At 52.6% G+C, this 48,749-nt stretch carries 38 protein-coding genes; 27 read left to right on the top strand and 11 right to left on the bottom strand.

The annotated features are described in order from the left end of the window. The 5 genes from miaB to ACJROR_RS04840 form a co-directional block, all read left to right on the top strand. Positions 1–856: tRNA (N6-isopentenyl adenosine(37)-C2)-methylthiotransferase MiaB (miaB, locus tag ACJROR_RS04860; protein ID WP_406546113.1), on the top strand; the 856-nt coding region annotated here is incomplete at its 5' end. 6 nt (positions 857–862) lie between these two features. Next, positions 863–1,348, top strand: a complete 486-nt coding sequence (gene ybeY, locus ACJROR_RS04855; RefSeq protein ID WP_406546112.1) for an rRNA maturation RNase YbeY — start codon at positions 863–865, stop codon at positions 1,346–1,348. A 187-nt stretch (positions 1,349–1,535) separates the two neighbouring features. Further along, complete coding sequence (locus tag ACJROR_RS04850; protein ID WP_406546111.1) at positions 1,536–2,414, top strand: HlyC/CorC family transporter; 879 nt, start codon at positions 1,536–1,538, stop codon at positions 2,412–2,414. Positions 2,415–2,483: 69 nt separating this feature from the next. After that, on the top strand, positions 2,484–4,148 hold the full coding sequence (gene lnt, locus ACJROR_RS04845; protein WP_406546110.1) for an apolipoprotein N-acyltransferase: 1,665 nt from the start codon (positions 2,484–2,486) through the stop codon (positions 4,146–4,148). A gap of 1,364 nt (positions 4,149–5,512) precedes the next feature. Then, on the top strand, positions 5,513–6,976 hold the full coding sequence (locus ACJROR_RS04840) for an AGE family epimerase/isomerase (RefSeq protein ID WP_406546109.1): 1,464 nt from the start codon (positions 5,513–5,515) through the stop codon (positions 6,974–6,976). Positions 6,977–7,144: 168 nt separating this feature from the next. Here ACJROR_RS04840 and ACJROR_RS04835 read toward each other — a convergent pair whose 3' ends face one another. Further along, positions 7,145–8,056, bottom strand: a complete 912-nt coding sequence (locus tag ACJROR_RS04835; RefSeq protein ID WP_406546108.1) for a L,D-transpeptidase family protein — start codon at positions 8,054–8,056, stop codon at positions 7,145–7,147. Between the two features lie 233 nt (positions 8,057–8,289). Here ACJROR_RS04835 and ACJROR_RS04830 point away from each other — a divergent pair, with 233 nt between their 5' ends. From ACJROR_RS04830 to ACJROR_RS04820, 3 genes are all read left to right on the top strand, one after another. Next, positions 8,290–9,906, top strand: a complete 1,617-nt coding sequence (locus ACJROR_RS04830; protein ID WP_406546107.1) for a transposase — start codon at positions 8,290–8,292, stop codon at positions 9,904–9,906. 118 nt (positions 9,907–10,024) lie between these two features. Beyond that, positions 10,025–12,064 carry a P-loop NTPase fold protein gene (locus tag ACJROR_RS04825; protein ID WP_406546106.1) on the top strand — a complete coding sequence of 680 codons (2,040 nt, stop codon included), beginning with the start codon at positions 10,025–10,027 and terminating at the stop codon, positions 12,062–12,064. A 232-nt stretch (positions 12,065–12,296) separates the two neighbouring features. Beyond that, the gene (locus ACJROR_RS04820; protein ID WP_406546105.1) at positions 12,297–14,102 is read left to right on the top strand and encodes a hypothetical protein; all 1,806 of its coding nucleotides are present in this window, start codon (positions 12,297–12,299) and stop codon (positions 14,100–14,102) included. A gap of 130 nt (positions 14,103–14,232) precedes the next feature. Here ACJROR_RS04820 and ACJROR_RS04815 read toward each other — a convergent pair whose 3' ends face one another. Continuing rightward, positions 14,233–14,736: a DUF4143 domain-containing protein gene (locus ACJROR_RS04815; protein ID WP_406546115.1), complete on the bottom strand. Its 504-nt coding sequence runs from the start codon at positions 14,734–14,736 to the stop codon at positions 14,233–14,235. 372 nt (positions 14,737–15,108) lie between these two features. On the opposite strand from ACJROR_RS04815, the gene leuS reads away from it, so the two are divergent. The 15 genes from leuS to modF all read left to right on the top strand — a co-directional run bounded on the left by leuS (position 15,109) and on the right by modF (position 30,782). Continuing rightward, the gene (leuS, locus tag ACJROR_RS04810; protein WP_406546104.1) at positions 15,109–17,694 is read left to right on the top strand and encodes a leucine--tRNA ligase; all 2,586 of its coding nucleotides are present in this window, start codon (positions 15,109–15,111) and stop codon (positions 17,692–17,694) included. A 75-nt stretch (positions 17,695–17,769) separates the two neighbouring features. Continuing rightward, positions 17,770–18,480, top strand: coding sequence for a hypothetical protein (locus ACJROR_RS04805; RefSeq protein WP_406546103.1), 711 nt, complete (start codon positions 17,770–17,772; stop codon positions 18,478–18,480). Between the two features lie 13 nt (positions 18,481–18,493). Next, positions 18,494–19,549, top strand: a complete 1,056-nt coding sequence (gene holA, locus ACJROR_RS04800; RefSeq protein ID WP_406038349.1) for a DNA polymerase III subunit delta — start codon at positions 18,494–18,496, stop codon at positions 19,547–19,549. Next, positions 19,542–20,207 (top strand): nicotinate-nicotinamide nucleotide adenylyltransferase, encoded by a 666-nt coding sequence (locus ACJROR_RS04795; protein WP_406038347.1) that lies wholly within the window; start codon positions 19,542–19,544, stop codon positions 20,205–20,207. Before holA ends, ACJROR_RS04795 begins: the two co-directional genes overlap by 8 nt. A 233-nt stretch (positions 20,208–20,440) precedes the next feature. Further along, positions 20,441–20,671, top strand: coding sequence for a TM2 domain-containing protein (locus ACJROR_RS04790; RefSeq protein WP_406038345.1), 231 nt, complete (start codon positions 20,441–20,443; stop codon positions 20,669–20,671). A gap of 50 nt (positions 20,672–20,721) precedes the next feature. Beyond that, positions 20,722–21,042: a ribosome silencing factor gene (gene rsfS, locus ACJROR_RS04785; protein WP_406038343.1), complete on the top strand. Its 321-nt coding sequence runs from the start codon at positions 20,722–20,724 to the stop codon at positions 21,040–21,042. After that, positions 21,039–21,509, top strand: a complete 471-nt coding sequence (rlmH, locus tag ACJROR_RS04780) for a 23S rRNA (pseudouridine(1915)-N(3))-methyltransferase RlmH (RefSeq protein WP_406546102.1) — start codon at positions 21,039–21,041, stop codon at positions 21,507–21,509. The genes rsfS and rlmH overlap by 4 nt, the downstream gene beginning before the upstream one ends. Before the next feature lie 90 nt (positions 21,510–21,599). Then, a complete protein-coding gene (gene mrdA, locus ACJROR_RS04775) occupies positions 21,600–23,501 on the top strand; it encodes a penicillin-binding protein 2 (RefSeq protein ID WP_406546101.1) in 1,902 nt (633 codons plus the stop codon). Next, positions 23,502–24,641 carry a rod shape-determining protein RodA gene (rodA, locus tag ACJROR_RS04770; protein WP_406546100.1) on the top strand — a complete coding sequence of 380 codons (1,140 nt, stop codon included), beginning with the start codon at positions 23,502–23,504 and terminating at the stop codon, positions 24,639–24,641. A 95-nt stretch (positions 24,642–24,736) separates the two neighbouring features. Further along, positions 24,737–25,828 (top strand): lytic murein transglycosylase B, encoded by a 1,092-nt coding sequence (mltB, locus tag ACJROR_RS04765; RefSeq protein WP_406546099.1) that lies wholly within the window; start codon positions 24,737–24,739, stop codon positions 25,826–25,828. Positions 25,829–25,927: 99 nt separating this feature from the next. Beyond that, positions 25,928–26,764 (top strand): septal ring lytic transglycosylase RlpA family protein, encoded by an 837-nt coding sequence (locus tag ACJROR_RS04760; protein ID WP_406546098.1) that lies wholly within the window; start codon positions 25,928–25,930, stop codon positions 26,762–26,764. Between the two features lie 55 nt (positions 26,765–26,819). Continuing rightward, positions 26,820–28,037 carry a serine hydrolase gene (locus ACJROR_RS04755; protein ID WP_406546097.1) on the top strand — a complete coding sequence of 406 codons (1,218 nt, stop codon included), beginning with the start codon at positions 26,820–26,822 and terminating at the stop codon, positions 28,035–28,037. Between the two features lie 16 nt (positions 28,038–28,053). Further along, the gene (locus ACJROR_RS04750; RefSeq protein ID WP_406546096.1) at positions 28,054–28,323 is read left to right on the top strand and encodes a DUF493 domain-containing protein; all 270 of its coding nucleotides are present in this window, start codon (positions 28,054–28,056) and stop codon (positions 28,321–28,323) included. A gap of 14 nt (positions 28,324–28,337) precedes the next feature. Further along, positions 28,338–29,282, top strand: coding sequence for a vancomycin high temperature exclusion protein (locus ACJROR_RS04745; protein WP_406546095.1), 945 nt, complete (start codon positions 28,338–28,340; stop codon positions 29,280–29,282). Between the two features lie 39 nt (positions 29,283–29,321). Beyond that, positions 29,322–30,782 carry a molybdate ABC transporter ATP-binding protein ModF gene (gene modF / locus ACJROR_RS04740; protein ID WP_406546094.1) on the top strand — a complete coding sequence of 487 codons (1,461 nt, stop codon included), beginning with the start codon at positions 29,322–29,324 and terminating at the stop codon, positions 30,780–30,782. 146 nt (positions 30,783–30,928) lie between these two features. Here modF and ACJROR_RS04735 read toward each other — a convergent pair whose 3' ends face one another. From ACJROR_RS04735 to ACJROR_RS04710, 6 genes are all read right to left on the bottom strand, one after another. Further along, the gene (locus ACJROR_RS04735; RefSeq protein WP_406546093.1) at positions 30,929–33,430 is read right to left on the bottom strand and encodes an Hsp70 family protein; all 2,502 of its coding nucleotides are present in this window, start codon (positions 33,428–33,430) and stop codon (positions 30,929–30,931) included. Between the two features lie 164 nt (positions 33,431–33,594). Continuing rightward, the gene (locus tag ACJROR_RS04730) at positions 33,595–34,293 is read right to left on the bottom strand and encodes a hypothetical protein (protein ID WP_406546092.1); all 699 of its coding nucleotides are present in this window, start codon (positions 34,291–34,293) and stop codon (positions 33,595–33,597) included. A gap of 17 nt (positions 34,294–34,310) precedes the next feature. Then, positions 34,311–35,915: a hypothetical protein gene (locus tag ACJROR_RS04725; protein WP_406546091.1), complete on the bottom strand. Its 1,605-nt coding sequence runs from the start codon at positions 35,913–35,915 to the stop codon at positions 34,311–34,313. 317 nt (positions 35,916–36,232) lie between these two features. Next, on the bottom strand, positions 36,233–37,492 hold the full coding sequence (locus ACJROR_RS04720) for a glutamate-5-semialdehyde dehydrogenase (protein WP_406546114.1): 1,260 nt from the start codon (positions 37,490–37,492) through the stop codon (positions 36,233–36,235). A gap of 14 nt (positions 37,493–37,506) precedes the next feature. Then, positions 37,507–38,616, bottom strand: a complete 1,110-nt coding sequence (gene proB, locus ACJROR_RS04715) for a glutamate 5-kinase (protein ID WP_406546090.1) — start codon at positions 38,614–38,616, stop codon at positions 37,507–37,509. A 23-nt stretch (positions 38,617–38,639) separates the two neighbouring features. After that, a complete protein-coding gene (locus tag ACJROR_RS04710) occupies positions 38,640–39,884 on the bottom strand; it encodes an alpha/beta hydrolase (protein WP_406546089.1) in 1,245 nt (414 codons plus the stop codon). A 374-nt stretch (positions 39,885–40,258) separates the two neighbouring features. On the opposite strand from ACJROR_RS04710, the gene ACJROR_RS04705 reads away from it, so the two are divergent. Together ACJROR_RS04705 and pepD are read left to right on the top strand one after the other, a co-directional pair. After that, entirely contained in the window at positions 40,259–40,474 is a 216-nt protein-coding gene (locus ACJROR_RS04705) for a hypothetical protein (RefSeq protein WP_406546088.1), read from the top strand. Positions 40,475–40,753: 279 nt separating this feature from the next. Next, a complete protein-coding gene (gene pepD / locus ACJROR_RS04700; protein WP_406546087.1) occupies positions 40,754–42,208 on the top strand; it encodes a beta-Ala-His dipeptidase in 1,455 nt (484 codons plus the stop codon). A 167-nt stretch (positions 42,209–42,375) separates the two neighbouring features. Here pepD and galU read toward each other — a convergent pair whose 3' ends face one another. From galU to ACJROR_RS04685, 3 genes are all read right to left on the bottom strand, one after another. After that, complete coding sequence (gene galU, locus ACJROR_RS04695) at positions 42,376–43,332, bottom strand: UTP--glucose-1-phosphate uridylyltransferase GalU (RefSeq protein ID WP_406041460.1); 957 nt, start codon at positions 43,330–43,332, stop codon at positions 42,376–42,378. Between the two features lie 322 nt (positions 43,333–43,654). After that, a complete protein-coding gene (locus ACJROR_RS04690) occupies positions 43,655–44,821 on the bottom strand; it encodes a hypothetical protein (protein ID WP_406546086.1) in 1,167 nt (388 codons plus the stop codon). Positions 44,822–44,842: 21 nt separating this feature from the next. Next, complete coding sequence (locus ACJROR_RS04685; RefSeq protein WP_406546085.1) at positions 44,843–46,168, bottom strand: hypothetical protein; 1,326 nt, start codon at positions 46,166–46,168, stop codon at positions 44,843–44,845. A gap of 325 nt (positions 46,169–46,493) precedes the next feature. On the opposite strand from ACJROR_RS04685, the gene ACJROR_RS04680 reads away from it, so the two are divergent. Both ACJROR_RS04680 and ACJROR_RS04675 read left to right on the top strand, forming a co-directional pair. Further along, a complete protein-coding gene (locus ACJROR_RS04680) occupies positions 46,494–47,588 on the top strand; it encodes a zinc-ribbon domain-containing protein (RefSeq protein ID WP_406546084.1) in 1,095 nt (364 codons plus the stop codon). Between the two features lie 20 nt (positions 47,589–47,608). Further along, a complete protein-coding gene (locus ACJROR_RS04675) occupies positions 47,609–48,679 on the top strand; it encodes a zinc-ribbon domain-containing protein (protein WP_406546083.1) in 1,071 nt (356 codons plus the stop codon). Positions 48,680–48,749: the final 70 nt, after the last annotated feature.

The raw sequence follows: 48,749 nt of genomic DNA, 5'->3' as shown, positions 1-48,749 counted from the left end.
CAACTTCTGCACCTACTGCATCGTGCCCTATACCCGGGGACAGGAAATGAGCCGGTCTCCCGAAGCAGTCATTGAGGAGATAAAAATTCTGGTATCCCAGGGCATCCGGGAAATCAACCTGCTGGGACAGAATGTGAACTCCTACTGCGGCGTCTATGCCGGAGGACAGATCTGCAATTTTGCCGAGCTCCTGTATCTCACCGCTGAAATTCCGGGAGTGGAACGGATCCGTTTCACCACCTCCAATCCCCACGATCTCTCAGACGAAATCATCACTGCCTTCCGGGATCTCCCCAGTATCGCAAATTCCCTGCATCTTCCGGTGCAGTCAGGCTCGGACAGAATCCTGAAGCTTATGGGGCGGAAGTACGATCGGGAAAGATACTTCGAGGTGGTAAACAAGCTGCGAGCAGCGCGTCCGAATATCTCCCTGAGCTCCGACTTCATTGTGGGCTTCCCGGGGGAAACGGAGCAGGATTTCCGGGACACCATGGATCTCATAGACCGGGTGCGCTTCGATCAGAGCTTCAGCTTTATCTACTCTCCCCGCCCCGGCACTCCGGCTGCCGCCATGGAGGATAATGTCCCCCTGGCGGAAAAAAAGGAACGTCTCTATGAGCTCCAGGCACGCATTAACTTCTTTGCCCAGACCTACAGCCGGGAAATGCTGGATACCGTCCAGAAGGTGCTTATTGACGGACTTTCCGTAAGAAGCTCCCAGGAGCTCCGGGGCCGCACCGACAACAACCGCACGGTGAACTTCCCGGGGGATCCGGAGCTTATCGGCTCCTTCAGAAATGTGAAAATTACCTATGTTATGGCTCACACCCTCCGGGGCGAGCTTGTCAGGGATTAGCTAAAGATGATTACCATAGACTATCAGATTGCCGTTAAGGAAACTGCCGGACTTCCGGAGGAAGCAGATCTTGTAAAATACGCCGAAACCGCCGCCCGGGATCTTGTCGCAAATGCCGCCATGACCGTCCGGATTGCCGAGGAGGATGAAAGCCACGCTCTTAATATGGAGTACCGGCACGTGGACAGACCCACTAATGTGCTCTCCTTCCCCTATGAGCTTCCCGAGGATCTCCCGCCCGAAGCCCGGGAGGAGCTGCCTGAAAACTACCTCGGCGACCTGGTGATCTGCAAAAGCGTCGTGGAACGGGAAGCCCGGGAACAAAACAAAACTCCGGAGGAGCACTGGGCTCACATGGTGGTGCACGGCACCCTGCATCTTCTGGGCTTTGATCACATTACGGATGAAGAAGCCCGGGAAATGGAAACCCGGGAAACCGCCGCGCTCCGGGAACTGGGCTTTCCGGATCCCTACCGGGATGATGAAGAATAGCAAAGCGGCAGCTCACGAAAGCAGCAATTTCCGTGTTGCCTGCTTTCCTTCCCGGCTTTGCCTTTTTACGGCGCATTTCCCCATTTTCCCGGCATTCCCCCGAAAACCGGCCCGGAAAAGGTTTATAATACCCCGGCATTTTTTGTAATTTTGTAAACGCACAAGGAGCGGTATTACCGTTAACATTATGAGCGACGAGCGTAGCGTAGAGCACTCCGCCACAGCAAATCAGCATCCGCAGAAACGCAGCAACTGGCTTGGACGTCTGGGTCATATGCTCAAGGGCGAACCCAACGACAAGGACGAGCTGGCAGACATTATCACCGAAGCCGGGGAACGGGACATTATCGACGAAGACACCCAGGATATGCTGGAGGGAGTTTTTGAAATCTCGGAGCTCCGGGTACGCGATATCATGATTCCCAGATCTCAGATGAACACCCTGCCCTCCGCCGCCTGCATTAATGATGTAATACCCAAGATCATTGAATCCGGCAATTCCCGCTATCCGGTAATCCATGAAGACAAGGATCATATTGAGGGCATTCTTCTGGTAAAGGATCTCCTGAAATACATCGTCACTCATGAAAACGCTCCGGTAACGGACATCATCCGGCCGGCGGTGGTTGTCCCGGAAAGCAAGCGGGTGGACAAGCTCCTCAAGGAATTTCAGCAGTGCCGCTATCACATGGCCATTGTGGTGGACGAATACGGCGGCGTGTCCGGACTGGTAACCATCGAGGACATCCTGGAGCTTATCGTGGGAGAAATCGAGGACGAATATGACGAAGAGGATGATGCTCCGGAAAACATCACCGAAATAAACAGCTCCCTGTACCATATCCTGAGCCTGACGCCCATCGAGGACTTTAATAAAAAGTTCGGCACTGACTTCACCAATGACGAGTATGACACCATAGGCGGCATGGTTTTGCATGCCTTCGGGCATCTCCCGGCCAAGGGCGATTCCATCTCAATTGAAAATTTTGATTTCAAGGTGCTGTCCGCAGACAAGAGAAGCATCCATCTGCTCCAGATGACCGTAAATCCCCGGGAAGAGGAGTAATCCTTCGCCTTGAATTCCGGGATCGCGCGGCATCCCGGCTCTATTCCGCTTTAGAACAGATATCCCCCTATGAATATTAAGAAGCTAATCCGGAAATGCTGCTGTGACGGCTCTTCCGGAAAATATTCCCCTGAAAAGCTGGCAGCGCTGATTGGCTGCCCTCCGGCAGCAGTCATTGCCAGCCTGGGCTTTATGCAGCAAATTCCGGGTCAGTGGCTCCTGACCGTTATCGGACTCGTTCTGTTCGGAATCATTCTTATCAAACAAAGCACCCCGAAAAGAGCATTCTTTGCCGTGCTGATATTCGGAACGGTTTTTCATACAGTATCCCTGAGCTGGATCCTCAATGTCATGACCTCCTTCGGAGAAATGCCCTTTGTTCTGGCCCTAGGGATCATTGTATTTTTCTGCATGTACTTTTCTCTCCTGCCGGCTCTGGGAGCCTGGATCTCCGTGAGACTGATCCGGACAACCCTCTGGCTCCGCTATCTGGTGCTTTTTCCGGTATTCTGGAGCATGTCGGATGTCTTTAATGCCTGGTTTATCAGCGGTTTTCCCTGGGACTGGCTCTGTTACACCCAGACAAACAGCATTCTGAGCAATTTTGCTCCTCTTGTAGGCGGTGAAGGCATTACCCTGCTTCTGGTGCTGCTCAGCATGAGCGTGAGTCTCTCCGCGGCCCGGAAAAATCCAGTCTGCATCACCGCCGGAATATTCATTTTAACCGCCGCTGCTGCTGCGACTGATCTGTCATTCACAGCCCCGCTGAATCCGGTCAGGGTCACCCTGATTCAGGGCAATATCAAAACCGAAACCAAATGGCGGCCGGAAAATGTCATTCCCATTATCAGAACCTACTACCAGCTTTCAAACAACGCTCCGGACACGGATATTATGATCTGGCCGGAATCTGCAGTGCCGGCCTTTGAAAACGATCTGGAAAACGACAAAAACGGCATTCACGTGATTTCCGAGCTCGACAACTACATGAAAGATAAAAACATCGGCTTTATTACCGGGATCCAGTATTACGAGGAATCGCCTCTGGGGTTTGACGATCCTGATGCCAATCACGGTCTCAAATTCTATAACGCCGTAATTGCTCTGGGCATGATGGATGCTCAGGGGATCAAAAACTATCAGCTGCTCCATAAAAACCGTTATCAGAAAAAGCATCTGGTTCCCGTGGGAGAATACATTCCCCGGCAGATACGGCAGTTTCTCCGCCGCCTGGGGCCGATGTTTAATATGCCCATGAGCTCCTTCAATCCCGGCGCTCCGGAACAGGACAATATTGAGGTGCTGGGACTGAATGCCGCCTCCGCCATCTGCTATGAGATAATCTTCGGCAATGAACTCCGGGAGCAGATAAAGGCAGCAACCAATTTTATTGTCACTCTGTCCAATGACGGCTGGTTTACCGGCACTCAGGGCCCTGTGCAGCATCTTAACATCGCCAGAATGCGGGCTATGGAATTTCAGAAGCCGGTGCTCCGGGCCACCAACAACGGCATCACGGCCATCATTGACAGCCGGGGCGTCATTACCGGTTCTCTGGGGGAAAACATTGCCGGACATCTTTCCGGGATCATGACCCCCAATCAGGGCCGCACCCCGTATGCCAGCCATGGGCGGCTGTTTGTTTACGCTCTTTATATCCTGATTGCCCTCATCTGCGTCTTTCAGGCGGCGTTTCTGCTGAAGGAAGCTCGGGAAGGAAAAGATGCCGCATAAGCCAGTCATGCCGGAACAGAAACCCCTGTCCGGCTAAGTCTCGATCTCTGCGGCTTTCCCGAAACCGCCCGGCAAAAAAACTGCTCCCTTCATAATTGCTTTCCCGGGGTCTCTCCCCCTGTACTCCCTCTGCCTCTCTCCAGGGGTAACAACAGAGCTTGCCACGGTTATCTAATCAGCGTGATCTTCTTCTCAAATTAGCGCAGCTTTATGAAATTTTGTTTCTATGAATTTCCGTCTTATTTTGGTCAAAACTTTCATAAAAAGCACCAGCAGATCTGCAATCTGGCAGCAACGAAAAAGGGCAAAACCTTATAATCAAAAGGTTTGATCTGAACAAAGTCCTAAAATACTCGCAAATTTTGAAACTGTTTTCAGAAACTTGAAAACAGTTTCATTAAAAATTTTTGTAAAATTGTTTCATTTAGCTATTGCATTCTGTGCTCTATATCACTATTATGAAAATGTGCTCAGCGAGATGAGCAAAGAAAAAGTTTCGGAGGAACACGAAATGAAGAGATTATTTAACAGATACGTTGCAGACAATCGTCTGGCTCCCGTAACTCGCCAGTACTTCTTCTGCTATGTGAAGTAACTCCGGATCCCCAGGGATCTCAAAAAGGTTTAAGTAACAGCAAGTAACGTTAAGACTAGGAAAGAACAAAGGAAAAGACCATGAAAAGATTATTTAACAGACATGTTTCAGACATGAACCGGCTGGCCCCCGTAACCCGCGCCTATTTCTTCGCCTATGTGAAGTAACCCGGAATCAACCGGATGCCTTAATTAACTAACAAGAGGTAAACAAAATGAGAAGATTATTTAACAAGCACGTTGCAGTTAACCGTCTGGCTCCCGTAACCCGCGCTTACTACTTCAGCTACGTAAAGTAATGCCGGATTCCGCGCCGCAGGCTTTTGGTACCCCATAACATATTTAACGAGGTAAGCAAAATGAGAAGATTATTTAACAAATACGTTGCAGTTAACCGTTTGGCTCCCGTAACCCGCGCCTACTGCTTCAGCTACGTTACCGGCGAGCGCTGCTAACAGTTCCGGTCAGAGAGAACCCTGATAAGATTCTCCTGACTTCCGATTAACCGATTTCCAAAATTTCCTCTCTTCCCGGCGTCACTCAAAATGGCGCCGGTTTTTTATTTCCCGCTGCGGCTTCCGGCAGCTTTCATGAAAATGCGGCAAAACCTCCGCGATCCGGAAACAAAACGCCGGAATCTCCCAAAAAATGCCTCGGGAAATTCCAGTACCGGAAGCTTTTGTGATAAAACCTGATTAAGTCCTCCGGAAAATCTTTGAAAGCAGGCATTGCAAATAATCTCCTCTCCCCGCAAGCATACAGGTGTCATCATGAAGCTTTTACGCCCCTATTTAGTTCTTACCCTCCTTTCCATGAGCGTTCTGACCGGCGCAGCCAAAGCCGCGGAAACCCGGGGCTACATTCCGTCCCCGGAGGAATGGCAGGATCATGCGGCCGTATTGGAAAAGTACTGGCTTAACCCTACAGCATTCGGAAACCCTCTGGGCAAATTTCCCACCTGGCGCTGCAACGACGGCAGCCAGATCACTCCGGAAAGCTTTGTCTGCCCGGATGACGCTCCTTCCCGGGACGGTAAAATGCCCGAGATCATGAAACAGGACTTTGTCAGAATGATCTCCCGGCAAACCTTTGCGTACGGCGCTCTTTTTAACCTGACCGGAAACCCCGAATGCCTGAGACTCCATAAGGCCGGCGTCCGCTACCTCCTGGAATATGCCCGGGATCCGGAGGGGGTGTTTTATACCGTCATTGACAGCTCCGGAAAGGGAGCTCCGGAAAAAAATCAGCGCACCAGTCAGGATCTCGCCTATGCTCTGGTGGGCCTGGCCATGAATGCCTACCTCACCCACGATCCCAAGGTTATCGCCGCCATCCTCAATACGGAAAAGTATCTCTTCAGTAACTACTACGACCGGGAAACTCAGCTTATGAAATGGGTGCTCGCGGACAGCCCCTCTGAAAAGACCGATCAAAAGGAGCTCGTGGCCGCGCTGGATCAGCTGAATGCCTATATGCTGCTTATCTGGCGGCTCCTTCCGGAAACGGAAATGGCTGACTTTCAGGAAAACATCGCCGCCGTCATTAACAGCATGAAGAAGCATTATCTCAAGGAGGACGGGCTTTCATTCCGGGGCTGTCTGGAGAGACCGGAATGCTCCGGCCCCAATGCCAAACACTCAGACTACGGTCATACCGTGAAGGGCTTTGCCATGGAGCTTCTGGCCGCCTCATATCTGGGAGATAAAAAAACTGCCGCTGAGGCCTGGAAGGGCATGCTCCATACCGTGCAGGAAGCCGCCACTCCCGACGGCCGGGAATGGTATGAAAACTCCCGGAAGAGCGGCGCCAGCTGGTGGGTTTATGCCGAACTGGATCAGGCCGCCCTCACCTTGGCTCTGGCCGGCAAATACGATCTCGGAGATTCTCTTAAGCTCTGGCTCACCAAATACACCGACAGAAAATACGGCGAGGTGCGGTTCGGGAGGAAGCAGCATCTCTGGAGAAATGGCATGCACTCCGCGGAGCACGCTCTCTGGGGCTATATCATAAGTCAGGGGATCCGGGCTCAGGCCTGCAGCCGGGACAAGGTCTGCCGGAAAACGGACTTTAATACTCCCGCCATGAGAACCGAGCTCTATTTCAGCAATACCGCTGACACCGCCAGAGTGTTCCCCTATCAGTTTGCGGGAGACATAAGCGCCAGAGAAGAACTCCCCGGCGGCATCGTCAGGGTTTCGTTTAAGAACATCCGGCTTCCCGATGCGCTGAAATAACCGCAAACCAAGGCCAGGCGCGCTGTACGCTGCGGGGCCCCAAAAAAAAAGCCTCCGGCCTGAAATAAGGCCCGGGGTTTTAGTTATTAACAGGTTATCAGCAGACTTTTATAACTTAATCACAGAGTTATGCACAGCCTGCCGGTCAGACCAAACAGAAAGCAGCGCTCAGAAATCCACCGGATTCAGCATTACCGGAATGCCGCTTCTCTCATTAAACTCCTGATCCAAAATGGCGGTATCCACCTCGTTTTCCTGAAAAAATGCCCTGATTTTCTGGGAAAGGTGAATCGGAGAGTAATTGTCGGAATTGATCTGCTCGAAGGTAGTGGAAAGCGGCTGATGGATTTCGGCATAAACCCCGCCGTCCGGTTCCCGGGTTACCTTCACAGGTTCGTTGATAAACTCCACTCTGGTGCCTACCGGAACGTTTTCAAAAAGATATTTTATATCCGGATCCCTGAGACGCACGCAGCCGTGACTGACCCGGAGACCGATGCCGAAATTGGCATTGGTGCCGTGAATGGCAAAAAGTCTCCCCACATAAAGAGCATAAAGCCCCATGGGATTGTCAGGGCCGGCCGGAACCACCGCGGGAAGAGGCTCGCCCTTGTCGGCATATTCCTTGCGGGTGGCGGCGGTAGGCGTCCAGGTGGGGCCGTCCTTCTTGCGCTCCACCTTGGTTACCCATCCCGCGGGAGTATCCTTTCCCAGCTGGCCGATGCCGATGGGGAGCACATCCACGTAGCCGTCATGATAATAGTAAAGACGCATTTCCGGGGAATTGATGATAATCCCCTCATGCACGGTATCGGGCAGAATAAGCTTCTGGGGAATAACCACATTAGTTCCCGGAAGCGGAGAATAGGGATCAACCCGGGGATTGGCCTCCAGCATATTGCTGAAGCCCATCTGATAATCCGCCGCAATAGACTCCAGAGAAACATTTCCCTTGGGAACCTTTACTATCTTAAGCTCGCCTACCAGCCTGCCGCCGTCATCAGGAACCCGGTAGGTTACGGCATGGGCATTCAGGGCCAGAGCCATAACGCCGAGACAAATAACAGAAATAAACTTCATTAAGCCATCCTCGCTAAAACTCCCCTCATTATAATACATTCGCCCCTAAATATCCGTCCCCGGGAGATTTTAGGAAAGGGATGCCTGATCCCGGAGAGGAACCGGAAACGCCTCCGGCACTTTCAGGAAAGAACCGATAAAGGTTCGCTGACTCTGCCGAAAATATGCTGCCGGCCGTATTCAGGGTAACGGGGAGCCTGCGGGAATTGATACGGGAACAGCCTTGAAGTATTATGGGAAGAGCAAAGGAAAAGAGTAAGTCCACGATATATTCAGACAAAATGGCTGACAGCAGCGGAATTAAAGGAACAGTAATGGCGGTACCCCCAGAAATAAGAGCCGTAGACAGACCAAAAAACACCATTGTCGAGGACAGAGGCAAGGACGGTCCGAAACGTTATGCGGTGAGAGAGCGCGGCGCTGTTAAATACATCCCCGGCAAGAATCCCCAGCCTCATAACGGGAAAGTTATAGGACATATCATTAATGGAAAATACGTGCCGTTAGTGAAATCCAAAAACCCTGAAGATGGTGATAAACCGGATATGCTCTCATACGGATCATCTTCATTAATTAAATCAGTATCTGATGATCTACTGGAGGATTTACTGAAGGTTTACGCCCCTGCTCAAGCTTACAAGATTCTGGCTATAGCATCCCTGAAGGTAATGCGTCCGGGTATAACAGCAAAAAGAATGTCCACGGCCTATAAAATGACGTTTATCTCAGTTTATTATCCGGGGATATCATTTTCTCAAAAATCTTTAGGGGCCTTGTATGATGAAATCGGCGCGGATATTGGTAAATTAAATGCATTTTTCAAACACAGAATAAAATCAGCAGCCCCCGGACATCATCTGGCAATAGACAGCGCATTAAAAAATAATACCACCACTGTTAATGATTTATCCTCCTACTCATGCAAAGCAAAGAAGAGCCATTTTGGGATTAGAGAATATTCAGTAATATACGCCTATGATATAGAAAACAGGGAACCGATTTGCGCTGAAATGTTTTCCGGTAATTGCAGAGACATTTCTTCTTATACCAGCTTCATAAAAGACAATGACATTAATCCCGGTACCATCAATTCTGGTATCATTCTGGCAAATAAAGGATTTACTTATCATCAGATCAGGGATGCACTCAAAATTTGCCCTGAAATTCACTTTCTTGCTCCAATTAAAAGCAATAAACGAATAGCTAATAACAGCATGCTGGAGTTTCAGGGAGTTCTGGATGGGATTTCTGAAAATGTTCGGTATTGCAAAAAGAAAATCAAAAACGGTAATTATTTATATGCATTCCGTGATGCGGATTTAGCTGCCCAAGAAGAAACTGCTAAATTAATAGAAGCAAGAAATAACAAAGATTATAATGATGAAAGCTTTTCTGAAAAAGAAAAGACTTTTGGGTTAACTGTATGGGAATCTGATTCGGATCTGGATCCTCTGATTGCATATAAGACATATGCAGAAAGATGGCTGCCGGAACTTATCTTTAAAAGATATAACAGCGATGAATGCCTGGAATTAACTGATAATCAGGGAACTTTTAGTATTACCGGCTCAGAATTTGTAAACTTCATTTCTGCAGTTATCACGGCCAGAATATTAAAGAAATTTGAAAATGCCGATCTTCTGAAAGAACAAAGCTTTGCCGATGTTATGGATGATTTAGCGTCAGCATGGCGCAAAACCAATGCCTCATTAAAACTTCCTGATAGCAAAGACGCATATTGGGTTCATACCAGTAATGACGTATTTGCGGAACTGGAAAAATTAGGTCTGAGTAAACCACAGTCAAAGCAAGTATCAAATAAACCGGTACCCCAAAAGAAATCAGGTTAGCTTTTTAGGATCTTGCGCATAAACTAATCCCAAATCAATAAAAATTCCGCAATGGCAATGATTTTATTATAAATATTATTGGCCATTGAATTATTAATATTACAAGGTGCTTATTAAAATGAACGATTATACCAATATTATCGACTCTCCTCTGAAAAATTCAAAGGATGACAAACTTGACACCGGAAAATATGTCATGGGACTGGCTCGCTTTTTAAGCCAGTCTGCCATGCCCACCACCGTGGCCATTCAGGGACAATGGGGCTCCGGAAAGACATCGTTTATGAATCAGCTCCGGAGCATTCTTTGCGATGCCGATGACGACAATAATAATCCTTTGTACTTCGGCGTTTGGATGAATATGTGGGAATATTCCCTGATGCAAAATCCGGAACAGATTCTGACCGGAATTATCAAGGGGCTTACAGCTGAATGCGCTGCCGTTCTGAGCAAGCTCAATGCCCCGGCTACCTTTGCCAGCGACTTAAGGGATAAGACCTGGTCTTTCCTTAAAAAAACCGGAACTGTAATTGCTTCAACCGCAGTGAAAGCCGGGGTAAACTCCGTAGGTCTGAACGGTGATGCCGCTGCCGAAACCTTGCAGAACACCATTAGCGGAAATTTAAAGGAAACCACACCCCATGAAATCAGAGAATCCTTTGCCATGGCGGTTAAAAAATGTTTGGAAAGTCAGCCCGAAAACGAACCGCAGCGGCGCGGCTTCATGTTTTTTATCGACGATCTTGATCGCATTAATCCGGAAAGCGCCGTGCAAATTCTGGAGCTCCTGAAAAACATGTTCGAGGTTGATAACTGCATATTCGTTCTGGCTATTGATTATGACGTGGTTGTAAAGGGTCTCAAGGCAAAATTCAGTAATAGCGATGAGCATGATGATCGGGCTTACCGCTCATTCTTCGACAAGATAATTCAAATGCCTTTCTCAATGCCGCTTGGGTCTTATAATATAACTTCATTTTTGGAAGATTCACTGAAAAATATCGGCTATTTCAACACTGAGGACTTACGCAAGGAAATACAATTACATCAGTCAGAAGACTCAAATTCTTCCGCTGTCATTTCAATTATCGATGAAATGACACGACTGTCAACAGGCCCCAATCCCAGATCAATAAAACGACTGATAAACACTCTTTCATTAATTAAAATAATCAGCGATGTCCAAGTCTCAGAAGCCGGGAATCAAAGAGAAGAGATGAACGAACAGGATCGCCTGATGAACTATGGACTGGTCTGTCTGCAGATTGCCTACCCCCAGGTATATGAGCGCATCGTTCAGGAACCGTGTTTTACGGAATGGAATGATAATACCGCCCGGAAATTCCGCCTCCCGGAACTCACTGAAGAAAAGAAAGCCCTTCTTAACGGCATTGACGAATTCAACGCCCTCTGGAAACAGGTGGTCTACCGTCTCTGCCAGACCAGCGCCTATCTCATGGCTTCCGTGATGAGCATTTCCAAACTTCTCAACATGATAAAATCCCTGTATGACGATACTGATTTTGAAAATAAGATCACGCAAATACTGGGCATGACCTCCGTTACCTCGGTAACGCCGTCAGATAATTCCGATATAAATAAGCAATCTAATAAGAGAGCGTGCGTCTCTCTGGAGGAATATTTCAAAAATACCTTAGACGGAAATGCGCCGGAGGTGTTAATAAAAGCTGGTTATAATCTCATCGAAGATCTGCAAAATATCTTTGCAGAAAGATTGGAAATGAAGGTATACCGGGACGGAATAGCTTTTACGATAAAAAATTTTAAGACCAAAAACCAAAGAGTCCAAAACGCGCCAAAATTTTTATGGATCCGCGTGTATCAATATAACCAATCACAAGGCCCCAAACTGGAAATAGCCTGTTATTCAAAAGCTGGCTGGGCCGGGAACATATACTATATGGCCAAAAATAAGTATGGGTGCTGGATAGCAGATTGGGATTCTATGACACAGTACTTTCAGGAGGAATTGCATTTCATCAGAAACTCTTCTCCCCAATGTAATAATGTCAGCACCATGATAAAACTGGTTTTTGAAAATACATCAAATGATTCATATCCGGTCAATCTGAATATTGCCGAACTGCTTAAAAAGGCTGTGGATCAAGCTCTGCAAAATAATGCTCAAGTATCATGAAATCTGGTTAAGCAACTTTCAAGTGTCACAAATTCAAACCCCGTTATGATTTGTGACACTGTTTTTACCATATTTCATAACCTGTTTATTTTGAGATGCGTATATTGAGCCATGATAATAACACAAAATCCAAAAGGCGATTTTCTATATAACCATGGTAAATGGTTAAATTTTTCGTATTCTTTACCTGTATACGCGCCCATATACCCATGTTTTTGATTAAGGTATACCCATGAAAGGTCAGACCCCGGAAGAAAAAGCCCGTCTGTTAGCTCTGGCAGGCAATCCCAAAAACGGACTTGTGGAAAAACTGAAGTCCATACCCAACGGCTACAAGATTCTCACCAGAGCCTATGCCTACGATCCCGTCAAGAAGAGAAGCCGGAACACCAAGCGCTGTATCGGCGTGGTGATTGACGATAAGTTCTGCACCTCCGAGGAATACCACAGGATGTATACCAAAAGAGGTCTGAGCCGTGCGGCAATCACGGATGTCACTGCTGCTGCCCCTGCTGACAATAAAACCGAAACGAACTCTCCGGCAAAGCCTTCCGAAAACAAAGCTGCCGGTTCTCCTGCTGACTTCGTTGTTTACCAGCGGCTTCTGGAAGCCATTCCCATATTGTACGGCACCGCGGTGAACTCAGGCATTCTGGAGGATCTGAAGGCGGCCTATGGTGACACCGTGATTGCCAATAAGATTCTGAGCATCGCCATGCACTGGATCATGGCTCGGGACAGCTCGGCAAACAGATTTCCCATCTTTTCCAAAATCTACGCTCTGCCGTTTCAGAGGGATTTAAGCGAAAAACAGCTGGCCAGACTGTATTCGTATCTGGGAACAAATCATGCCGCGAAAGAGCAGCTGTTTTCCCGGCGGAGCCAAAGGTTCGCTTCCCGCTCCGCAATCAGTTATGATTCCGTAAACATTCCGGAAAATGCGGAGGATACCAGCTTAAATTCACCGCTGTCCGAAGAAGCCGCCTCTCCGGCAATGCGCCTCTCCGTGCTGACGGATCGGGACACCGGGATGCCCCTCCGGTACAAACTTTTTAACGGTGATTATCCGGACGGCTCCGCAGCTTGCGATCTGATTCCCATAATTCAGGGCTTATCCCCGGATAAAGATTTCCTTTTTGTCTTCGATCGCCGATACGAAACCTTGGATAATCTGCTGTCCTGCTCCCTTAAAAGCATACCCTGTCTGATGGCTGTCAATGACTTGGATGAGTCATTTATCTCCAGGATCCGGGACAAATACGACGCTTTCCGGGAGACTTCCGCAATTATTCCGGGAACATCTGTTCACGCACATTCCTTCAGGGAAACACTAAGCCACCGCGGCTGCGATTTTCCGGTTTGGGCGCATGCATTCAGAGACGACGAAAAGAGCTCTCAGGAAAACGACGACTTCTCCGAGAACCTCGCTTTATTTGAGATGATATGGCAAAGAGCTACGAGATCGGAACGGCAAGAGCTCCTGCGCAATCCTTTCAGCGAGTTCTTTGTTTTTAACGGTACGGACAATAACGCAAGGCCCGAACGCAATGAAGAGGCCATCAGAGACTATACCCGGAATTTCGGCTTCTTTGTACTGGTTTCATTGCAGGAAATGACTGCGGAAGAGGCTTACTCGTACTGCAGAAGGCGCGAAAACATCGAGAAGTGCTTCGCAGCCAGCCAAATGACTCTCATCGGCGCTGGCGAAGCCTCCCGCCGGAATAGCATGGAAGGCCGGTTTGTCATAGCTTTTACGGCTCTCAGCATCATAGCCTGGCTGGAAAATGAGCTGAAGAAGGAGAGACACTTGTCTGACCGGAGAAAGAAGAAAATAGCTGCCGGGGAATACAGCATTGCCGATGTAACGGATTTAACCCAGGGGATCACGATTAATTATGAGGTGAATTCCGGAAAGTGCTGGATTGGCGGCAAAATTGAGGATCCCTCCAGACTGGCGGCAGCCTGCGGACTTCCGGAAAATCTCTATGACCGCAAACCCGACTATATCAAGTCGCTTACGGCGCTGAATCAATCATGATGAATGCTGCCGCATAAGCCGTGACAGTAACATGCGGGGGCAGCGTCCGGAATCATCTGTCACAATTTACGAATTTTTTCTGATTTGTGACACATCATGGTATCCTGACATTTCAGGACAGTTCCGGCTGCTATGCCAGAACGAGATCCTTCTTTCCCAGCAGAAAATCCATGATGTTCATGTGCATAATGCCGTCCCGGGAGAAATCGAACCTGTCCAGGGAGAGCACATACTTCGGAGCGGCATCTCTTACGGGCTTAAAAGCGCCGAACTCCCTTTCAATAGTTTCAGGACCGGCAAGAACATAAGCCACCTGAATGAAGCACTTCCGCCCTCCGGAAATAACCACAAAATCAATTTCCGCCCGGTAGGTTTTTCCGGTAAAGACTTCATAATCCCGGGATAGCAGCTCATTGTAAACAATGTTTTCCAGAAAGAATGACACGTCCATGTTCATCAGATTCGCGCGATTCACCAGATTCGTGTTTATCATTCTGAAGCCAGTATCCACGGCGTATTGCTTCTCGACATAGGACATGGCTTTTTTTCCGGCAATATCGAACCTCCTTACCCTTGAAATCAGACAGGCCTTTTCCATCTTGTCTAGGTACCTGTAGATACTTCTCCTGTCAATGCGTTCATCGTTAACGCCGGCAAAATAGCTTCTCTCTTTACATACATGTTCTTCCCGCCTACTTGCAAGGATCTCAGGCTGATTTCTGCCATTATAGTGTCACAAATCGGAAAAAATTCTTGATTTGTGACACTTATCTTCACATTTCCGGAGTTTCCCTTAGCCCGTTCCGGAGTCTCCGGAATCATTTTGTGATTAATCTTGCAGTTTCACCCATAACTATATAAGTGTATAATGCCTGAGCGCTTTTAATGACGGGAGATCTCCCCGGATCACGGTCCCGCTCCGCTGCGGAGCCGGACAAAAGCAGCAAAGCCAACATTTTTTACAAAGTCTCTCCTGAGAGAGCCGGAAATTCCTACAGGCCAGCATATGACAGTCATTCTCAAACAATATAATCCTCACGATCTGGAACCTCAGGTTCAGGAATACTGGGAGCAGCATAAAACCTTCAAAGCTTCCATGGATACCGGCAGGGAAAAATTCTACTGTCTCTCCATGTTCCCCTATCCCTCCGGAAGACTGCACATGGGACATGTCAGGAACTACACCATCGGAGATGTGATTTCCCGCTTTCAGAGACTCAACGGCAAGGAGGTCATGCAGCCCATCGGCTGGGACGCCTTCGGTCTTCCCGCTGAAAACGCCGCCGTTAAAAACAAGACCGCTCCGGCCAAATGGACCTATTCCAACATTGCCTACATGAAGAAGCAGCTCAAGATCCTGGGCTTCTCCTTCGACTGGGATCGGGAAATCGCCACCTGCAAGCCGGAATACTACAAGTGGGAGCAGCGGTTTTTCACCGAGCTCTACAAAAAGGGGCTGGTTTACAAGAAGACCTCTACCGTAAACTGGTGTCCCAATGACCAGACGGTGCTGGCCAACGAACAGGTGCAGGAAGGCCGCTGCTGGCGCTGCGACTGTCCGGTGGAGATCAAGGAAGTGCCCCAGTGGTTCCTGAAGATCACCGCCTATGCCGAAGAGCTCCTGGAGGATCTGGATAATCTGCCGGGCTGGCCGGAAACCGTTAAGACCATGCAGCGGAACTGGATCGGGAAATCAGAGGGTCTCAACATCAAGCTTAAGGTAGACGGCCGGGATGAGGTGCTGGAGGTTTACACCACGAGACCCGACACCTTCATGGGCGTTACCTACGTGGCCATTGCCGCCATGCATCCTCTGGCCCGGGAGGCTGCCAGAGTTAATCCCAAGATTGCCGAATTCATTCAGGAATGCCGCAACCTTAAGATCGCCGAAGCCGATATTGCCAAGATGGAAAAGAAGGGCATGGCCACCGGCTTCTATGCCATCCACCCCCTGAACGGCAGAAAGGTTCCGGTGATGGTGGCCAATTTCGTTATCATGGATTACGGCACCGGCGCCGTAATGTCCGTGCCGGCTCATGACCAGCGCGACTATGAATTCGCCAAAAAGTACGGTCTCGACATCATTCCGGTAATCCGCCCCGCAGATCAGGATCAGCCGGACGTTTCCGAAGCCGCCTACACCGAAAAGGGCATCACCTTCAACAGCGGAGAATTTGACGGCCTTGATTTCAAGGGCGCCTTTAACGCCATTGCCGACAAGCTGGAAAGCATCGGCATGGGCCAGCGCACGGTAAACTACCGTCTCAGAGACTGGGGAGTTTCCAGACAGCGCTACTGGGGCGCTCCCATCCCCATGATAAACCTGCCCGATGGCAGCGTGGTTCCCGCTCAGGAGTTCCCGGTGCTGCTCCCCGAGGATGTGGTCATGGACGGCATTGTGAGCCCCATCAAGGCAGATCCGGAATGGGCAAAAGTAACCGTTAACGGTCAGGAAGCCCTCCGGGAAACCGACACCTTCGACACCTTCATGGAATCCTCCTGGTACTATGCCCGCTATTGCTGCAATAACTACTCCGATGGCATGCTGGACAGCAAGGCCACCGGCTTCTGGCTTCCGGTGGATCAGTACATCGGCGGCATCGAACACGCCTGCATGCACCTTCTCTACGCCCGCTTCTTCCACAAGCTGCTCCGGGACGCCGGCATGGTGAACTGCGATGAACCCTTCACCCGGCTGCTCTGTCAGGGCATGGTGCTGGCCGATGCCTTCTACTACAAAACCGACAACGGCTCCAAGATCTGGGTAAGCCCGCTGGATGCTCTCTGCGAAAAGGACGCCAAGGGCAATATCACCAAGGCTCATGACAAGGAAGGCCACGATCTCACCCATGCCGGCATGACCAAGATGAGCAAGTCCAAGAACAACGGCATCGATCCTCAGGAAATGGTGGATCGCTACGGCGCGGACACGGTGCGGCTGTTCATGATGTTCGCTTCCCCGGCCGAGCTTACTCTGGAGTGGAAGGAATCCGGCGTTGAAGGAGCTCTCCGGTTTATCAGAAAGCTCTGGAACAACGTGCAGGCTCTTCTGGAGACCCCGCGGCCGGAGCCCTACAATCCGCAGGATCTCAATGAAACCGAAAAGGAAATCAGAAGAGAGCTTCACAAGACCATCGAAAAGGTCACCGATGACATCGGCAGAAGACAGACCTTTAACACCGCCATTGCCGCCATTATGGAATTCCTGAACAAGCTGCAGAAGCTGGATCTCTCCCGGAAGACCGCCCTGTCTCTGGCCTATGAATCCTACGACAAGGTGGTGGTGCTTCTGGATCCCATCATTCCCCACACCTCCTTTGCCCTCTGGCAGGATCTGGGACATCAGGAAGCGGTGGACGAGACCTCCTGGCCCAAGGCCGATCCCGCTGCCATGGAGCAGGACAGCCGTCTCATTGTGGTGCAGGTAAACGGCAAGGTCAGAAACCGGATCACCGTGGCTGCCTCAGTTCCGGAGGAGGAGGTCAAAAATCAGGCTCTCAATGATGAAACAGTTAAGAAGTTCACTGACGGCAAGACCGTTAAAAAGGTAATATACGTAAAGGATAAGCTGGTGAACATCGTGGCGGTCTGACTGCCCGGGACAGCTTGCGCTTAAAGACAGCGGCCGGGGATCTTCTCCGGCCTTTTCCGGTTAACACAGGTCTCTATGAACATATTTCCCCCGCTATTCCGTCCCCTCCTTGCCGTTGCTGCTACAGGCATTATTCTGTCCGGCTGCGGCTTTCATCTTCCGCAGGATGAAAAGCTTTCTGACAGCTGTCCGGAACTGATTCTTGCCGGAGACGACAATGATATTTTTTACAAAATTCTGGAGGAGAAGCTGATATTAAGCGGGGTTAAGGTAACCCCCGTTATCGGCAGCTACGCCAGCTATCTCAAGGGAGACATTCCGGTGCTTTCCTGCGGCCCCATGCAGGGGAACAGCAAGGTGCTTTCCGTAGCCGGAAACGCGCAGAATCTGGAATACACCTACAAAACCTCCGTGGCCTGCAACCTCTTTACCCCGGGACATCGCCCCTATGCCATCGCAAATACCCTGAACCGTTCCTACCTGAACCGTTCCGGCGTCACTATTTCCACGGATGCGGAAAAAAGCGTCATCATTGAAGAGTCGGCAGAAAACCATGCTGATATGGTGCTGATCCGGCTTGGCAATGTCTGGGGCGTGCTGCCCCGTCTGGCATCTCAGGATACCGCTGCCGGCACGGCCGCTGATGGCGTCCGGGTGGTGTTTGATCCCACCTCCGAAAACTCCCGGGAAATGAGTCTTGAAGAAGCCAGAAAAGCTCCGGAAATGCAGGATTTTGAGATAAACACCCCAGAGTCCCCGAAATCCGGAGGAGCAGCGCCGCAGTAAACGGAGAACAGCCATGCAGATCTACGGAAACAAGCTGGAGCAGCATCTCAGCGAACACGGACTTTCTCCGATCTACATTATTGCCAGCGATGAACCCTTCTGGCATGAGGATGCCGGAAGAACCATCGTGAACTTTGCCAAAAGCAGGGGCTTTACCAGCTATAACTACAACAGCTTCAGCACGGACAGCATCGATCTGGAGCTTCTGGAGGACTCCTGCGGCAGCCCCGGTCTTTTTGCGGAAAACTCTCTGGTGGTGCTCAGCGTCCCCGCCATTAATAAAAGCAAGGGACTTCGGGAGGCCCTGGCCATTCTGGAACGCTGTCTGAATCCCTCCCTGCTGGCCATCGTCAACACCCCCAGACTCTCCAAGGCGGATCTGGGCTCCGGGAAGCCCTTCGGCAAGCTGGCCGCCAAAGGCCTGGCGGTAAGCTTCTATCCCCTCAAGGATTATGAATACACCAAATTTATCAATGATCGCGCCCGCGCCTTCAGCCTTTCTCTGGATCCTCAGGGCACGGCTCTGATTCTTTCCTCCTATCAGGGCAACCTTTTTGCCATGGTGCAGACGCTGGAAAAAATCTCCCTTTCCGGCAAAAGCGGTTATGTTACGGCAGACGAAATCCGCTGGCATATCAGCCCGGAGAATCACTTTTCGGTATACGACCTCCAGGATGCTCTCATAAACCCGTCCCTGACCATTGAAAGACGGCTGGTGATGATCGATTCCCTCAGGCAGGAGGGCACCCCCGTGATGGAAATCATCGGCCAGTTCGGCCAGGCCCTGCAGGATCTTTATCGCCTGAGAACGCTGATGGATCGGAACCAGCCCCTGAACAGCTTTTTTGAGGGACACCGGATCCTGAAATTCCTGCCCCAGAAAAGAACCGTCTATCAGAAGGCGGCTCAGGGACTCACTGCCCCGGCGCTCCGGCATCTCATAGATCTTATCTGTCGGGCGGATCTCGCAGTCAGAAACTTTGATGAAAAAACCGCCCTCATGCTGATCCGCGAAACCGCGGCAGCCCGGAGCTGCCCCTCCAAAATCAGGTTAAGCGCCAATGATTAAAAAAGGCATTCTCGGCGGCACCTTTGATCCCTTCCATCTGGGGCATCTCATGCTCCTCAGGGAAAGCATGAAGGCCCTCGGTCTGGATGCCGCCATCGCGGAACCCAACCGGGTGCCCTACTACCGGAAGCAGCCGGCGCTATCCAACGAAGAAAGACTGGAAATCTGCCGGCTTTCAGTATCTGGCATTCCGGGAGTACAGGTTTCCGACCGGGAAATCCGCCGGGACTCCTACACCTCCACCTGCGAGCTTCTGCGGGAACTAAGAAGCGCGGAACCGGAAACATGGCCGGTTTTTATTATCGGCATGGACTCCTTTCTTTATCTCCATAAGTGGGTTCACGGAGAAGAGATCCCGGAATACGGCAACCTCGCCGTTATCAGGCGGCCGGGCTCGCAGCTCCGGCCGGAAGAGCTTCCTCCGGAGCTCCGCCGCATCTATGAAAAATACCGCTCTCCGGACAATGCGGTAAGAGGCCCGGCGGGACAGATCTTTTTTCTGGATACGCCGGAAATGGATATCAGCGCCACCGCCATAAGAGAGCTGCTCCGGAAGCGCGATTTCGCCGCCGCCCGGGAATTCCTGGCTCCCGCCGCCCTGGCCCGGATTCGGGAAATCATGGAGGAAAGGCCCCGGATTTGGGACGAGCCCTCCTGATTGCCATTCCGGCCCGGAATTAGCAGCGATCCCGGTTCCCCGTATCATCATCGCCCCTGCCCCGCCGGCTCCTCCCTCCCGTCCTCCCGCTCAATCCTCCTGCTGTCCCGAAAACGTTTTTTTCCGAGGGCGGGCGTAACTTTTTGAGAAGCCGGGGGCAGTTTGAGATACAATATACGGCCGGGTAATCACCCGGCATTATCGCAAATACAATCAATCGGAGTCTTGCTAATATGAGTAATGAAGTCGCAATCGAATCCCATACCGTAAACAAGGTTATCTACCTGGTTTTAATATTTTTCCTGGGCGGGTTAGGTATTCATAAGTTTTATGCCAGAAGACCCATCGCCGGCATTCTGTACCTTCTTTTCTGCTGGACCGGAATTCCCGTTATTCTGGCGCTCATTTCCTTTGTGATCACGCTGTTCACCCCGGCTGACCCTGCCGGCAATATCGAAGCCTGATTACTTTGCCATCAGACCCGTATAACCGCACTATCAGGGAAGCAATTACTTTGAACACGCAGGAAATCGTAAAGGAAATTGAAAACGCCGTTCTGGACATCAAGGGACGCGATCTGGTATCCATTGACATGAACGGCCGTTCCGACATAACCGATGTCATGATGATCTGCTCCGGCACCTCCGTGAAGCATACCGCGGCCATTGCCGACAGAGTGGCCCGGGCTCTCAAATCCCGCAAGATTCCCATCTTCGGCATCGAAGGGGAACAGAAGGGAGACTGGGTGCTGATGGACGCCGGCTCTGTGGTGCTGCATATCATGATTCCGGCTGCCCGGGAAAACTATCAGCTGGAACAGCTCTACGGGTTATGAGAATACTCCTCATTGCCGCGGGCACTAAAATGCCCGCCTTTGTGACCATGGGCTTCCAGGAATACCAGAAGCGCTTTCCCCGGGAAATGACTCTGGAGCTCGTGGAAATCCCCCTGGGCCACCGGGGCAAAAACGCCGATGTGGAAAAGCTCACCCGGGAGGAGGGGCGGCTCATGCTGGCTCAGGTGCCTAAGGGAGCAATGGTGATCACTCTGGATATTCCCGGCAAAATGTACTCCACTCCGGAGCTGGCCGAGGAGGTGCGTTCCTGGAAGATGAGCGGCCGGGACGTGGCCATCCTCATCGGAGGCCCAGAGGGCCTCTCCCCGGAATGCAAGAAGGCCGCGGAAAAAAGCTGGTCTCTCTCCCGGCTCACCCTGCCCCATCCTCTGGTGCGCATCGTCATGGCGGAAAGTCTTTACCGGGCCTGGAGCATTACCGCAAACCTTCCCTACCATCGAGAATAATTTTTTATAATGTTTTTCCTGAGTTCCCGGCGCCTGAGACCGCCGCGCAACAACGATTTTGAACGCAGGCTTTTCAAAAAAAGGCTCATTGTGGCCTTTTTGTTCATGGTGATGCTGTCCCTGGTACTGCTGGGAAATCTCACCTATCTTCAGGTCATCTGCTACAGCAAGTACCAGACCCGGGCCAACGACAACCGCATCAAGCTGGTGCCGCAGGCCCCCTCCCGGGGACTTATCTACGACCGCAATCACATTATTCTGGCTGACAACCGGCCGCTGTTCAGTCTAGAAATCGTGCCGGAAAACTCCCGGGGCCTCCGGGATGACATTGCCGCCCTGAAGGATCTTCTGAAGCTGGAGCTGGACGATGACGACATTGCCAAAATTCTGGATCGCTCCCGCTACCAGCGCAAGTTTCTGCCGGTAACCATTGCCGAAAATCTTAACGAAATACAGGTGGCGGTATTTGCCGTAAATCAGTACCGCTTTCCGGGAGCCCGCATCGAGGCCAAGCTCAAGCGCTACTACCCGTACTCTGAGACCTTTACCCACGCCATCGGCTACGTAGCCCGCATCAATCACGATGACCTCACCCAGCTGGAGGCCCGGGGGAAGCTGAACAATTACGCCGCCACCAACGACATCGGCAAGCAGGGCATCGAAAAGTACTACGAGGATCTCCTCCACGGGATTTCCGGTTACCGGGAGGTGGAGGTGGACAGCCGGGGCCGGGAGATCCGCACCCTGAACCTGGTTTCCCCCACCCCAGGAAACGACATCACCCTCACCATCGACGCCCGCCTGCAGCTCAAGGCCCAGCATCTCCTCCACGGCAAAAGAGGGGCCATTGTCATGATGAACCCCCGAAACGGCGAAATTCTGGCCATGTTTTCCTCCCCCGCCTATGATCCCAACCCCTTCGTAAGAGGCATTAAATCCCGGGAATACGGAGCTCTTCTCAGCAATCCCGACCGTCCTCTTATCAACCGGGTAACTCAGGGCGGCTACTCCCCGGCCTCCACGGTCAAGCCCCTGATGATTATCATGGGACTCAATGAGGATCTGGTGAACACCTCCACCCGTTTCTTCGGCGGGCCGTTTTTTCAGCTGCCGGGATCCTCTCATAAATTCCGGGACTGGAGAAAATGGGGCCACGGCTGGATGGACATTTTCCGGGCTGTGGAGATTTCGGCGGATACCTTCTTCTACGATCTGGCCTTCAGAGCCGGCATAGACCGCATCAGCCGCTACATGAACCAGTTCGGCATGGGCAAAAGCACCGGCATCGACATCTATGAGGAATCCCTGGGGAACATGCCCACCAAAAGCTGGAAAAAGAAACGCTTCAAAAGAGACTGGGTGCCCGGAGACACCGTCTCCATCGGCATCGGCCAGGGCTACTGGACCTCCACCCTGCTGCAGCTGGCCCGGGCCCATGCCATTCTGACCCAGAACGGCAGAAACGTAAGACCCCATCTCCTGCAGTTTGCCCGGGATCCCACCGGAGTAAGCCCGAACATCTATATCCCGCCGGACAGCGCCATCGCCCTGCCGGTTAAGGACAGCCGCTACTGGGATTATGCCAGAACCGGCATGTGCCTTGTTATCAACGGTCCGGAGGGCACCGGGAGAAGAGCCTTCGCTCACACAAGCTACAGCGTCTGCGGCAAATCCGGCACCGCCCAGATCGTGGGGATCAAGCAGGATGCCCGCTACAATGCCGGCGCTCTCCGGGAGACCCACCGGGACAACGGCCTTTTTGTGGCCTTTGCCAACAAGGAGGATCCCGAAGTTCTGGTGGCCGTAATTGTGGAAAACATGGGCGGGGCCGGCAAGGTGGCCGCCCCCACCGCCCGGGCCATGCTGGACGAATACTTCCGCATCCGGGATACCCCCTGCGGAGCGGACGAGCTTAGAGCCCTCAAGGAGCAGTATCAGGCGGCGGAGGAGCAGGAGGATCTGGAAAAAATGAAGGAAAAGAGGAAAAACTAAATGGCAGGAAATCAGGAATCCTACAGCCCCTTTGATGTCGCAAAGGTTCCTCTGAGACACCGGGCGCATATCGATATGCCTCTTATGGGCGGTCTTCTGGCAGCTCTGGGGCTCAGCCTCATTGTGCTTTACAGCGCTTCGGGACAGCATTACGAAATGCTGCTCCGGCAGCTTCTGCGCACCGGACTCAGCTTTATCCTTATGATCTTCATTGCCCAGATAAATCCCCGGATCTTTGAAAGGTTCTGCTGGCCTCTCTTCGGGATCTGTCTTGCCATGCTTCTTGCGGTAATGTTCTTCGGGGATGTCAGCAAGGGAGCGCAGCGCTGGCTCAATATCGGGTTCATGCGCATTCAGCCCTCGGAATTTCTGAAAATCGTCATGCCCATCACTGTGGCCGCCCTGCTCAGCAAGGACAGTCTGCCTCCCAGATTCATGAAGGTGGTGGCCGCTCTGGCGGTCATCGCCATTCCCACGGTGCTTATCGCCAAACAGCCGGATCTGGGCACGGCCATTCTGGTATCCTCCGCCGGGATGTTCGTGGTTTTTCTGGCCGGCATCAGCATCTGGTGGATCGCCGCCGGCATCATTCTGGCCGGATCCCTGTTCCCCATTATGTGGAACTTCGTCATGCACGACTACCAGAAGCAGCGCATCCTGACCTTTCTGAATCCCGAGTCCGATCCCCGGAATACCGGCTATCACATCATTCAGTCCAAAATCGCCATCGGATCCGGAGGCGTTTACGGCAAGGGCTGGCTCCACGGCACCCAGTCACAGCTGGACTTTCTGCCGGAGCCCCACACGGACTTCATCTTCGCCGTGTTCAGCGAAGAGTTCGGGCTTATCGGCTTTGGCATTCTGATGAGCATATACCTTTACATTATCACTAGATGTCTATATATTTCCCTCAGAGCTGACAATACCTTTTCGCGGCTTCTGGGGGGAGCCATTTCCCTGACGTTTTTCTTTTACATATTTGTAAATATCGGAATGGTTTCGGGGATCCTGCCGGTGGTAGGGGTTCCGCTGCCTCTCATCAGCTACGGCGGCACCTCCATGGTTACTCTGTCAGCAGGTTTCGGTATAATTATGGCCATTCATACCCACAAGGAACGCAAAAGCTACCCGGATCTCTGAACTGTATTCGGAAGCGCGGCCAAAACCGCAGCTTTAAAGCGCGAATAAAACGCTCACATTAACCCGCACATTAACCGCAAGGTTGGGAGTATATCTTGAAAATATTATCTGGACTGGCCTGCCTGCTGCTTTTGGCCGGAACCGCCGCTCTGGCAGAAGACCTGACCCCAGAGGACGAGGCTCTTCTGGCCGATCTCGCCGCAAAGCACGAGGTCTCTCTCGCCGATCTTACCGCTGCCGTCACCGAGGCCAAGCTGCAGAAAAAGATCCTGAGCACCATGGACAGACCTTATGAGGCTAAGCCGTGGTATATCTACCGCAAAAACTTCATTGTGCCCGCCCGCATTAACGAGGGCATTGATTTCTGGCTGAAAAACGAAACCATTATCGACAAGGCCGCGGAAAAGTTTCAGGTAAACCCGGAAATCATTGTGGCCATTATCGGCGTGGAAACCTTTTACGGCAAGAACATGGGTTCCTTCCGGGTGCTGGATGCCCTGTACACTCTGGGCTTCAGATATCCCAAGAGAGCGGAGTACTTCAGCGGCGAATTCGCGAGATTCGTGGAGCTGGCCAATAAGCAGGGGTGGCAGTACGGCGATATCAAGGGATCCTATGCCGGAGCCATGGGCATGGGACAGTTCATGCCCACCAGCTACCTCAAATGGGGCGTGGACTTCAACAATGACGGTCATATCGACCTCTTTAAGAACAAATGGGACATTATCGGCAGCGTGGCCTATTACTTTCAGGATCACGGCTGGAAGAAAAACTGGGAGGTTACCGTCCCCACCACGGTAAAGGATGCGGACAAGGCCGCCCTCATGCTGACGGAAACGATGAAGGATACCCGCACGGCCGCGGAATTGCGGGAGCACGGCGTCTTCGTGCCGGAACGCTTCAAGGACACCATGCCCATAAAGCTCCTGCGCTTTGACGAGGAGCACGGCTACAGCTGGCACCTCGCCTTCCACAATTTCCGGGTGATCACCACCTACAACCGGAGTCCTCTGTACGCCATGAGCGTCTATCAGCTGAGCCAGATGATCCGGGACGGCTACCTGAATCGCAAGAATGCTCTGGCGGAGGGCGCCGGAAAACCGGCCAAGCCGGCGAAAGCCCCGGCTCCCGGCAAGAAAAAGGACGCCAAAAAGCCCTCCGGCGGATCGCAGCCGAAAAAGAAATAATCCCCCGCTTTAGCCGGAAAAGCCCGGCCCGGGTCTTCCGGCAGTGCCGGACTCCCGGGCCGGGATTTTTACTTGTTTTTTGCATCTCGAAGCTTGAACATGAAAACAATTATCCATTCTGCCAGCATGCTGCTTTTTACCGCTTTATTTCTCGGCTGCAGCTCGTCATCCCATGTTCCGGTCACCGAAACCGGAGAAAAAGCCCCCTCCGGCTGCATCTACGGCACCGGAGCCGGCAACCGCTGTCCCCAGCCCCAGAGCAAAGAGCCGGATATTGCCGGAGTCAAGGGGGCCAAAATCACCCGAGAGCCCTTCAGCAAAAGAGGCAACAAGGACTACGTGGTGTTCGGGCAGAATTTTCAGGTCTGGCGCAATCTTGACAGCTACACCGAGGAGGGCCTGGCCTCCTGGTACGGGCCGGGTTTTCACGGACAGAAAACCTCCAACGGGGAACACTACAACATGAACGGCTTTACCGCCGCCCACAAGAATCTGCCCCTGCCCTGCTACCTTAAGGTTACCAATCTGGCCAATAATAAATCCGTCATTGTCCGGGTTAACGACCGGGGCCCCTTTCACGGAAAACGCATTCTGGATCTCTCCAAGGGAGCGGCCGCCCATATCGGCATCATAGGTCCGGGCACCGGCAAGGTTCGGGTGGAGTACATTAACCCCGGCAAGATCAGCAATCAGACCAGCGAAGCGGAAATGAACGGCTTTAAGCCCTACATTCAGGTGTTTGCCACCTCCTCCGCCGACAAGGCCCGGGAGATCTCCCACCAGGTCACCAGCGTTACCGGCAAAACCTCCCGGGTGGAGCAGACCGGGGACACCTATCGCGTCAAGGTGGGGCCTCTTACTGAAAAGGAGGCCGCCGCCGTTCTTGCTAAAATAAAGGATTTGGGTTATAAGAATGCATATTTTACGGCCGGCTGAAATCACAGGATCTGTTCCCGGGACTCCGAAACAGACAAGGAACACAGGAGGTAACATGACTAAGATTATTCTGAACGCGCTTCTGCTCACGGGAGCAGTCTCCGGATCTGTTCTGGCAGACACGGGCACGCAGGCTCCGGAGGAAAGCGCCCTCCCGCCTCCCTCTCCGGCTCAGAAGATCCCCGATCCTCCCCGTCCTGACGTCCGGGCCTATCTCCTGATGGACTACACCTCCGGCAGAGTGCTTCTGGGAGAGCATTTCGAGGAGCGCATCGATCCGGCCTCACTCACGAAAATGATGACCTCCTACGTTATCGGCCAGGAGCTGAAGCTGGGCCGCATTCATGCAGACGACATGGTGCCCATCAGCGAAAATGCCTGGGGCAAAAAGCTGGGGGATTCCTCCAAGATGTTCCTGGAGGTGGGCAAGACCGTGCCGGTGGAAATGCTGAACAAGGGCATTATCATTCAGTCCGGCAATGATGCCTGCATCGCCATGGCCGAATACATCGCCGGCAGCGAAAGCTCCTTCGCCTCCCTGATGAACGAATGGGGCAAGCGCATCGGACTCAAGGGATCCAATTTTGTGAATTCCCACGGCCTCTATAACGAAAACCATTATTCCACCGCCTATGACATGGCAGTGCTGGGCCGGGCTCTTATCAAGGATCTTCCGGAGGAATACCAGATATATTCCCAGAAGGAATTTACCTTTAACAATATCAAGCAGGTGAACAGAAACCGGCTGCTCTGGGATAACTCCATTCATGTGGACGGCATCAAGACCGGCCATATCAGTCAGGTGGGCTACAATCTGGTAGCCTCCGCCGTAAACGACAAAAACGGCATGCGGCTTATTTCCGTGGTCATCGGCGATGTTTCCGAAAAGTCCCGGGCCGCCAACTCCCTGGCCCTGCTCCGCTACGGACTCCGCTTCTACGAGCCCTACAGCCCTCTGGCCGGCGGCCAGACACTCCTGAAAAAGGAGGTGCGTCTCGGCGACGTCAGCGAGGTGCCTCTGGGCACGCTGCATGACGTGTCCTTCGCCGTGCCCCTGGAAAGCGAAAAGCGCATCAAGGCCACCTATGTCATGAAGGAATCCCCCCTCCGGGCTCCCATTGCCAAGGGACAGGTCATGGGCACCCTGACGTTTTCTCTGGACGGCAAGGCGATCTACGAGATCCCCCTGGTAGCTCTCAGCGATGTAGCCGAGGGCGGCTTCATGTCCCGGATGTGGGATCAGATGTACCTGACCGTGTCCGGCTGGTTTTAAGAGGCAGAAAAGCAATATGGCCACTACCGCATTCGGGGAAGTGCTGAAATTCCCCTGCTCCGTTAAATTCCGGTTTATCGGCGTGAATTCCGGCGATCTTCATGATAATGTCCGCGCCTTCTTTGCGGAACAGATGAAGCTTGCTCCGGAAATCATCCCCGGCAACACCAGCAAAAGCGGCAAATATCTCACCCTGAATGTCACCGTCAGGGTGCCGGACGAAGATAAGATGAATGCCGTTTACCGCGAAGGCTCCAAGGTGCCTTTGGTGCTCCACGTGCTTTGATAACTGGTGGCACGATGTCAGTTTTTAAGAATGAATTTTCCGGATTTCTGCACATCGTGCTCTACTGCTTCGCCGTTATCGCGCTTTTTCTCTGCGTTCTTCTGCTGACCATGGTGGTGCAGATCTCCTGCATGTCCGCCTACACCTACGATCTCCACGAAATAGACGCCATCCCCTACAACCGCACCGGCCTCGTGCTGGGTACCTCCAAGTATCTGGTGCACGGCGGCATCAACGGCTTCTGGACGGCCCGCATCAATGCCGCCAGCGACCTCTATCATGCCGGCAAAATCAGCTACATCGTGGTATCCGGAGACAATTCCCACCGGAACTACAATGAGCCCCGGCAGATGCGGAAGGCGCTGATTGCCAAGGGGGTGCCCCGGGATCGCATCTATCTGGACTATGCCGGCTTCAGAACTCTGGACAGCGTGGTCAGAATTCAGCGGATCTTCCGGCAGAAAAACATTACCGTCATCAGTCAGGATTTTCAGAATGAAAGGGCCATCTACATTGCCCGCCAGCACGGCATCAATGCCGTGGGCTTCAATGCTGAGAGCAGCACTGACAATATCTTCACCACGGACATCAGGGAGTTCTTTGCCCGCATAAGGTGCGTGCTGGATCTCCATGTCTGGAACAGCAAGCCCCGGTTCCTGGGGGATGCCATTCACATCGGCGACAAGAACATCGATCCCAAGGAGGCTCAGATGCTGGAGGACAGCCAGCCCCCGCTGCCGGCGGATGACATTGCGGATCCGGAGGCCGGGGAAGAAAAAAACGAGCCGGGAACCGCGGAAGAGAAAACCGCGGGAGAACAGAACGGCAGGACAGAAGACGGCAGAGACGAATCCGAGGACAGCAAGGACAGCAATAACGGCAGCATATCAAAAAGCGCCCGCAGCGTTCCCGCGGGTGATGACGGCTTCGCCTTTATGGATCTCTTCTCCGCCCGATGAACTATAATATCCCTGATCAGTCAAAACGGGGATTTACCGATGTATCAGTGGAAAGAATGTACCTATAACACCTCTGACCGGCAGGTGTTTTTTACCATTAAAAAGCTCACCCTGCCCGATCATTTCTATGTAACCTTCGTGGGGGCCAACGGCAGCGGCAAAACGCTGCTGGCCCGAGCTCTGGAGGGAGAGCTTAAACTGCTCTTCGGCAATGCTCCCTCCGGCCTCAAAATAAGCTCCATCTCCTTCGAAAAGCAGATAAAGCTGATGGAGGAGGACTTTGAAAGAAGAAACAGCGATGATCCCCGGGCTGAAACCGGCTTTACGCCCCGGGAAATGTTTGCCGCCATCTCTGATGACACCCAGGAAATCAGCCGGCTCTGCGACATTCTGAACTTCTCCTACGCTCTGGATCGCTCCTACCATAAGCTCTCCTCCGGAGAGGGCCGAAAGACCCTGATTATTGAAGCTCTCCTGAAAAAACCGGACATCATCCTCCTGGATTCCCCCTTTGACGGTCTGGATCCCGCGGCCCGGAAGGAGCTTCAGGATCTTCTGACCCGCATCTATGACGCCGGAGCCTCCGTTATCGTGAATACCAACCGCTTTGAGGAAATATCCCCAAGGAGCGAGTATCTGGGACTTGTCATGAGCCGGGATCTCGCCCGCTTCGGGTACCGGGACGAAATCCTGGAGGACAGCTCGGTAAAACAGCTCACCCATTATGAAAAGCTCCCTAAGATCTGCGCTCTTCCCCGGGTGCCTCTGGACTGCCAGATCCCTCTGGATCGCTCCCAGCCTCTCATTGTCATGAAGGACGTTACCGTGGCCTACGGAGATCATGTAATATTGAACAAGCTCAGCTGGACGGTTAATCCCTATGAGCACTGGGAGATCTCCGGCCCCAACGGCTGCGGAAAATCCACCCTGCTCTCCCTGGTAACCGGAGACAATCCCCAGAGCTACTGCAACGATATCACTTTATTTGGAATCAAGAGAGGATCCGGCGAAAGCATCTGGGACATCAAGAAGCATATCGGCTACGTCAGTCCCGCCTTTCATCTGGACTACCGGATAAGCTCCCCGGTGATTAATGTGATTCTTTCCGGCTACTTTGATTCCGTCGGACTTTATGAACAGCCCGGGGATGAAAAGATTTCCCTGGCCCGGCAATGGCTCAGCCTCCTGGGACTCTCCGCTTATGAAAACGCCAGCTTCCGTTCCCTCTCCTTCGGGCAGCAACGGCTCCTCCTCATTGTGAGAGCGCTGGTGAAGCAGCCTCCTCTCCTGATTCTGGACGAACCCCTGCAGGGGCTGGACGGACTCGGCCGGGAGCTCGTGCGGCGTTTCGCGGAATTTCTGATGCAGAACGGGGAAACCCAGATCCTGTTCGTGTCCCATCATGAAGGAGATGCGCCCCGGGGCATCGGAAAACGGCTGATCTTCACGGATAACGGCACCCGCACCTTTGATGTGAAGATCGAGATCGTGCCGAAGTAAAGCGCCGAAGTAAAGCGCCGCAGCAGAGAAAAAGGCGGGGCGGGAGCCGGTTTCCCCGCTCCTGAAAACTAAGCCCCGTTCCGGAGAACGGGGCCATTGTCGGGTTCGCTTTGCCCGCTGGTTAGCGAAGCGGCTATGAAAGACTCTTACTTCAGGAAGCCCTGATGATTAAACATGCTTTCTCTGGGGATCAGCATTTCAATAGCTGTTACCACTTTCAAGTACATGGGATCATCAAAATTGTCAAAACCGATGTCTTTCAGCTGTTTCAGCAGAGGAGCCATCTGCTTTCCGGTGCTGAAACTGCGATAGAAGCCGCTCTCATACCAGAACTGCAGCACTTGGGCATTACGAACTCTGGCGGCTTTTTTGTTATACGCCGAAACCAGGTCTCCTCTCAGCGCCCGGAGCTCCTGAATATCCTTGGTATCCATCTCATCGTCTCCCGGAATGCGGGTAAGATATTCTTCCTGCCACACCTCTTCTTCATCAGGATCAACCCTTTTGGTCTTAATATCCGCAAAGAAAAACTTCAAAAGCTCCCTTTCATGCTTGAGATAGTAGTTATCCGCCAGAATCAGCACCTGCCGGACATTCTGCAAAATGGCCCGGAACTCCAGTGATTTGTCCCCCTGCTGGAATCTTACTACGTCCCTGTTGCACTCTGCGAGTTTGCGCTCAATGGCTTTGGTATTTATCCCCGCATCATTCATCTCTCCAAGAAGTTCGCTGATCCGGACAGTCACCTTGGCTATTTCTCTGGTAGCGTCTTCATCGGTAAGGCGGGAGTTTATCTCAACCTTCTTTTTGACAGTGATATCCTGTACCGGAAAATAGGCCTCCAGTTCCATCATTTCCGAGGTGTCCACCTTCAGCGTAAGGTGCACGGGATCCCCCATATTGATGTCCTTTTCGATTTCCCTGCCGCTGACCACAATATCCGTCACATGCTCGTAGCACAGAGCCTGAGATTCGTTTCTGATGGTAAAGTCAGCCTGATAAATAGGAATGGTCAGGTTATCATCGGTATTTGCGATAATGTACCGGGGCGCCTTGCGATCATCATTTCTGCCCGCCGCCGGCAGCGGGTTGTTTTTCTCCAGCCCGGAAAACGGCGCGATAAGATTATTTATGCCGCTCCCGCCGGCAAACTCGTACGGATTCAGATAGCTGTAGCAGATATTGAAGGGCAGCACGGCACTGGCCACCTTGGTGCCGTTAATTACAGTAATGGAGTCCGGATACACCCGCACCCGGCCGCCGTTCCTGTCAAAGCCGGTAACGGTATAGGTATTGGCGCGATCCTTCACCATGAAGATCTCCGCCACATTGCCCTCGGCATCCACGGAAATTTTGCCGGATGACCAGGCGCCGTCCCCCCGGGTGAGTTCAATCTCAAAGCCCTCGGGCACCGCGGAAACCGGCTTTACGGCTACCCATTCGGATTCGTCAACGCTCATGCTCTCATAGGTGATTTCCAGCTTAATGGCATCTTTGAGATCCTGCTCCGAAATCTCTGCGGTCGCCTCGATATTCTGGGCATAAAGAGCGGCGCCGGCAGCCACTGCGGTCATGGGATCCACTGAGCAGTCCAGATTGGGGCTGATCTGTTCCCGGAGCTTGTCCCGCACCAGAGGGCAGAAGGTAGGGCCGCCCACCAGAATGATTTTGGTGAGGAGCTCCTTTTTGATCTTGTTTCTTTCCAAAAGGTTTTTGCACATGTCCACTGCTTTCTGATAGAGATCATCCATGGCCGCAAAAACCTGCTCACGGGTAAAGACGCCGTCAATAACCATATCCTCGCCGGAATCATCGCAGCCGATATCGCCGAGATCCGTGAGAAGCTCGCAGCTGTCCTTTGCGGAAAGCTCCTTTCTGATCTTTTCGGCATAGATCTTGAGAGAGTCCTTAAGAATGCTCTTTTTGGCCCCGTCCCGGAGAATATCACCGAGGTCGTAATTTTCTTGAAGGTGCGGGATTATCACCTTTTCCACCACGGCATAGTCCAGATCCTTGCCCCCCAGGTAGCTGTCGCCCTCGGTGTCAAAAATCTGCAGAATGCCCTCGCTGGCATGCACCAGAGCCGTATCGAAGGTGCCGCCGCCGAAGTCAAACACCATCCAGACGCCGTCCTTAACGTCAGCAGACAGGCCGTAGGCAAAGGAGGCGGCCAAAGGCTCCTGCAAAAGCTCGCAGTGCTTAAAGCCGGCCAGTTCCGCTGCCTTGACAGTAGCTGCTTTCTGATTTACGGTAAACTTGGCCGGCACGGTGATGACGATATCGGAAATGTTTTCGGGAACAAAGGTTTTAAGCTTTTTGAGCACCTCCGCGGAAAGCTCCTCGGCAGAAAAGGAACGCTTCATATAGGAGCTCTCATAGGCGGTGTCGCTGCCCATGCCCCGCTTGAATTCCACAAAGGCATTGCTCTTCCCGGACTTCCAGGACATGACAGCGGTTTTCTTCTCAGACTGGTAGTCATTAAGAGCCTGCACCCCGACTCTTACGGTTTTGTTTCTGGAGAAGGACACGCAGGACGGCATGACGCTTTCCTTGGTGTCTGTTATAAAAATCTTCGGATTGTTGTCTGAAATGGTGGCGATAGAGGAATTGGTAGTTCCCAGATCGATACCGTACTTGATTTTTGGCATATGAATTCCCGTTAAAAAAAGCGCTGCCCCTTCCGGAAAACAGCGTTAAATCCCCGGCCGCTCAAACTGCCGGCCATTTTGTAAAAAAACATAGCTGAAAACAGCATTTGGGCTGAAAGCAGCATTAAAGTCTGCGTAAAGAAAACTGCGTTAAACAGGGGCTCCTATGATTCCTCCGGATCCGCGGCATTCTGCGCCACCACCACCGTGGCCATCTGCAGGAGCTGGCCGTTGTAATTGACCTGGGGAGAAACCACCTTGCGGATCACCTGAGTCCCCGGCGGGAGATTATCGTCCTGCATAAAGGTAGCGGAAACCTTCATCCCTTCCGCATAAGGCTTATCCAGAAGATCCACAAACTCGTAGCCATCGGCCAGCATGGCATCCCGGAGCCTCTCGTTGCATTTAAGAAGCTGCTTATGGCCCCGCACCTCGGGCCCCATGTGATTAAGATTGTTCTGGATCTTGACGATTTCCTCCGCCACCCGGAGATAAAACGCATGTCTTGAGGAGCTGTCCCCTCGCTGCACCATGGCGGAGACCTCCGAAAGCAGTCCCGAATATTCCGCCGCGCTCTCAAGATCCCGATCCTCCAGAGCGGCCAGACGTTCCTCAAGGCCGTCACCGTACTTCATAAGCCCCCGGAGCTCGTCCTGGCAGCTCTGATTCAGGGCCGCCATGCTGTCCTGCAGGGACTGGCTGTTTTTGCCCAGCTCCTCCTTGAGGAGGCAGTGATCCTTCCGGGACAGCGCATTTCCCCGGAACACCACCAGGGTAATGATCAGCAGCCATATGAAAAACAGCAGAAAAAGAGCTCCCTGCCAGTACTGCAATAAAATGTCAGCAATAGTCGCATCCGTCATTTTTATTGTCTTCTTGATTATCTTTTCTTTTTCTTCTTTTTCTTCTGATTATTTCTACCGTTCATGGCCTTTTTCTTCCGGGGTTTCTTCTTCTCCGGAGCATAGCCGTAATCATCGTCATCATCTTCATCGTCTTCGTTGTCATCATCAAAGTCGAAGTCAAAGGAATCATCATCGTCAAAAGGAGAGCCGGAAGCCTTTCCCATAGGTTTATGCTTGCTCATGGTCAGTTTCAGAGCCAAAGCCACTATGTGCATTTGCAGAGCTTCGCTGGCATCAGCCAGCAAAGACGTGAAATTGCTCATTGTGCCTTCGGTGATTTCGCCAATCATGGAAAAACAGTCCCCGGGATCCTTATTACCCCCGGATCTGAAGTTCTCTGCTTCCTTTATAAAAGATGCCGCCCTGGCAAAAACATCCAGGATCTCCCTTAACTGCCCGGAGAGCTCTTTCCCGAGATTAGCCGCCTTGGCGTTTTTTGATATAAAGCCTGCAGCATCATGCCAAAAGGAAATCAGGCTTTTATTTCTGAAAATATAGTCATTACTGTCCAGCAATTTTCTGAGCTTTGCCGGATCCGGCTCTGCTATTTCATCTCCAGGATAATCCTCGTAACACTCTCTCATAGACATTAAAGAGTCCAGAAACATGTCGATAAAAACATCGCACACCGCCATTCTCATTTCTTCGGCGCACAGAAAAAGAGGCATGCAGGATTTGGCGGTTATCTGTTCGGAAAGCTCAGTTTTCCGGCCGCGCATCTCCTTCTTAAAGTTTTCCAGAAGGAGAGCGGCTTTCCGGGCGTCATCCTCTGAAACGGAGCTGATCCTCAGCGTCATCTTCTGACGCAGGAAATCCTTCAGATTCTTGCGCTTAAAGGCCTCATCAGAGGTTCTGACAAAATAAAGATCCGCTGTCAGTTTCTCAAAGGCGGTGGCAGCCTCAGACAGCTCCGGGGTCTTGGCCTGAGACGGCACGGAAACAGCGGCCGCGGTCTTCTGCTCCAGTTCGGCCTCGTATTTAAGCCAGGGCTGCCATTTCAGGAGATCGGGCTTCCGGATATGGTCTTTAAGACTAATACCCTGCTCATGAAGGGCGTCGATGAACTCGGTAACGTAATACTGCTTCTTAACGGTCAGAATTTCAGTCATGAGCTTCTGAAATTCCGTGCAGCGGGGGCCGTACAGCGTCTGAGCGGTTTCAATGGCGTCCTCATACTCTCCCCGGATTGCGCTGAGAATCATGAGATTCTGCATGTCGATGACGCTCTTGTCCCTTTTGATGGCCGCCTTAAGCACCAGAGCAGCCTCCACGGCATTGCCCTCGGCCAGAAGTCCGGCCACGGTGCCGGTAAAAAGCTCGTTCTGAAAAAACCAGAACATGCCGGCGGCAAGCTTCTTTTCGGGTGTGGAGATGCTGAGAGAGGCCTTTTCCATTTCCTGAACAGTCCGGGAAACCGGGCCTAACAGCCTTTCAAAATCAGCGGGGAAGGAAACCGTCTTTTTAACAGAAGAAAAGGCTTTGAATTTACCGGCATTGGAGCTTAATTCTCTGGCGCCGGAGTTGCTGCAGCCTCCCAGCATTCTGAAGGGATTGCCGGTAATACGATCAATGATTTTCATAGGTAAACAGGGTTCAGCGTGGTTAAACAGAATAGCTGCCGTCTGGAAACGGTCATCCGGCTGAAAAATGCAGTTCTGGGGAAATGGGCATTTTCACTTCCGGATCAGTTAAAAAGCGGGGTTATTCTACTCTGAAAACCTTTTTTTGACAAATACGGCGGATGGGATGATTAAGATGATTTGACTGGTAATACCGCAACTTCCGATGCCCGCATGAGCTTTCATCAGATTCTGAAAAAAAAGGATGCGGCCTACCTTCCCGCCGCATCTTATTCTTCAGGTTACTCAAATTCCGGTTATCTCAAAACACAGGAGCATCACTCCCGGATCGCGTAGTCCCCTTCGCAGATCCACTTATAGGTGGTAAGCTCCAGAAGTCCCATGGGTCCCCGGGCATGCAACTTCTGGGTGGAAATGGCCACCTCGGCTCCCAGGCCGAACTGTCCCCCGTCTGAAAACCTGGTAGAAGCATTCACATAGACGCAGGCGGAATCCACGGCATTCATGAAGGCCAGAGCATTCCGGTAGTCATTGGTAAGAATGGCATCAGAATGCACGGCGCCGTGAGCCCGGAGATGAGCCACTGCAGCGTCAAGGCTGTCGGTAATGGCAATATTAACCGTGAGAGAAAGCCATTCCGTGTCGAAATCCCCGTCCTCGCCCTCTCGGGTCTTCTCCGGAGCAACGGCACTGAGAAGGTCATAAGCCGCGCCATGAGCCACCATTTTGACGTCCCGGTCAGCGAGATAACGCCCCAGCTTCGAAATAAACTCTCCGGCAATGTCCCGGTGCACCAGCACGGTGTCCACGGCGTTGCAGGCGCTGGGCTTCTGCAGCTTGGCATTTCCGATAAGGGGCAGCGACCTTTCCTGATCGGCGGAGGCATCCACAAAAATATGCCCAACGCCGAAACCGCCGATGATCACCGGGACTGTGCTTTCCCGGCGGCAAAGATCCTGCAGCTTCTGACCGCCCCGGGGAATGATCATGTCCACGTATTTGTCCAGCTTCAGAAGCTGATGCACATATTCGCGATCGGGCTCGGAAATAAGCTGCACCGCATCCTCCGGAAAACCCGCATCCCGGAGTCCCTGTCTGATGGTCTCGGAGATCAGGAGATTGCTTCTCAGAGTCTCCTTGCCGCCCCGGAGAATGCAGGCGTTTCCGGTCTTGATGGCCAGAGAGGCAATGTCCGAGGTGACATTGGGACGGGCTTCGTAAATAACCCCCAGAACCCCCAGAGGCACTCTCCTTTTCCGGAGTCTGAGACCGTTGGGCAGAACCCGGGAGTCAAACTCCTCCCCGGTGGGATCCGGGAGAGCGGCCACATGGCCGATATCTTCGATAATGCCGTCAATGCGCTTCACATTAAGGGTCAGCCGATCCAGCAAAGCTTCGCCGATGCCGTTTTTCCGGGCATCCTCCAGATCCTGTTCATTGGCGGTAAGAATTTCCGGAGCCTTATGCCACAAGGCATCTTTAACAGCCAGAAGAGCCCGGCTGCGATCCCGGGGGAGAAAGCCGCTCATCACCTGCGAGGCTGCCTTGGCGCGGCGGCCCATTTCCTCAATAGAAATCATATTTAATCCTCTTACATGAGCACCATGTCGTCGCGATGCACTGCGACAGACCCGTTTTCATAACCCAAAATACCTTCAATTTCATCAGAGCCATGCCTCTTGATCCGGTCAAGAGCTCTGGAGTCATAGCGGGAAAGCCCCCGGGCAATCTCCCGGCCGTCCCCGGCGGCGATAATCACGTCCGCCCCGCGCATAAACTCTCCGCTTACGGCGGTAATGCCGCTGGGCAAAAGACTGGCGCCCCGGTTCCGGAGCGCGTTCTCGGCTCCCGCATCCACCGTAATAATGCCATCCGGCTTCTGTCCTGCCAGAATCCAGGCCTTGCGGGCCTCCAGGGGGGTGGTTTCCGGACAGAATCTGGTGCAGTCGCCCTTTCCGGCAACGAGATCCGGGATCAGAGCCGGGTTGTCTCCGGAAGCGATAATCACCTCGATGCCGCTCCTTGTTGCGATTTCCGCCGCCTGGATCTTGGTGCTCATGCCGCCGGTGCCGAGACCGCTTTTGCTGTCTCCCGCCAGAGCGTGGATCTCCGGAGTGATCTCCCGCACCTCCCGGATGAGCTTAGCATCAGGGCAGGAACGGGGATCCGCGGTGAACAGGCCCTGCTGATCCGTCAGCAGAATGAGCATATCGGCATCCGCCAGCACCGCCACCCGGGCGGAAAGATTGTCATTATCCCCGAATTTAATCTCCCGGGTGGCCACCGCATCGTTCTCATTGACAATGGGCACAATATGCTGCCCCACGATAGCCTCCAGGGCATCCCGGGCATTCAGGAAGCGCTCCCGCTCCTCCAGATCCGCCTGGGTCAAAAGCACCTGTCCCACGCTGATGCGATAGATGGCGAAAAGCTGCTGCCAGCGCATCATGAGACTGGTCTGCCCCACGCTGGCCAGCATCTGCTTGTGCGCCACCGTGCGGGGGACATCCGGGAACCCCAGAGCCTCCCGGCCGGCGGCAATGGCGCCGGAGCTCACCACCAGCACCTGGTGTCCGGCATCCCGGAGCGCCTTAACCGCCCGCACGAGCTCAATCATGCGGGATGAATCCAGATATCTGGTACCCGATGTAAGCATGGAGGTACCCAGCTTAATCACCACTGTTTTTGATTTGTTTGCCATTTTCACCGCATCCCGTTCAGCGCTCACAGAAGGTTCTTTTTGAAGAATGCCACCGAATTATGCATGATCTTTTCAAAAATATCAGTGCCGCTGTCTCCGGTAACCTCAACGATCTCGCTCTTGCGGCTCACGCCGGCGGTAAGCTTCATATCGGCCTTGGAGCAGAAGAAGTCGGCCTTGGCCCCCATTACCTGCATTTGGATATCCGTGCTGAAGCCGGACAGAATGCCCTGCTTTTTCACCGAATAGGCCTGCAGAAGGGGAATCAAATTATCCCACAGGGAGGAATCGCCGTTCATGCGGTTCGCTATCACATCCCGCATCATCGGAGGCGCCTTGGCGAGAGCCTTGCTCATGAGAAATTCGTCCACCAGAGGAGAAACCATGCAGGCCGCCCGGACATGGGAACCCATGGAGATCATCAGCTGAAGGGCGGCAATGCACCCCATGCGCTGGGCCAGAATGCCCATATTGTGATGATCCAGATAAAGCACATGATTCAGAATATAATCCAGAGCCGCCTCGTGCACCTTGCCCAGATGGGGACTGAACTTCACCTTGCCGGAAAGCCCCACCCCCGGAAGATCCAGAGCCACCATGGCAATGCCCAGCGGCCGGAGATAATCGTTGTAATATCTGAGATATTCCGTGCACAGATTCTGGTAGTTGCTGAATATCATCACGTACGGACATACGGCATTTTTGTCCGGGGTATGAATAAATGCAATGGCCTCGGCTTCCTTGACCTTGAACCGGATCTCCTCGAAATCCCCGTTGGCAAACTGGGCCGCCCGGCGATAATAGCGATAATGCTGACAAAGAGACTGCTGCGCCAGATCGTCATTCACCATGTAGGGATAGGAGGCCGCCAGAAAATAGAGCTCCGCGAGCCGAAAGTTTTTGAAGGCCTCTTCGCGGTTTTCCGCCTGAGCCGCCTTTTCGCCCATCTCGCTGTAGCGCACTCCCAGCATGGAAAACTCATAGACCCAGTTGCCGGGGCCATATTCGTAAACCGTGTCCAGCGCATGGGGACGGGTTCTCCGGTTCGGAGAGGCCGCAATGCGGGAAAGAGCGGATTTCACCTCGATAAGATTGAGGCCCAGCCAGCCGGCGTACGGGAGATGGCAGTGCCTGTACCAGTAGTTTTCAGTTACGGACGGATCCTCGGGGGCGGAGTTTGCCACAAAAGAGGTTTCCTTGGTTTTTCTCGTCGGCTTAAAAAGAACCTCGCTCAGATTCTGATCCTTTTCCAAAACTTCAGAAGTCATTGATTTCCCCTTGATCTGCCCATGGGAGCGCTTCGGGCTTCCGTCCTCCTTTAGATGGATGCCGCAAGGTGCCGGAAGCTGAAAAAATGCCTGTAAAATAAAAGGAAAGCCGAAAACCGGTTCCTGAACCTCCATTATACCGCAAGGCGTAAGGAATACCATGATTTTGCCCCGGGAGCGATAACGCTCCGCCTTCCGGAAACAGAACAATTACGCCGGAGGGAATCAGGTGTGGCGGGAACCCGCTCAGGGTGTATAATGCGGGAGTCTCCCCCGGAGAACGGATATAAGATTTTTGTTAAAGATTCCGGCATTATTTCCGCTAAGTACTTACAGGAACCGGAAAACGCAATTTGCCCGAGGAGGAACGCAAAATGAGCGCTGAAAACAAAGAAAGCCAGAGCGAAAGAAAGATTGTTCTCCCAGTTGCGGAAAAGGATGTCAGCCGCAAGGCTCCCGTGATTTACAGATCTCCGTGCTGCTGCACCAGAAACCGGGTTCATAATCTTTTTCTGGTAGACCCCAATGACGAAAGGGTGCTCAGACTGTTCTACGCTCACTCCGCTCTGCTGCATCTGGGGGCCAGTTAAGGACTTGACGGCTTCAGGCCGGCATAATAAGCAAGACATTTCGGATCACATCAGAAAGGGAACGCTCCGGCGTTCCCTTTTGCTTTCCTGAAAGTCTGAAGCTATGGCAAAGTCCTGCCCCGCCGGATTTATGAAGCAGATCCGGTTTTCCGCATTTCCTCCCCGGCTGCTTTCTGAAAAAATAGAACCTTATTTGTCAGGGATGCTCTAAGTGACTATACTTGCTTTTGATTTTTTCTCGGCTTTCCTGCTCAGGAAACAGTTTCGGAACGCATGGTCATGGAAAACGCTATCTCAAAACTCGAGCCCCGCTCCGTCTGGCATTTCTTCAGCCGCATCGCAAAGGTGCCCCGGGTGTCCGGAAATGAAGCCGGCATCGGAGATCTTCTGCTGGAAATAGCCCGGGAACATGGTCTCGGAAGCTCCCGCACCCCGGACGGAAATATTATTCTGACCGCTGACGCCACTCCGGGGCTTCAGGATCGTCCCCGGGTGTTCTTTCAGGCTCACATGGACATGGTGGGAGTGAAGGAGGAGGGGCTTAGCTTCGATTTTTCCCGGGATCCCATATCCGCAGTCATTACCGAGGACGGCTTCGTTACCGCAGAGGGCACCACTCTGGGAGCGGACGACGGCATCGGCATGGCGCTGGCTCTGGCAGTTCTGACCGCCCCCGAGCTTCGGCATCCGCCTCTGGCTGCGGTATTCACCGTCTCCGAGGAAACCAGCATGCAGGGAGCCCTGGCCCTGACTCCTGATGATATCCCCGGCAGTCTGGGCATCAACATTGACTCCGAGGATATCGGAGAGATCTGCATCGGCTGCGCCGGCGGACTGGCTCTGAACATTGCATACACCCCGGAGATCTCCGAGGTGCCCCGGGATTTCGGCACCATTGCCATTACCGTGGCTGACGGCCGGGGCGGCCACAGCGGCATGGAGGCGGATCGGGGCAGCCTGAATGCCGCCACTGCCCTGCTCACCCTGATCTGCTCGCTGGCCAACGAGGATATCAAGGTGAATCTGAGCTCCCTGAACTCCGGCACGGTCAGAAATGCCATTCCCGGCAGCGGCCGGGCGGAAATCGCCCTGCCGGAGGCTCTGATAAACAAAGCTCTGGATTCTCTGGAGGATATTTCCGCCAGAATTACCGAAAAGTACCGGAATACCGATCCCGATATCTCCATTACGATTGATCGGGCGCCCAACAGAAACATTATGGTTTCCGCTCAGGATACAGCCAACATCATCAATCTCCGGGGACTTAATACCGGAATTCTGGAAAGAACTCCCGACGGACAGCCTCTGACCTCCTGCAATCTGGGCCGCATTTCCTTAGACGGCGGCAAGGCGGAGGCCTTCATTCTGGGCCGCTTCGCCACGGAGGCCGGAAAGGAAATGCTGGCGTCCCGGCTTAAAAAGACCGCAGCCGATGCCGGCGCCGTTATCACCTTTGAGGAACGCTACTCCCAGTGGGAGCCGGTTTATGAGAGTCCCCTGTGCCGGATCATGACTGCGTCCTACCGCGAAATCACCGGAGAGGAGCCCCGGATCACGGTGATCCATGCCGGACTGGAATGCGGCCTTCTCAGGAATCTCCGGCCGGATCTGGACATCGTGTCCGTGGGGCCGAACGTATTCGGGGCCCATACCACGGAGGAAAGGGTGGAAATAAGCTCAGTTAAGACCTGCTATGACTGGATCGTCAGGGCGCTGGAAAAGCTCTCCTCGTAAACAGTAAACAAAAAAGGGGGCTCCAACTAAAGGGAGCGCCGGAGCTTTTCGGAGCTTCAGAGTTAAAAAAAACGAAAAGCAACAATAAAGCCCGGATTATCCGGGCTCTCTTTTTCAGGGCATTGCCTTCCGGCAGCGCCGCAGGGGATGGAAATCCTTCATGCCCCTTATTTCAGGCCGGATTCCCTGATAAACTCGGCGATATCAGCTCCGAATCTCCGGCTGTTCAAAGCATACTCCACAAAGGCCTTCATATAGCCCAGCTTGGATCCGCAGTCGAAGCTGTCTCCCTTGATCAGCACGGCATCCATGGGGTAATCCCGGCACATAAGACGCAGGGTATCCGTAAACTGGATCTCGTCCCCCACACCCAGAGGCGTGTTTTCCAGATAATCCCAGATCTTGTCCGAAACCACATATCTGCCCACGATGGCCAAATTGCTGGGAGCGTCATCCGCATCGGGCTTTTCCACCAGATTTACAATGGGAATGCTCTTTTCCTGAGATTCCAGATAGGCCTTCTCGTTAAAAATACAGCCTTCAAAGCACTTGTCCCGGAAAGCCTTGCCGGTATCGATAACTCCGTAGGCGCTGATATTGCTGAGCTGCACCGGCTGCACCATGATCTGGCTCCGTCCGGTCTCATTAAAACGATCAATCATCTCCTTAAGATTGTCCGTTCTCATATCGCACTTGAACTGATTGATCATCACATCGGGGAGAATAATGGCAAAGGGCTCTCCTCTTACCAGAGGCTTGGCTTTGGAAATGGCATGAGCCAGGCCCTTGGTCTCCCCCTGTCTCACATGCATAATGGAAATGTCAGGAGGACAGATGGACTTGATTTCCTTAAGCTGCTGTCTTTTAACGCGTTTTTCCAGCTCCGATTCCAGTTCAAAGCTGCGGTCAAAATGGTTTTCAATGGCATTCTTGGAGGAATGGGTAACCAGGATAATTTCCTTTATCCCCGCCAGCGCGGCTTCATTGACAATGTACTGGATAAGCGGCTTATCAACAATCGGCAGCATCTCCTTGGGGATGGATTTCGTTGCCGGCAGCATTCTCGTCCCTAACCCTGCCACTGGTATGATAGCCTTGGTAATCATTAATCTGCTCCTTAACACTTAATATTAATAATAATCAACGGTATACACAGAGAACACGCAAAAAAACACGAAAAAATTCCCTGCATTCTGCTGATTTTAACCGGGTTCCGGAAATCATTCTCTGATCCGGCCCAAAAAATCGGCGTATTCCGCTCATTATTTTAAATAATGATTTGCAGTCTCCAAAAACGCCCGCATGATCCAAAAATCCGGCTTTTTTGAAGAGCCGGAACTAAAGTCAATCCGGATCTCCGGCATTCCCCCGATCTGTTTAAAAAGCGCTGTCCCCGCTGAGAGAGGACAGCGCCGTTTTCAGGAACTTCCGGAAAGAGCAGCACCGCTACTTCTTTTTATTTTTGGGGCCGGTCTTATTTTGAGCGCCGTTCTTGTTTTGGGGGTTAACCCGGGGATAGAGGATATAACGCTGGGATCCGGAAAAGCCGTTATCAAGAGTGGATTCGTTAAAGATCACAAACACCAGCTTCCCGGCAGCATGAGCCGTGAGCTGCGTGCTCTGGTCATACACCCGATCCGGATTCCCGGCCGGGTACATATAGAACCACTTCTCATGATCGGGCCCCTTTCCCTTCAGGTACCAGACGCTCTTGTTCCAAGGGCCGCCTCCCGGGATCATCTTGTACTTAACGCCATCAATGGTCAGGGTGCTCAAATCATGAGTGATGGAGGCGGAAACCTTGCCGTCCCGGCTGGCCCAGTCCTTATGGAGGATATTGAACACAAAATTCCCGTGGGGCGCGAAAAAGTTTATTTCATTCCGGCCGATGTCATTGGCCACGGTATATTCCGCATCCGCCCGGGAGGAATGATACACATAAGCCCAGCAGGAGCCCTCCTCTCTGGTAATCATCATGATCTTCCGGTAGGGATTGAAATCCCCCATGCGGGCCATGCAGAAATTATCCTCCTTGCAGCCCCCGGGACTCTGATAATCCGGAGTTCCCGTATCCAGAAGATTGTAGCTGTCCCCCATGGCAAAGGTCATCACCAGCCTGCCCGTGGGAGCCGCCTCCCGATCCGGGGTGATGTTAAATATCGGAGCCGCGGCCCAGGAACCGCCCACCAGATAGTAGAACTTCATGGGCTCCCCGGCCCAGATAATGGAATTGTAAAGCCAGGTTACCAGCGGAAAGGACCGCACGCTCATATCCGGATTATTGCTGACATAGTCGGCATGCCGCACCTGAGACTTCAGAGCCTCCTGGATGTTATCCATGTAGATGCGCTTCCGGTTATTATGGATGACGTAGTAGTCAATGGCGGCCTGAACCTCGGGATCCCGCGGACAGAAGGAAGCATAAAGGAGCGGGGCCTGCCCCTCGGGAATCCGGGCCCTGTAATCTGCCGTAATGGTCTTAAAAAGCTCCGGAACGGCATCCTGGTCAGCTCCGTCAGCGGCAGAGGCAGCGGCGTTCAGGGAAAGAAGCCCCAGAAGAAACCCGGCGGCCGGAAGAAATGTTTTCAGAGTAGTAAAATTACAAAATTTCATGCGCTAAATCCTTCTGCATTATCACTTCCGATCCAGAGAAAGCCGGTGACAGTTGCCATTGCCCTTTCTCACAAAAAGCAGCATCTTTTCCAAAGGGCGGACGCACACATCCTCTCCGGCGCAGCCCAGATTATAGGTATCGGGATTGGCCTTCTCGTAATCGCCGGCGGGAACGGCCAGAATCTCAGTGTCCCCGGACTGGAATACCAGATTGTGATGCAGGGAGTACCGGGTTTCCAGCTTCTCCCCATTCAGAGAGAGCATGGCAAAGGTAACAGTCTCGTCATAACCCTCCTGAGATCCCTCCGGAACGGTCTTCACCGTCCGTTCCTCAAAGGAAAGAGAGATATCTCCGGCCTGATTCCCGTAGGAGTTTTTAAAGAGATCCGGCTGATCAAAGCCGAAGCCCTCGGTAAACAGGCGAATCTCGGCATTAAACGTCTTGTCGAAGGGGCAAAAGTTCAGAGTATGCTTTTCCGCCAGCACGATTTCACCGGGATCGCACCTCTCGGCGCCCTTCTTTTTGGAAAACACATGAATATACGGCACCGGCCGGCATTGTCCCGGATACTTGCAGTACTCAGCGCCGAATTCTTTCGGGGCCAGAATCAGATATTCCCTGCTGCCGTCATGAAATACCGGAGCGCTGTTGAAGGAGGAGGGATCCCGGACAAGATTGAGCTTCTGGCCTTCAAATATGAAATCGTACCTGCCGCCGGCGCGAATCTCTCCCGGCGTCATTTCCAGCCGGGAATAGCCGTGATCCCGGAAGTTTTCATAAACGCCCCGGTTAAACATCCAGAAGCTCCGGAGAGCCAGCATATTGATGAGAGCATCCTGTTCGGCATCGCCGCAGAAATTCAGCTTTGGCACCCTGACTCCGCCGCAGCCCCCGCCGTTCATCTCATGGATCCCCCGGTTATCGGTAAAGTTTATGGTGACCATCTCCTTATCGGAAACATAGGCCCCCGCGCCCTTAACCTGATAATTGTCGTAGGCCACCTCAAAGGCTTCACCGGATCTCATGCCGTCCAGATTGGTCTTAAGGTTAGCCAGAAGCTCCTGGCTTCCGATAATTTCAGCCAGAGTAAAGCCCTTAAGAGCTTCCGCATTCTGATAAACCTTGAGCTCGTTATTAATGCACAGGGACAGGGGATAGCTCAGGGCAGTGAGAAAAAGATCCCGGTCATTATTATTGACGGCAGTCTTGATAATGCCGAACACGTCCCGTTCCTCGGGCTCCTGAGAGGCGGCAGCCTCTTCTGCGGCGCACACGGCGGGAAGCAGCGCAGCGGAGAACAGAAGCGCCAGAGAGGCCGCATGAGGCGCTGATTTCATGTAATTCATTTTTATCTTCCATGAAAAAAAAATCGGTTTTGCGATGCTCTCCTTGTTCCGGAGAGGCTGCCCTATTCTACCCGATATTGCCGCCGGCATTTGTTACCGGACGGGAATTTTTGGCCTGAGCCTGTCATTCTCCGGATCCGGCATTTCCCAAAGGCCCCGGGGTTTGCCCCTCTGAAAATCCGCGCTGTCTCATAGTGTCGCTTTTCAGCCGGTTTTCCGCGCTGATCTTCGCAAAATCACCCTAAGCCGGGTTTTACCCCCGGATCTCCGATGATAATATAACCAGGGGAAGGAGATAAGACAGCATTAGGATTAAGGGGGAGGTATGATGAAGTGCACCTTTTGCGGCAAGGATGTTTCTGATGAAGCAAGAATATGTCCCCATTGCGGCATTTATATCTCCCGGACATTTCGGGAACCAAGCAGGGACATAAGCTCCGGTGACGACCGCATAAGCCCTGAAGGCAGCGTAAGCCCCGGCGGCAGCCAGGATTACCTGAATCCCCGGGAACAGCGTTCGGAGATTTCTCCCGCTGACGCTGCCCAGAAAGCTCCGGAGGAAGCCTCAGGCATCTCCGGCCCCGACGCTGAACCGATGCCGGACTCCGGGTTCAAACCTTCCCCTGCCCCCTGGCAGCCCCCGCATGACCTTCCGAAGAAGCCCGAGGCTTCATCCCGGAAAAATCAGCCGCGCCGGGACATCTGCTCCTCATGCGGCAGCAGCCTGATGCCCGGCGATCGCTTCTGCAACATCTGCGGAACCAAGGTACCTGACGAAAATCCGGGATATCCCCGCAATGACATAAATCCTCCCGTTAACGAACCTCAGGAACTCAGAGCCCTGAACCGGAGAATGGATTTAATGTCCTCTCTGGTGCTTGCCGAATTGTGTCTCGGCCTGGGCGGGATAGCCATTTTTCTGGTGATAATTGCCGTGGCGATAATTGCCGGAATGGAGTATGCCGAATTATTGCGCCCCCTGAGCGGGTTAGGCTTTTGTTTGGTGATAATTGCCGGAATGGTACACGCCGCAGTCCTCTTAGAATCCGTGCCGCTGATTCCGGATGTCGTCAGCTTTTTGGACAGTCAGGGGACGGAATACTGGGACTTGTCAGCTAAAGGACGAAAAGCCCGCGTCATAATAAGAACCCTGCTGATTTTCATCGGCGTTTTTGTGGCAATGTTCTTTTTAACAATGGGCATTGCGGTGGGAAACAGGGGAGGCGCTCCCCTTACGGAATCCGGGAAAGTCGCCCTCTGCATCGTCGGAGTGATTGATGTTCTCCTTTTAATCACAGACATCGTCCTGCAGATCCATGCCGCGAGAATTTTCCGCGACATTAAAAGGAAGCTTAAAAACATGGCCGATCCCGTCCCTTACTTTGATGGCAAGACTGTTAAAAAGCCGAAAAGAAGATAATAATCAAGGAGGTACAGCTGATGAAGTGCTCCTTTTGCGGCAATGAGGTTCCTGATAATGCGAGAACATGTCCCCGCTGCGGCATTTACCTCTCCCGGACATTCCGAGATCAAAACCGGGACACCGGTTCCGAAGAAGACCGCATAACTCCTGACAGCAGAGCAGATTACCGGAATCCCCGGAACCGGAGAGAGCCGCCCCCGGGCCGGGATCCCCGGGAACAGCGCCCGGAGTTTTCTTCTGATGACGCCGAAACAGCTCCGGACTCCCGGTTCGGATCTTCCCCTGATCCCAGGCAGACCCCGCATGACTTTTCAGAAGAGCCCGAAGACTCATACCGCAGGCAGCCGCCCCCGCGCCGGAACTTCTGCTCCTTATGCGGCAACAGTCTGATGCCCGGCGATCGCTTCTGCAGCATCTGCGGAGCTCCGGCTTCCGGCGGAAATCCCGGCAATTACGGCAATCCCGGCAGAGATCCTTATGGGAACAGACGCCCGGGCAATTCAGGAAATTCCGGAGGCTCCCCAGCCGGAGATCCTTACCGGAACAGACGCCCGGGAAATTCCGGCAATTCCGGAAATCGCCCCGGAAGACGCCCCGTTAACGATCCTCAGAGACTCCGCGCCCTGAACCAGAGAATGGAATCCATGTCCCGTATGGTGATTTCCTTATTTGTTCTCGCTCTGGGCGGGATCCTGCTGCCGTTTTGCTGGACAGCTGCCGCGGTAGTGCATATCGTAATCGTCTTTAAATCCCTGCCGCTGGCTGGGGAGGTCGTAAGCATCCTGGACAGCCAGGGGGCGGAATACCAGGACTGGTCAGCCAAGGGACGGGGAGCCCGCGCCATGATAATAGCTCTTCTGCTCCTCATAATTGCTCTTGTGCCACTAACTTCTGTCCTGATGTTTTTAGCGGTAACCAATATTAACGTTCACGGCAGTATTCCCGAATCCGAGAAAACTCCCTTAATCATAGCCTCGCTGATTGCGGGGTTCCTGTTTATTACCGATATCGCCCTCCAGATCTTCGCCATGATAAGGTTCTATGACATTAAGAGAATGCTGAAGAACCTAGTGTACTTTGTTAAATAAAACTGTTGTTATAAATTAATCTAAACTGTTGCTTTTGTTAATTTAAACTGTTATTTCGGTACATCCTCTA

The organism is Succinimonas sp., assembly GCF_045225735.1.
Classification (GTDB): Bacteria; Pseudomonadota; Gammaproteobacteria; order Enterobacterales; family Succinivibrionaceae; genus Succinimonas.
This window is presented reverse-complemented; position numbering and strand designations above follow the sequence as displayed.

Excerpts from the sequence above, each read along its gene's own strand:
- ACJROR_RS04840 (WP_406546109.1), top strand. The coding sequence starts at position 5,513 with ATGAAGCTTTTACGCCCCTATTTAGTTCTTACCCTCCTTTCCATGAGC.
- ACJROR_RS04830 (WP_406546107.1), top strand. The coding sequence starts at position 8,290 with ATGGGAAGAGCAAAGGAAAAGAGTAAGTCCACGATATATTCAGACAAA.
- ACJROR_RS04750 (WP_406546096.1), top strand. The coding sequence starts at position 28,054 with ATGGCCACTACCGCATTCGGGGAAGTGCTGAAATTCCCCTGCTCCGTT.
- ACJROR_RS04680 (WP_406546084.1), top strand. The coding sequence starts at position 46,494 with ATGATGAAGTGCACCTTTTGCGGCAAGGATGTTTCTGATGAAGCAAGA.
- proB (WP_406546090.1), bottom strand. The coding sequence starts at position 38,616 with ATGGCAAACAAATCAAAAACAGTGGTGATTAAGCTGGGTACCTCCATG.
- rlmH (WP_406546102.1), top strand. The coding sequence starts at position 21,039 with ATGAGAATACTCCTCATTGCCGCGGGCACTAAAATGCCCGCCTTTGTG.
- ACJROR_RS04710 (WP_406546089.1), bottom strand. The coding sequence starts at position 39,884 with ATGACTTCTGAAGTTTTGGAAAAGGATCAGAATCTGAGCGAGGTTCTT.
- ACJROR_RS04735 (WP_406546093.1), bottom strand. The coding sequence starts at position 33,430 with ATGCCAAAAATCAAGTACGGTATCGATCTGGGAACTACCAATTCCTCT.
- ACJROR_RS04705 (WP_406546088.1), top strand. The coding sequence starts at position 40,259 with ATGAGCGCTGAAAACAAAGAAAGCCAGAGCGAAAGAAAGATTGTTCTC.
- ACJROR_RS04790 (WP_406038345.1), top strand. The coding sequence starts at position 20,441 with ATGAGTAATGAAGTCGCAATCGAATCCCATACCGTAAACAAGGTTATC.
- ACJROR_RS04835 (WP_406546108.1), bottom strand. The coding sequence starts at position 8,056 with ATGAAGTTTATTTCTGTTATTTGTCTCGGCGTTATGGCTCTGGCCCTG.
- ACJROR_RS04820 (WP_406546105.1), top strand. The coding sequence starts at position 12,297 with ATGAAAGGTCAGACCCCGGAAGAAAAAGCCCGTCTGTTAGCTCTGGCA.
- pepD (WP_406546087.1), top strand. The coding sequence starts at position 40,754 with ATGGAAAACGCTATCTCAAAACTCGAGCCCCGCTCCGTCTGGCATTTC.
- ACJROR_RS04745 (WP_406546095.1), top strand. The coding sequence starts at position 28,338 with ATGTCAGTTTTTAAGAATGAATTTTCCGGATTTCTGCACATCGTGCTC.
- ACJROR_RS04805 (WP_406546103.1), top strand. The coding sequence starts at position 17,770 with ATGAACATATTTCCCCCGCTATTCCGTCCCCTCCTTGCCGTTGCTGCT.
- ACJROR_RS04850 (WP_406546111.1), top strand. The coding sequence starts at position 1,536 with ATGAGCGACGAGCGTAGCGTAGAGCACTCCGCCACAGCAAATCAGCAT.
- ACJROR_RS04760 (WP_406546098.1), top strand. The coding sequence starts at position 25,928 with ATGAAAACAATTATCCATTCTGCCAGCATGCTGCTTTTTACCGCTTTA.
- ACJROR_RS04825 (WP_406546106.1), top strand. The coding sequence starts at position 10,025 with ATGAACGATTATACCAATATTATCGACTCTCCTCTGAAAAATTCAAAG.
- lnt (WP_406546110.1), top strand. The coding sequence starts at position 2,484 with ATGAATATTAAGAAGCTAATCCGGAAATGCTGCTGTGACGGCTCTTCC.
- ACJROR_RS04755 (WP_406546097.1), top strand. The coding sequence starts at position 26,820 with ATGACTAAGATTATTCTGAACGCGCTTCTGCTCACGGGAGCAGTCTCC.
- ACJROR_RS04730 (WP_406546092.1), bottom strand. The coding sequence starts at position 34,293 with ATGACGGATGCGACTATTGCTGACATTTTATTGCAGTACTGGCAGGGA.
- ACJROR_RS04795 (WP_406038347.1), top strand. The coding sequence starts at position 19,542 with ATGATTAAAAAAGGCATTCTCGGCGGCACCTTTGATCCCTTCCATCTG.
- rodA (WP_406546100.1), top strand. The coding sequence starts at position 23,502 with ATGGCAGGAAATCAGGAATCCTACAGCCCCTTTGATGTCGCAAAGGTT.
- ybeY (WP_406546112.1), top strand. The coding sequence starts at position 863 with ATGATTACCATAGACTATCAGATTGCCGTTAAGGAAACTGCCGGACTT.
- ACJROR_RS04690 (WP_406546086.1), bottom strand. The coding sequence starts at position 44,821 with ATGAAATTTTGTAATTTTACTACTCTGAAAACATTTCTTCCGGCCGCC.
- holA (WP_406038349.1), top strand. The coding sequence starts at position 18,494 with ATGCAGATCTACGGAAACAAGCTGGAGCAGCATCTCAGCGAACACGGA.
- ACJROR_RS04725 (WP_406546091.1), bottom strand. The coding sequence starts at position 35,915 with ATGAAAATCATTGATCGTATTACCGGCAATCCCTTCAGAATGCTGGGA.
- modF (WP_406546094.1), top strand. The coding sequence starts at position 29,322 with ATGTATCAGTGGAAAGAATGTACCTATAACACCTCTGACCGGCAGGTG.
- ACJROR_RS04685 (WP_406546085.1), bottom strand. The coding sequence starts at position 46,168 with ATGAATTACATGAAATCAGCGCCTCATGCGGCCTCTCTGGCGCTTCTG.
- leuS (WP_406546104.1), top strand. The coding sequence starts at position 15,109 with ATGACAGTCATTCTCAAACAATATAATCCTCACGATCTGGAACCTCAG.
- ACJROR_RS04675 (WP_406546083.1), top strand. The coding sequence starts at position 47,609 with ATGAAGTGCTCCTTTTGCGGCAATGAGGTTCCTGATAATGCGAGAACA.